The organism is Gemmatimonadales bacterium (assembly GCA_035502185.1).
Taxonomy (GTDB): domain Bacteria; phylum Gemmatimonadota; class Gemmatimonadetes; order Gemmatimonadales; family JACORV01; genus Fen-1245.
In genome coordinates this window covers 1-41,204 of record DATJUT010000004.1, presented here as the reverse complement: position 1 = coordinate 41,204, position 41,204 = coordinate 1, and the positions used below count along the sequence as shown (strand labels likewise).

At 72.4% G+C, this 41,204-nt stretch carries 38 protein-coding genes and 1 tRNA gene; 17 read left to right on the top strand and 22 right to left on the bottom strand.

All coding sequences use genetic code 11. From position 1 onward, the window contains the following. From VMF70_00375 to VMF70_00365, 3 genes are all read left to right on the top strand, one after another. Window positions 1-400: UbiA family prenyltransferase (locus VMF70_00375; GenBank protein HTT66458.1), on the top strand; the 400-nt coding region annotated here is incomplete at its 5' end. A 136-nt stretch (window positions 401-536) separates the two neighbouring features. Beyond that, a complete protein-coding gene (locus VMF70_00370) occupies window positions 537-1,139 on the top strand; it encodes a flavin prenyltransferase UbiX (protein ID HTT66457.1) in 603 nt (200 codons plus the stop codon). After that, window positions 1,139-1,612: a metallophosphoesterase family protein gene (locus VMF70_00365; GenBank protein ID HTT66456.1), complete on the top strand. Its 474-nt coding sequence runs from the start codon at window positions 1,139-1,141 to the stop codon at window positions 1,610-1,612. Before VMF70_00370 ends, VMF70_00365 begins: the two co-directional genes overlap by 1 nt. On the opposite strand, the gene VMF70_00360 is transcribed toward VMF70_00365, so the two are convergent. From VMF70_00360 to VMF70_00340, 5 genes are read right to left on the bottom strand one after another with little or no spacing between them, the layout of a single operon-like run. Then, window positions 1,605-2,750 (bottom strand): UvrB/UvrC motif-containing protein, encoded by a 1,146-nt coding sequence (locus VMF70_00360; GenBank protein ID HTT66455.1) that lies wholly within the window; start codon window positions 2,748-2,750, stop codon window positions 1,605-1,607. The two genes, VMF70_00365 and VMF70_00360, sit on opposite strands and share 8 nt — an antisense overlap. Beyond that, entirely contained in the window at window positions 2,738-3,559 is an 822-nt protein-coding gene (mutM, locus tag VMF70_00355; protein ID HTT66454.1) for a bifunctional DNA-formamidopyrimidine glycosylase/DNA-(apurinic or apyrimidinic site) lyase, read from the bottom strand. Before mutM ends, VMF70_00360 begins: the two co-directional genes overlap by 13 nt. A 4-nt stretch (window positions 3,560-3,563) precedes the next feature. Continuing rightward, window positions 3,564-4,853, bottom strand: a complete 1,290-nt coding sequence (purD, locus tag VMF70_00350; GenBank protein ID HTT66453.1) for a phosphoribosylamine--glycine ligase — start codon at window positions 4,851-4,853, stop codon at window positions 3,564-3,566. After that, complete coding sequence (locus tag VMF70_00345; GenBank protein HTT66452.1) at window positions 4,850-5,860, bottom strand: M48 family metallopeptidase; 1,011 nt, start codon at window positions 5,858-5,860, stop codon at window positions 4,850-4,852. The genes purD and VMF70_00345 overlap by 4 nt, the downstream gene beginning before the upstream one ends. 58 nt (window positions 5,861-5,918) lie before the next feature. Further along, the gene (locus tag VMF70_00340; GenBank protein HTT66451.1) at window positions 5,919-7,085 is read right to left on the bottom strand and encodes a PLP-dependent aspartate aminotransferase family protein; all 1,167 of its coding nucleotides are present in this window, start codon (window positions 7,083-7,085) and stop codon (window positions 5,919-5,921) included. A 282-nt stretch (window positions 7,086-7,367) separates the two neighbouring features. On the opposite strand from VMF70_00340, the gene VMF70_00335 reads away from it, so the two are divergent. From VMF70_00335 to VMF70_00315, 5 genes are all read left to right on the top strand, one after another. Continuing rightward, complete coding sequence (locus tag VMF70_00335; GenBank protein HTT66450.1) at window positions 7,368-8,450, top strand: HD domain-containing phosphohydrolase; 1,083 nt, start codon at window positions 7,368-7,370, stop codon at window positions 8,448-8,450. Window positions 8,451-8,470: 20 nt separating this feature from the next. Further along, window positions 8,471-9,814 carry a phosphoglucosamine mutase gene (gene glmM / locus VMF70_00330; GenBank protein ID HTT66449.1) on the top strand — a complete coding sequence of 448 codons (1,344 nt, stop codon included), beginning with the start codon at window positions 8,471-8,473 and terminating at the stop codon, window positions 9,812-9,814. A gap of 4 nt (window positions 9,815-9,818) precedes the next feature. Next, a complete protein-coding gene (gene glmS, locus VMF70_00325; GenBank protein ID HTT66448.1) occupies window positions 9,819-11,645 on the top strand; it encodes a glutamine--fructose-6-phosphate transaminase (isomerizing) in 1,827 nt (608 codons plus the stop codon). Window positions 11,646-11,648: 3 nt separating this feature from the next. Further along, window positions 11,649-12,089 carry a D-aminoacyl-tRNA deacylase gene (gene dtd / locus VMF70_00320; protein ID HTT66447.1) on the top strand — a complete coding sequence of 147 codons (441 nt, stop codon included), beginning with the start codon at window positions 11,649-11,651 and terminating at the stop codon, window positions 12,087-12,089. Between the two features lie 71 nt (window positions 12,090-12,160). Next, on the top strand, window positions 12,161-12,763 hold the full coding sequence (locus tag VMF70_00315) for a Maf family protein (GenBank protein ID HTT66446.1): 603 nt from the start codon (window positions 12,161-12,163) through the stop codon (window positions 12,761-12,763). Here VMF70_00315 and VMF70_00310 read toward each other — a convergent pair. The 4 genes from VMF70_00310 to VMF70_00295 form a co-directional block, all read right to left on the bottom strand. Next, complete coding sequence (locus VMF70_00310; protein HTT66445.1) at window positions 12,747-13,820, bottom strand: glycosyltransferase family 9 protein; 1,074 nt, start codon at window positions 13,818-13,820, stop codon at window positions 12,747-12,749. The genes VMF70_00315 and VMF70_00310 overlap by 17 nt on opposite strands. Continuing rightward, window positions 13,817-14,581: a lipopolysaccharide kinase InaA family protein gene (locus VMF70_00305; protein HTT66444.1), complete on the bottom strand. Its 765-nt coding sequence runs from the start codon at window positions 14,579-14,581 to the stop codon at window positions 13,817-13,819. Before VMF70_00305 ends, VMF70_00310 begins: the two co-directional genes overlap by 4 nt. Then, on the bottom strand, window positions 14,582-16,210 hold the full coding sequence (locus tag VMF70_00300) for an adenylate/guanylate cyclase domain-containing protein (protein HTT66443.1): 1,629 nt from the start codon (window positions 16,208-16,210) through the stop codon (window positions 14,582-14,584). 66 nt (window positions 16,211-16,276) lie between these two features. After that, window positions 16,277-17,803, bottom strand: coding sequence for an anthranilate synthase component I family protein (locus VMF70_00295; GenBank protein HTT66442.1), 1,527 nt, complete (start codon window positions 17,801-17,803; stop codon window positions 16,277-16,279). Window positions 17,804-17,827: 24 nt separating this feature from the next. Here VMF70_00295 and VMF70_00290 point away from each other — a divergent pair, with 24 nt between their 5' ends. From VMF70_00290 to VMF70_00275, 4 genes are all read left to right on the top strand, one after another. Then, complete coding sequence (locus tag VMF70_00290; protein HTT66441.1) at window positions 17,828-19,903, top strand: hypothetical protein; 2,076 nt, start codon at window positions 17,828-17,830, stop codon at window positions 19,901-19,903. A gap of 86 nt (window positions 19,904-19,989) precedes the next feature. After that, window positions 19,990-22,239, top strand: a complete 2,250-nt coding sequence (locus VMF70_00285) for a type II/IV secretion system protein (GenBank protein HTT66440.1) — start codon at window positions 19,990-19,992, stop codon at window positions 22,237-22,239. A gap of 22 nt (window positions 22,240-22,261) precedes the next feature. After that, on the top strand, window positions 22,262-22,858 hold the full coding sequence (locus VMF70_00280; GenBank protein HTT66439.1) for a hypothetical protein: 597 nt from the start codon (window positions 22,262-22,264) through the stop codon (window positions 22,856-22,858). Then, a complete protein-coding gene (locus tag VMF70_00275; protein ID HTT66438.1) occupies window positions 22,855-23,367 on the top strand; it encodes an NUDIX domain-containing protein in 513 nt (170 codons plus the stop codon). The genes VMF70_00280 and VMF70_00275 overlap by 4 nt, the downstream gene beginning before the upstream one ends. A gap of 1 nt (window position 23,368) precedes the next feature. Here the strand turns inward: VMF70_00275 and VMF70_00270 are convergent, their stop codons facing one another. From VMF70_00270 to dnaK, 9 genes are all read right to left on the bottom strand, one after another. Beyond that, window positions 23,369-24,949, bottom strand: a complete 1,581-nt coding sequence (locus tag VMF70_00270; GenBank protein HTT66437.1) for an ATP-binding protein — start codon at window positions 24,947-24,949, stop codon at window positions 23,369-23,371. Window positions 24,950-24,952: 3 nt separating this feature from the next. Then, on the bottom strand, window positions 24,953-25,570 hold the full coding sequence (locus tag VMF70_00265) for a hypothetical protein (protein ID HTT66436.1): 618 nt from the start codon (window positions 25,568-25,570) through the stop codon (window positions 24,953-24,955). Beyond that, the gene (yihA, locus tag VMF70_00260; protein HTT66435.1) at window positions 25,542-26,102 is read right to left on the bottom strand and encodes a ribosome biogenesis GTP-binding protein YihA/YsxC; all 561 of its coding nucleotides are present in this window, start codon (window positions 26,100-26,102) and stop codon (window positions 25,542-25,544) included. The genes VMF70_00265 and yihA overlap by 29 nt, the downstream gene beginning before the upstream one ends. Window positions 26,103-26,154: 52 nt before the next feature. Continuing rightward, window positions 26,155-27,405, bottom strand: coding sequence for an ATP-dependent Clp protease ATP-binding subunit ClpX (gene clpX / locus VMF70_00255; GenBank protein HTT66434.1), 1,251 nt, complete (start codon window positions 27,403-27,405; stop codon window positions 26,155-26,157). Between the two features lie 65 nt (window positions 27,406-27,470). Next, entirely contained in the window at window positions 27,471-28,085 is a 615-nt protein-coding gene (locus tag VMF70_00250) for an ATP-dependent Clp protease proteolytic subunit (GenBank protein ID HTT66433.1), read from the bottom strand. 32 nt (window positions 28,086-28,117) lie between these two features. Next, on the bottom strand, window positions 28,118-29,380 hold the full coding sequence (tig, locus tag VMF70_00245) for a trigger factor (GenBank protein ID HTT66432.1): 1,263 nt from the start codon (window positions 29,378-29,380) through the stop codon (window positions 28,118-28,120). A 2-nt stretch (window positions 29,381-29,382) separates the two neighbouring features. Continuing rightward, window positions 29,383-29,464 (bottom strand) — tRNA-Leu (locus tag VMF70_00240). A gap of 172 nt (window positions 29,465-29,636) precedes the next feature. Then, on the bottom strand, window positions 29,637-31,190 hold the full coding sequence (locus VMF70_00235) for a trypsin-like peptidase domain-containing protein (GenBank protein ID HTT66431.1): 1,554 nt from the start codon (window positions 31,188-31,190) through the stop codon (window positions 29,637-29,639). Between the two features lie 61 nt (window positions 31,191-31,251). Then, entirely contained in the window at window positions 31,252-33,177 is a 1,926-nt protein-coding gene (dnaK, locus tag VMF70_00230; protein HTT66430.1) for a molecular chaperone DnaK, read from the bottom strand. A 161-nt stretch (window positions 33,178-33,338) separates the two neighbouring features. Between dnaK and VMF70_00225 the strand changes: the two genes are divergently transcribed. The 5 genes from VMF70_00225 (at window position 33,339) to VMF70_00205 (ending at window position 37,623) form a co-directional block, all read left to right on the top strand. Further along, a complete protein-coding gene (locus tag VMF70_00225; protein ID HTT66429.1) occupies window positions 33,339-34,103 on the top strand; it encodes a rhomboid family intramembrane serine protease in 765 nt (254 codons plus the stop codon). A gap of 117 nt (window positions 34,104-34,220) precedes the next feature. Continuing rightward, window positions 34,221-34,487 (top strand): EutN/CcmL family microcompartment protein, encoded by a 267-nt coding sequence (locus VMF70_00220; GenBank protein HTT66428.1) that lies wholly within the window; start codon window positions 34,221-34,223, stop codon window positions 34,485-34,487. Window positions 34,488-34,574: 87 nt separating this feature from the next. After that, complete coding sequence (locus VMF70_00215) at window positions 34,575-34,844, top strand: EutN/CcmL family microcompartment protein (GenBank protein HTT66427.1); 270 nt, start codon at window positions 34,575-34,577, stop codon at window positions 34,842-34,844. Further along, window positions 34,841-35,806, top strand: coding sequence for a deoxyribose-phosphate aldolase (gene deoC, locus VMF70_00210; protein HTT66426.1), 966 nt, complete (start codon window positions 34,841-34,843; stop codon window positions 35,804-35,806). The genes VMF70_00215 and deoC overlap by 4 nt, the downstream gene beginning before the upstream one ends. A gap of 11 nt (window positions 35,807-35,817) precedes the next feature. Beyond that, window positions 35,818-37,623 carry a DUF4153 domain-containing protein gene (locus tag VMF70_00205; protein HTT66425.1) on the top strand — a complete coding sequence of 602 codons (1,806 nt, stop codon included), beginning with the start codon at window positions 35,818-35,820 and terminating at the stop codon, window positions 37,621-37,623. 1 nt (window position 37,624) lies between these two features. Here the strand turns inward: VMF70_00205 and VMF70_00200 are convergent, their stop codons facing one another. From VMF70_00200 to phoU, 4 genes are all read right to left on the bottom strand, one after another. Next, entirely contained in the window at window positions 37,625-39,190 is a 1,566-nt protein-coding gene (locus tag VMF70_00200; GenBank protein HTT66424.1) for a Ppx/GppA phosphatase family protein, read from the bottom strand. After that, the gene (locus VMF70_00195) at window positions 39,174-39,902 is read right to left on the bottom strand and encodes a thymidylate kinase (GenBank protein HTT66423.1); all 729 of its coding nucleotides are present in this window, start codon (window positions 39,900-39,902) and stop codon (window positions 39,174-39,176) included. Before VMF70_00195 ends, VMF70_00200 begins: the two co-directional genes overlap by 17 nt. A 10-nt stretch (window positions 39,903-39,912) precedes the next feature. Next, complete coding sequence (locus VMF70_00190; GenBank protein HTT66422.1) at window positions 39,913-40,638, bottom strand: thymidylate kinase; 726 nt, start codon at window positions 40,636-40,638, stop codon at window positions 39,913-39,915. A 7-nt stretch (window positions 40,639-40,645) separates the two neighbouring features. Further along, window positions 40,646-41,204 (bottom strand): phosphate signaling complex protein PhoU (gene phoU / locus VMF70_00185; protein HTT66421.1); only part of this gene is annotated, 559 nt, incomplete at its 5' end.

Here is a 41,204-nt window from a genome sequence, read left to right as displayed (position 1 = left end):
CGCGTGGAGCTCCCCGTGGTGGGTGATCGTGCTCCTGGCCCTGGTCGTCACCTGCTGGGGCGGCGGATTCGACGTGCTGTACTCCCTCCAGGACGAGCAGTTCGACCGGGAGCACGGGCTCCGCTCCATGACGGTGGCCCTGGGGCCCGGGCCAGCCATCGCGGTGGCGCGCGGGCTGCACCTCGGCGCCGCGGTGGCACTGGTGGCATTCGGCGTAGCAGCTGGGTTTGGCGCTTGGTATCTGGCCGGCGTGGTGGTCGCCGTGGTCTTGCTCATATGGGAGCACCGGCTCGTGCATCCGGGAGATTACTCGAAGCTGGATGCCGCCTTCTTCGCCATGAACGGGATCATCTCTGCCGCGGTGATGATGGGTGCGATAGCCGACGTGGTGCTCCGGTGATGATTCCAGGGAGGGGCGGCTCCAAGAGGCGGGGCGGCGGCACGACGCGGCGACCGCCGGGAGCACCGCGCAAGCCGCCGCCGCCGCGGCCGCCGTCGCATGGCGTGCGTCGGCCGGCTCCGAACCGGAGGGGTGGATGACCCGTCTGCCTGTCGTCATGGCGATAACCGGAGCGTCAGGTGCTCCCTACGGCCTCAGGCTGCTCCAGGTCCTGGCGGGTGCCGGCGTTCCGGTGTGGCTCGTCGTGTCGGCGCACGGCTGGAGGCTGCTGCGTGAGGAGTGCGGCATCGGCGACGCGGAGGCACTGGCCGGGAGCATGGGAGTGTCGTGGAAGCACGTGGAGCTGTTCGGGGACGACGACCGGGGCGGACGGCCGGCGTCGGGCTCCGCTCGGACACGGGGGATGGTGATCTGCCCGTGCTCCATGGCGACGCTGGCCGGGATCGCGGCGGGGAACAGCCGGAGCCTGATCGAGCGGGCGGCGGACGTGGTGCTGAAGGAGCGCCGCCGGCTGGTGCTGGTGCCGCGCGAGGCGCCGCTGTCGCTGCTGCACCTCAGGAACATGGTGGCGGTGACGGAGGCGGGGGCGACGGTGATCCCGGCCTCGCCGGGCTTCTACCACCGGCCGAAGTCGATCGGGCAGCTGGTGGACTTCGTGGTCCAGCGGGTGGTGGACCACCTGGGCGTGGAGGCGGATCTCGTACCGAGGTGGGCGGGCGGGGCGCCGCGGCGGCGCTGATGCGGCTGGGTCTGATCGCGGACACGCACGGCCAGGTGCGCTCCGGGGTGCACGACGTGTTCGCGAAGGTGGACCGCATCCTGCACGCGGGCGACGTCGGGGACGGCGCGGTCCTGGACGAGCTGGAGCTGCTGGCGCCGGTGACGGCCGTCTACGGCAACGTGGACATCCGGTTGCGGCGCCGGCTGCCCCGGGTGGCGGAGATCGAGCTCGACGGCTTCAGGTTCGTGGTGACGCACGGTGACCAGTTCGGCTCGCCGGAGCCGGAGGAGCTCAAGTCGGCGTTCCCTGCTGCGGACGTCATCGTGTTCGGGCACACGCACCGGCCGGTGATCCGTGACCTGCCGGACTTCACGGTCGTGGTGAACCCGGGCTCGGCCGGGCCGCGGCGCTTCGACCTGTCGCCCTCGGTGGCGATCATGGAGACGGAGCCCGGGATCCCGCCGCGGGTCCGCATCGTGCCCCTCAGCTAGCGGCGGGCCCCTCGGCGGCGAGCCACGCCGCCAGCGGCGTGGTGGACTCGAACTCCTCCGGGTGCTGGCGGAACCAGCTCATCACCAGCAACAGCTCGTCCATCTCGGGCGCGGTGCGCGCGGCGGGGCCGCCGGCGTCCTGGCCGGCCCAGCGCTCGACCGCCCCGGCGAAGGCGCTGCGCTCGATGGGCGTCCGCGGCCACGGGGCGAGCGCCCGCACCAGCCCGCGATGCACCAGGTACACGCGATCGTCGTGCCCGCCGCCGCGCGCGGCCGGCGTCCGGTCGCGCACGCCGTAGACGAAGGTGAGCGCCTCGGTCGCCGCCCGCAGGCGGGAGACGGCCGCGAACAGCGACTCCAGCGCCTCGAGCTTCTCGCGCCAGCCGGCCGCACGCTCGAAGTCGCGGGCGTCGGAAGCCTCCGCCATCGCGTCCACCACGCGGTCGAGGGGCGCGACGGCCCGGCTCTCGAGAAAGGCGGCGGCGTGCGCGACCGCGCCCCCGTACGCCTCGGCCGTGCACTTGGCCGCACAGGGACCGAGGCAGGTGCCCAGCTCGTGGCGCAGGCAGGCGGCCGGGATCTCGGCCGCGCCGAACAGGTCCTCCTGGCCGGCGTAGCGCAGCGGGCGGTCCTGCGCGCAGTCGCGGAGCCGCAGCAGGTCGGCGAGAACGCGCACGGCGTCGGCGGTGCGCCAGTGACTCTGGAACGGCCCGTAGTAGCGCGCGGCGCGGTCGGTGGTGTGCTCGGTGACCTTGAGCTTGGGCGCGACGCCGCCGGTCAGCTTGACGAAGACCATCCGGCGCCGGGTGCGGTTGCCCCGGACGTTGGAGAAGGGCCTGAGGCGCGCGATCAGGCGCAGCTCCTCGAGCAGCGCCGCGAACTCGCTCGGCTGGTAGCGCCAGGTGATGTCCGCCGCGGCACGCACCAGGTGCGCCGCCTTGCTGTCGGGCCAGGGGGCCGAGAAGTAGCTCAGCAGCCGGGCCCGCAGGTCCTTCGCCTTGCCGACGTAGAACACGCCGCCGTCGGCGTCCAGGAACTGGTACACGCCGGGCCGGCGCCGGGCGGACGCCTTGACGCGCTCGCGCAGCGCGTCGAGGGCGACGGTGGCCGGAGCGGCGAGCAGGGCTAGTGCTGGCATCCGGGACAAAAGTAGGTGGCCCGCGCGTCCACCGCGTGGGTCAGGACGATGCGCCGGCCGCAGCGGCGGCACGGCCGGCCCGCGCGGCCGTACACGGCCAGGCGCGACTGGTAGGCCCCCGCCTCGCCCGTGCCGGTGCGGTAGTCGCGGACCGTGGTGCCGCGGCGCCGGATCGAGCGCCGGAGGATCGTGAGCAGGTGGCCGTGGAGCCGCCGCACCTCCGCGGGGGTGACCGCGTTCGCCGCACGCGACGGGTCGATGCCGGCGCCCCACAGCGCCTCGTTCGCGTAGATGTTGCCGACGCCGGCGAGGCGCCGCTGGTCCATCAGGGCCTTCTTGACCGCGAGCCTGCCGGTGGCGAGCAGCGAGGCGAGCCGCGCGGCGGTGAAGCCGCGCTCCAGGGGCTCGGGGCCGATGCGCGCCGTGTAGCGCGTCCACTCGGCCGGGGTGAGGAGGTGCACGGCCCCGAGCCGCCGCACGTCGCGGTAGGCGAGCACGCGTCCGGTCGAGAGCTGCACCCTGATGACCACGTAGCGGTCCGCCGGAGCGGTGCCCGGCGCGACGACCAGGGAGCCGGTCATGCGCGGCTGGATGACCACGCGGAGGCCGTCGTCGAGCACCAGCACGAGGTGCTTGGCCCGGCGGCCCACCGCGGTGAACCGCCGCCCGGCGAGCGCCTGCGCGAAGACGCGGGGGCCGACGCCGCGCAGGACGTCGGGCCTGGTGACCCGGACGCCGCGGATGGTCGCGCCCACCAGGTGGGGGCGGACGTCTCGTGCGATGGTTTCGACCTCGGGAAGCTCGGGCACCGGCCTACCGCCGTCTGGAGATCTCCCGCCAGCCGATGTCCCGGCGGAACTGCTTCCCCTCGAACCCGATCGCCTCGGCCGCCGCCCGGCTCTTCTCCGCCGCGTCGGCCACGGTCGGGCCGGTGGCGGTCACGGCGAGCACCCGGCCGCCCGCGACCTGGAGCGAGCCGTCACTGCCGGTCGACGTGCCGGCGTGAAACACGTGGACGTCCGGGTCCGCCTCGAGGTGGGCCGGCACGGTGATCGGGGCCCCGCTCTGGGGGCTGTCCGGATACCCGGCGGCGGCGAGGACGGTGGTGACCGCGGCGCACCGGGCGTCCCCGAGCGTATGCCCCGGTGGCATCCACCCGCCCTCGGCGACCAACCGGAGCACGGGGAGCACGCCACCCGGGAGCACGGGGAGGATTGCTTGTGCCTCGGGATCACCAAACCGGCAGTTGAACTCGATCACGCGGATGCTGCCGTCCTTCATGATCATCAATCCAGCGTAAAGCATTCCTCTATAAGGTGCTCCCATATTCCGAAGGGCAGCCAGCGTGGGCTCGAACACCTGGTCGGCGACCTTCGCGAGCAGCGCCTCCGAGGCGATGCTAACTGGGCTGTATGCTCCCATGCCACCGGTGTTGGGGCCCTGATCGCCGTCCTTGAGTCGCTTGTGATCCTGGGCGGGCGGCAGCACTGCGAAATGCTCCCCGTCGGTCAGGGCGAGCACGGACAGCTCCTCCCCGTCGAGGTACTCCTCGACGAGGATCTCGGCGCCGGCCGCCCCGAAGGCGCGGTCCCTGAGCATCGCCCCTGCCGCGGCCTGGGCCTCGCTCCGGGACCGGCAGACGATGGCGCCCTTGCCGGCGGCGAGGCCGGAGGCCTTCACGACGAGAGGCTCGGCGTGCTGGCCGATGTAGCGGGCGGCGGAGTCGTAATCGGTGAAGGTGCGGGCGGTGGCCGTCGGAATGCCGTGTTCGAGCATCAGGCCCTTGGAGAAGGCCTTGGACGACTCGATCCGGGCGGCGGCGGCGGTCGGTCCGAAGGCCGGGATCCCGGCCTTGGCGAGGCGGTCCACCAGGCCGGCCGCGAGCGGTGACTCCGGTCCGACCACGACGAGGTCGACGCGCTGGTCGAGGGCGGCCTGCGCGATCTTCTCGACGTCGCTGGACGTGCCGGGGAGGTTGGTGGCGAGGTGGGCGGTGCCCGCGTTGCCCGGGAGGCAGAACAGGGTCGCCTGCGGGGCGTCACGCCGGATCGCCCAGAGCAGGGCGTGCTCACGGCCTCCGGCGCCGACGACCAGGATTCTCACTGGCTGCCGGGACCGCGGAAGGCGCTCTGGAAGGCGTCGCGCGCCTTCTTGGCGACGCCGGCGACGGCATCGACGGCGCCCTTCGCCTGCTCGGCGTAGTACTTGCCCGCCTCGCCGAGGTCCGCGGTCAGGGGCTGCTTCTCGTCGTCGGACCCTCGGCGCGGGTATTCACCGCGGAGGATGCGGTCGTACTCGCCGCCCGCGACCCAGCGCTGCAGCTCGGCGGCGCGCAGGGTGTGGAACGGGTGCGTGTGCCCGAGGATGTTGAGCACCTTGTAGATCGTATCCATCGCGTCGCCGCCCTCCTCGTATTCCTTCGCCTGGGTGAGGAAGGCGTCGAGGTTCATCTCGGTCATGTTGCCGCCGCCCGCCAGCTTCATGAACATGCGCATCGAGGCGATCGGGTCCTGGCTCGCCAGCAGTCCCGCGCGGTCGCTCGACAGCTCGCTCTTCCGGAACCATTCCAGCAGCGCGATCTGGATCGGCAGGAGCGCGATGCCCGCCAGGAAGGGCAGGTTGCGGAAGCCGAACTCGAGGATGATGACGAGGATGGTGTGATAGAGCGCGTGGCCGCTGATGACGTGGCCCAGCTCGTGGCCGAGGATGGTGCGCAGCTCTTCGTCGTCGAGGAGCGCGAGGGCGCCCGAGTTCAGGACGATGAACGGGTGGTCCATCCCGAACGCGCCCGCGTTGACGAGCGGCGTCTGCGAGACGAACAGGTCCGGGCGCGGCGACCAGTCCATCGTCGTGCAGGCGTCGGTGAAGGCCGCGTGCACCCGGGGGAACTGGTTGGGCCCCACCCGCACGGCGTTGGCCTGGAACAGCAGCCGCACCCCGCGCTCGCCGAAGAAGCCGTACACTTTCCGCACCACCTCGTCGAAGCCGGGAATGGCGCGCAGCGTGCTCAGCGCGGCCCGGTCGGCCGCGTGCTCCCAGGCGCGCGACGAGATCTGGGTCAGCACGGTGCGCGGCCGACGCGCCGGCAGTTCCTGATTGGCGTCCGTCATGGCGTCTCCCAGAGGGTTCCGACAGCCCTACGCGGCACCGGGTGCCTCGTTTCAGGCACTAGGCGGCCAGCGCCCGGTCGAGGTCGGCGAGGAGGTCGTCCGGGTCCTCGATGCCGACCGACAGCCGGACCAGCCCGTCGGTGAGTCCCATCGCTTCGCGCATCGCCTTCGGCACGGCGGCGTGCGTCATCGTCGCCGGGTGGCCGATCAGGCTCTCGACGCCGCCCAGGGACTCGGCCAGGGCGAAGATCCGCGTCCGCTCGACGACGCGACGCGCACGCTCCAGGGACCCCGCCTCGAACGACAGCATGCCGCCGAAGCCCGACATCTGCCGGCAGGCCAGCTCGTGCTGCGGGTGGCTCGGCAGCCCCGGATAGAACACCGCCTTGACCCGTCCGTCGGCCTGGAGCCAGGTCGCGATGCGGCGGCCGTTCGCGTCGTGCTGGCGCATGCGGAGCGCCAGGGTCTTGGTGCCGCGCAGCACCAGCCAGCAGTCGAACGGGCCCGGCACGGCGCCGACCGACTTCTGGAGGAAGGCGAGCTGCTCGGCCAGGTCGTCGCGCCGCGACACCACGATCCCCCCGATCATGTCGGAGTGCCCGTTGAGGTACTTGGTGGTGGAGTGGACCACCAGGTCGGCGCCGTGCTCGAACGGCCGCTGGAAGATCGGGGTCGCGAAGGTGTTGTCCACCACGTACAGCAGCTTCCGCGACGCCGCCAGCGCGCCGAGCGCGCCCAGGTCGGCCAGCCGCATCATCGGGTTGGTCGGGGTCTCGACGAACAGCATCCGCGTCGCCGGCCGGATGGCGCGCTCGACGGCCGCCGGGTCGCGCGTGTCCACGTAGCTGAAACTCAGGCCGAGCCGCGCGCGGACCTGCTCCATCAGCCGGTGGGTGCCGCCGTACACGTTCTCGCCGCAGATCACGTGGTCGCCCGCCGAGAGCAGCGTGAGCACCGAGTCGATGGCGGCCATCCCCGAGGCGAAGGCGTGGCCGTGGGTGCCGCCCTCGAGCGCGGCGACGTTGCGCTCCAGCGCCTCGCGGGTGGGGTTGCTGACCCGGGCGTACTCGTGTCCCTTGTGATGACCGAGCGCGGACTGCACGTAGGTGGAGGTCTGGAAGATCGGCATCGTCACGGCGCCGGCGAGCGGCTCCGGCTCCTGTCCAGCGTGCACGGCCCGGGTAGGCAAGGCGTTGTCGAGGTCGTGGTCCCGGATGCGCGTCATGCACGGCTCGGCGATGAGGAGATTCCGGCGAACCTTACACCGGGGGCCCGTGCGCCAGCAAGCGGCGGCGGCTCGCGCTCCACCGGGCGGAGGCGGCCCGTGGGCCGGCAGGACGCCGCCCGCCTGGGGGCGGCGAGTGTCGGCCGGCCTTCGGCCGGCGGCCGGCGGCGCGAACGGCGGCCCACGAACCGGCTCGCCTACGCCGCGCCCGGCGGGGGGGCGCCGTGCGAAGGTCCCTACACGCTGTTGACACCCGGTCGGGCGCGGTCTTAGGCTAGGCGCGTGAGCGGCGACCGCGCGATGAGCTGCCTGGTGGTGGACGACGAGCCGCACCTGCGGAGCATCCTGGCGCGGCTCCTGACCGGCGAGGGGTTCGCCTGCCGGCAGGCCGGCAACGGCCGCGAGGCCCTGGCCGAGCTGGAGCGGGTGCCGGCGGACCTGGTGGTCAGCGACATCCGGATGCCGGAGATGGACGGCATGCAGCTGCTGCCGGAGGTGCGCCGGCGGTGGCCCGACACTGCCGTGGTGATGGTGACGGCGGTCTCGGACGTGAAGAGCGCGATCTGGTGCCTGACGCAGGGTGCGCTGGACTACGTCGCCAAGCCGTTCCAGGTCGAGGACGTCCAGGCACGGGTGCGCCAGGCGCTGGAGAAGCGCCGCCTCATCCTGGAGAACCGGGACTACCAGCAGAACCTCGAGCGCAAGGTCGACGTGCAGGCCCGGCGCATCGAGGAGCTGTTCGTCGTCGGCGTGCAGTCGCTGGCGCACGCGCTCGAGGCGAAGGACCCCTACACGCGGGGCCACTCCGCGCGCGTGGCCAGCTACGCGACGACGGTCGCGCGGGCGCTGGGGCTGGATGCGGCGGCGCTCGAGGAGCTGCGGATCGGCGCGGAGCTGCACGACGTGGGGAAGATCGGCGTGCGGGAGTCGGTGCTGAACAAGCCCGCGAAGCTGACCGAGGACGAGTACCTGCACATCATGGAGCACACGGTCATCGGCGAGAAGATCCTGACGCCGCTCCTCAAGGACCGGCCGCGCATCCTCCAGGTGGTGCGGTCGCACCACGAGCGGGTCGACGGCGGCGGGTTGCCGGACGGCCTCGCGGGCGAGGCCATCCCGTTCGCGGCCCGCATCGTGACCGTGGTGGACGCGTTCGACGCCATGACCACCGGCCGCGCCTACCGGCCGCCGCTGCCGCCGCCGTCGGTGATGGACGAGCTGCGCAAGGAGGCGGGCCGCCAGTTCGACCCGGCCGTGGTCGCGGCGTTCGAGCGGTCCTTCGCCGACCTCACGGCGCTCCCCATCGCCACCCCCATCCCCGTCGGCGCCCTGCACGACGCCGCGGTGGCCGCGCTCTCCCGCTGACCTCGAACCTGATGCGCTCGGTGTCGGGCCTCCGCGGCATCGTGGGGGAGGACCTGGTGCCGGCCGTGGTGACGCGGTACGCGCAGGCGTTCGGCGCCTGGGTCGCGGGCCGCGGCGGTCGGACGGTGGCGCTGGCGCGGGACTCGCGCCAGTCGGGCCCTGCCTTCGTGGCGGCCGCGGCGGAGGGCCTGGTGGCCGCGGGGGTGGACGTCGTGGACCTGGGGATGGTGCCGACGCCGACCGCCCAGCTGGCGGTGGAGACGCTGGAGGGCGGGCTGGGCGGCGGGATCGTCGTCACCGCGAGCCACAATCCCGTCGAGTGGAACGCCCTCAAGTTCGTGGGCAGCGGCGGCCGCTTTCTCGCCAAGGGGCAGGCGGAGGAGTTCTTCGCGCTGGTGGACGCGGGCGGCGAGCGTCCCGCTGCGCGCCCCGGCACGCGGCGGCGCGACGAGGGCGCCGTGCGGCGGCACCTCGACCGGGTGCTGGGCCTGCCCTGGCTCGACCTGGCCGCGATCCGCCGGCGCCGCTTCCGGGTGGGCCTGGACTGCGTGCGCGGCGCCGGCGCGACGATCATGCCGGCGCTTCTGGAGGAGCTGGGCTGCGCCGTGCAGGCGATCCACCTCGAGCCGGACGGGCGCTTCCCGCGCGAGCCCGAGCCGATCCCCGAGCATCTCGGCGAGCTGGGCGCGCTGGTGCAGCGGACGAAGAGCGACCTCGGGATCGCGGTGGATCCGGACGTGGACCGGCTGGCCCTGGTGGACGAGGCCGGCCGCCCGATCGGCGAGGACTACACGCTCGCATTCGCCGTCCGGGCGGTGCTGGCGCGGCGGCGTGGCCCGGTGGTGACCAACCTCTCGACCAGCCTGGTGGTGGACGACGCGGCGCGCGCGCACGGCGCGGCGGTCGAGCGCGCGCCGGTGGGCGAGGCGAACGTCGTGGAGCGGATGGCCGAGTGCGGCGCGGTGATCGGCGGGGAGGGGAACGGCGGCGTCATCCTGCCGGAGGTGCACCTGGGGCGCGACGCGCCCGTGGCGGCCACGCTGGCGCTGGCGCTCCTCGCGGACCGGGGCGGGAGCGTGGCGGCGCTGGTGAACTCCGCGCCGCGCTACACTATTGTTAAGGCCAAGGTGGCCCGGCCCTCCGGATCGCTGGAGCCGTGCTACGCCGCGCTGAGCGCGGCGGTGACGGGGGCCGCGGCGGACCGGCAGGACGGTTTGCGGCTGGCGCTGGCGGATCGCTGGGTGCACGTGCGGCCCTCGGGCACCGAGCCGGTCGTGAGGATCATCGCGGAGGCGCCGACGCGGCAGGACGCGGAGGCGCTGGTGGAGCGCGGCAGGGCGGCGCTGGCCGAGAGCGGGAGGTAGCGGCATGTGCGGAATCGTCGGGTACGTCGGGCCCCGGAAGGCGCTGCCGGTGCTGCTCGAGGGGCTCAAGCGCCTGGAGTACCGCGGATATGATTCCGCCGGGGTCGCGCTGATCGTCGACGGGCGGCTGGTCGTCCACAAGTCGGCCGGCAAGATCGCGACGCTCGAGGCGCAGCTGGGCCGGGACGCGCAGCCCGGGACGGTCGGGATCGCCCACACGCGCTGGGCCACGCACGGCGCGCCCACGAGCAAGAACGCGCACCCCCACACCGACTGCGCGGGCCAGATCGCGGTGGCCCACAACGGGATCATCGAGAACCACACGTCGCTGCGGCAGATGCTCGTGGCGAAGGGCCACAGGTTCGCCTCGGAGACCGACACCGAGACGCTGGCGCACCTGATCGAGCAGTTCTACCAGGGCTCGCTCGAGCAGGCGGTGGCGGCGGCGCTGCAGGAGGTGGAGGGCACGTACGGGATCGTGGTGATCTCGACCAAGGAGCCGAGCACGATCGTCGCGGCGCGGAGCGGCAGCCCGCTGCTGCTCGGGATCGGCAACGGCGAGAACTTCGTGGCGTCGGATCCCTCGGCGGTGCTGGCCTACACGCGATCCGTGGTGTACCTCGACGAGGGGAATCTCGCGGTCGTGACGCCGGCGGGCTATCAGGTGAAGGATCGGCACGCGGTGCCGCTGAGCAAGGAGGTCAGCCAGATCGAGTGGGATCTCGCGACCATCGAGCGCGGCGGGTTCCCGCACTTCATGCTCAAGGAGATCTGCGAGCAGCCCGAGAGCATCCGCAACGTGCTGCGCGGGCACCTGCTCGAGGAGGAGGGCGGCGCGCGCCTGGGCGGCCTCAACCTCTCGCACGAGGCGCTGGCGGGGATCAACCGCATCGTACTCACCGCCTGCGGCACCTCGTGGCACGCGGCGCTCGTGGGCGAGTACATGCTGGAGGAGCTGGTCCGGCTGCCGGTGGAGGTCGAGTACGCGTCCGAGTTCCGCTACCGCAATCCGCTGGTCGACGAGCACACCCTGGTGATCGTGATCTCGCAGTCCGGCGAGACCGCCGACACGCTCGCCGCGCTGCGCGAGGCGAAGCGGCGGGGCGCCCACACGCTGGGCATCGTGAACGTGGTGGGGAGCACCATCGCGCGCGAGACCGACGGCGGGATCTATCTCCACGCGGGACCCGAGATCGGCGTCGCCTCCACCAAGGCGTTCACCAGCCAGATCGCCGCGCTGGCGCTGTTCACCTTGTACCTGGGCCGGCTGCGCTCGCTGTCGATCCTCCAGGGTCGCGAGATCGTGAAGGCGCTGCGCAAGCTGCCCGAGCAGCTGGAGGCGGTGCTCGCCAAGCGGCGGGCGATCGAGGAGCTGGCGGAGCGCTACACCCGGGCCTCCAACGTCCTCTACCTCGGCCGGGGCTACAACTTCCCGGTGGCGCTCGAGGGCGCGCTCAAGCTCAAGGAGATCTCGTACATCCACGCGGAGGGCTACCCCGCGGCGGAGATGAAGCACGGCCCCATCGCGCTGATCGACGAGCTGATGCCGGTGGTGTTCGTCGCCCCGCGCGACGCGGTGCACGCCAAGATCGTGTCCAACATCGAGGAGGTGCGGGCGCGCGGCGGCCAGGTGATCGCGGTCGTCACCGAAGGCGACAGCGAGATCACGGCGCTGGTGGACCACGCCATCGCCATCCCCGAGACGCTCGACTTCCTGACGCCCATCCTCAGCTCGGTCCCGCTGCAGCTGTTCGCGTACCACATCGCCGTGCGGCGGGGCTGCAACGTGGACCAGCCGCGCAACCTGGCCAAGAGCGTGACGGTCGAGTAGCCCGTGCGGGTGGTGCTGCAGCGCGTGAGCCGCGCCGCGGTCCGCGTCGACGGCCAGACCGTCGGCGGGATCGGGCGCGGCTTCGTCGTGCTGGCGGGCTTCGCACCGGGCGACGCCGAGCCGGCCCTGGCGTGGATGGCGGACAAGATCGCGGGGCTGCGGGTGTTCGGCGACGCGGAAGGCAAGATGAACCTGCCCCTGGCCGAGGTGGGGGGCGGCGTCCTGGTGATCTCGCAGTTCACGCTGTACGGCGACGCGTCGAAGGGCCGGCGGCCCTCGTTCGTCGGCGCGGCGCCGCCCGGGGAGGCGGAGGCGCTGTACGACCGGTTCGTGGCGATGCTGCGGGAGCGCGGGCTGCCGGTCGAGACCGGGCGGTTCGGCGCGATGATGGAGGTGGAGATGGTGAACGAGGGGCCGGTGACGCTGGTACTCGAGAAGGCGTGAGAGGTGCGGGGTGAGAGGTGAGAAGGCGGGGTGAAGAGTGAGAGGGCGAGGTGAGCGGTGAGAAGCGAGTGGTGAGTGCCGGCCACGGGGTGCCGATCGTGCTCGCGTCGTCCTCGCCCCGCCGCCGCGAGCTGCTGACGCTGCTGGGGCTGGACTTCGAAGTGGCCCCCGCCGATCTCGACGAGACGTGGCGCAACGGCGAGCCGCCGGCGGCCCACGCCGAGCGGCTGGCGCGCGAAAAGGCGGCGGCGCGCGTGCGGGCGGGCGCCGTGGCGATCGGGGCCGATACCATCGTGGTCGTGGACGGCGCGATTCTGGGCAAGCCCGCCGACGCCACGGAGGCGGGCGCGATGCTGCGCCGCCTCGCGGGCCGCGAGCACGAGGTGTTCACCGGCGTGGCGGTCGCGTACGACGGGAAGGCCGCCTCGGGCACCTCGCGCACGCGGGTGAGGTTCCGCGCGCTGGACGACGCAACGATCGGCGAGTACCTCGCGACCGGCGAGCCGCTGGACAAGGCCGGCGCCTACGGCGTCCAGGGCTACGGCGCGGTGCTGGTCGAGCGGATCGAGGGCGACTACTTCACGGTGATGGGACTGGCGCTCGGCCTGCTGGTGGACCTGCTCGGCCGGGTCGGTCTGCGCTACCGGTTCGGGAAGGTCACGCCGGCGCTCTAGCCCGCCGCCACGGAGGGCCCTGCGCGTAGCGCGCCAGGGCCAGCCGCACCTTCTCGACCACGTCCTCCGTCCGGATCCGCGCCATCCGCCCCAGGCGGTGCTCCATCGAAACCGGGTAGTCCTCGCCGGGATCGCCGTAGGCGTCTACCAGCAGGTCCGTGAACCGCCGGTACGGCCCCACCCGCTTCGGGTTGTTGTAGCCGTACAGCCCGACCGCCGGCACGTTCATCGCGACCGCCATGTGCAGCGGGCCGGTGTCCGGCGAGATCACGACGTCGCAGGCGTCGATCAGGCCGAGCAGCGTTCTGAGCCCGCTCCCGAGCGCGTCGATGGGCTGCCCGCCGGCGCGCTCCAGAATGCCATCGGCGGCCTCCCGCTCGATGGCCGTGGTGCCGCCCAGCAGCACGCAGCGCGCCCCGGTCTCGCGCACCAGAGCGGTCGCCGTCTGGGCGTAGCGCTCCGGCATCCAGTTCTTTTCCCGCTTGCTGGAGGCGACCACCAGCCCCACCAGGGGCCCGTTCCCGGCGTCGGCCACGAGCGCGTGGGCGGCCGCGCGCTCCTCCCCGTTCGGCCCGAGGTTCCAGCGCGGCTCGCCGTGCGGCACGCCGAGGCATTCGATGAACTCGAAGTACTGGTCCTGGACGTGCTGCGGCGGGTGCGGCGGGATCCGGTGCGTGGTGAACAGCCAGTTGCCGTCGCGCGAGCGCGCGAAGTCGAAGCCGAGCTTGACCGGGGCCCGCGCCAGCCGGGTGACGATGCCCGCCTTGAAGTACACCTGGAGGTTGAGCAGCAGGTCGAACGGCCGCGCCTTGAGCTGGCGCCGCACGTCGGCATAGGCGCCGAGCCCGAGCGCGCGCTGGAAGACGACGACGTCGTCCACCAGCGGGTGGCCCCGGACCATCAGCGCGGGCCCCGGCTGCAGCACCCAGGTGACGTGGGTGGCGGGCGCGTGACGCTTGAGGGCGTCCAGCAGCGGCAGCACGTGCACCGCGTCGCCCAGCGCGCTCATCATCACGATGCCGAGACGGCCGCCCGTCCAGGGAGGCAGCGGCTTCACGGCTCCCCCGTGAGGTAGGCGACGCTGAACAGCGCCCGGTCGGCGCCCGTGAGATGCTCGCCCCGGATCGCGTTCCACTTGTCCCACGAGCGCTGGAAGCGCGCGAGGTTGCGGGCGCGCTCGGCGTCGCCGTCGCCGCGCATCGGGCGGCAGGTGTCCACGTCGATGAGCCAGGCGCGGGGAGCGCCCGCGCCGGGAGCGCTCACCACCAGGTTGCGAAGCTGCAGGTCCGGGTGCACCCAGCCGAGATCGTGGAGCCGGCGCACCAGGCGCCCCAGGACGTCCAGCACGGCCGTGCGCGCCGCGCCGGCCGGCGGCCGAGCGCCGAAGAACAGCTCGACCAGGTCGATGCCGGCCACCTGCTCGGTGGCGACGTCGGCGCGATGCCCGAAGCCGGCGCCGTAGCGCACGCCGGCGAGGACCGCGGGCGTGCTGACCCCGCCCTCGGCGAGCCGGCGCGACAGCTCGGCCTCGCGCTCGAAGCGGGGCCGGCCCCAGAACCGGTCACCCAGCAGCGGCGCGAACAGCCCGCCGTGCCGGGCGTGGCGCACCACGGCGGACGTTCCGCCGAGCGCCACGCCGTACGCCTCGCCGCGCCCGATGTAGGTGGCGCGCCCGGGCCGCGCCGCCGCCCACGCGTACAGCGTGCCGGCCGAGGCCAGCGCCTGCCGCACGGCCGCGGCGACGTCGCGCCGCGCCGCGGCCGCGCCGCCCTCGAAGGTCCAGGTTTCGAAATCCGGGGGGAGCGCCGGTGCGGGCAATCAGTACTTGGCGAGGTAGTTGGCGACGGGCTTCGACTTGCCCTTGAGCGGGATCGGCTCGCGGGCCTCGACCGCGGGCGGCTTCTTCAGCCGCTTGTACAACGGCTCCGAGATCATGATCTCGCCCTTGGCGGCCTTGGAGCACAGCCGGGAGGCCGTGTTGACCGCGTCGCCGAGGACGGTGTACTCCAGCCGCTGCTCGCTGCCGACGTTGCCCGCGAACACCTCGCCGAAGTTGATGCCGATCCCGATGTTCACCGCGGGCTTGCCGCCGGCCTCCCAGTGCTGGTTCAGCTGCACCAGGGCCTGCTGCATCTCGATCGCCGCCGCCATCGCCTTGTCCGCGTCGTCGGCCATCGACAGCGGCGCGCCCCACAGGGCCATGATCGCGTCGCCGATGAACTTGTCCAGCGTGCCGCCGTTGCGGAAGATGATCTCCACCATCTCGGTGAAGTACTCCCGCAGGAGCTGCGCGACGTCGTCGGGCTCCATCTTCTCCGACATCGGCGTGAAGCCGCGGATGTCCGAGAACAGGATCACCACCGGCCGCTTGTCGCCGCCCAGCTTGACCTCCTCCCCGTGCTCCGCGATCTGCTTGGCCAGATCGGGCGAGAAGTAGCGCTGGAAGTTCGACAGGACCAGCGCCTCGCGCCGGATCCGGTCGGACAGCTGGCTGTTCTCCATCGCGACCGACGCGACGCCGGAGAACGCGATGAGGAACTCCAGGTCCTCGTCGGTGAAGGCGTGGGTGGACGTGAGGTTGTCCACGTAGATGAGGCCGAGCACGGCGCCGTCCGAGCCCATCAGCGGCGCGCCCATGGCCGAGCGCACGCTCTGCAGGAGGATGGACTTGCCCTTGAAGCGCTCGTCCTCGGCGGCGTTGTCGGTCAGGATGGCGACGCGCTCGCTCACCGCCTTGCGGGCGATGGACTGCGGGACGTGGCGGGCCGACGCGGAGCCCTCGCCGAGGCGGCTCTTGGAGATGCGCGGCACCAGGTCGCCGGTGGTCTTCTCGCACAGCAGGATCGAGCAGCGGTCCACGTCCATCACCTGGAACGTGAAGTCCACCACCGACTCGAGCAGCTTGTCCACTTCCAGCTGGCGCGAGAGCTGCTTGGAGATCTCGAGCAGCAGCTCGAGCTTCTTGGCGCTGCGCGCGGCGGCCGGCTCGGCCGTCGCCTCCGCCGTCGGCGCGGCCGCCGCCGCGGCCTTGCCGGTCCGCTTGAGCGGGCTCTCGATGACCCCGCTGACCTCGCCGACCGGGAGCTGCCGCACGATGGTGGCGCCGGCCGGCTTGGGCACGGCGAAGCCCGCGTCCTTGGGCTGCGCGGCCGTCTTGGCGTGCTCGCGGACGTAGAAGGCGACCTTGCCGAAGGTCAGCACGTCGTTGGGCACCGCCAGCGTGTCGCTGACCCGGCTGCCATTGAGGAACGTCCCGTTGGCGGAGCCGAGGTCCTTGACCCGGACGCCGCCGTCCTCGGCGCTCAGCTGGGCGTGCTGGCGCGAGATGGTCGGCTCGTAGATGGGGATGTCGCTGTTCACGGCCCGGCCGACGACCAGGGTGACGCCCGGCTTGACGTCGATGGATTGGTCGCCAGCGGTGCTGACCAGCTTGAAGCCGTCGCTCATCTGGGATCGGGCTCCTCGGACCCCCAAAATATGCGGCCGCGCCAGGGGAGGCGCCAGCCGACGAACCTACGTGCCGCGGCGCGCCAGGGCGATGGCCCGCAGTGCCGCCTGCGCCTTCGCCAGGGTCTCCGCGAGCTCGCGCCCGGGGTCGGAATCCGCCACGATGCCGGCCCCCGATTGCACGAGGACGCGGTCGGGGAGGACCACGCAGGTGCGGATCGCGATGGCGGTGTCGAGCGCCCGCGCTCCCCAGCCGACGTAGCCGACCGCACCGGCATACGGCCCCCGGCGCACGGGCTCCAGCGCGTCGATGATCTCCATCGCGCGCACCTTGGGCGCGCCGGACACGGTGCCCGCGGGAAAGCACGCCTTGAGCGCGTCCACCGCGTCCCGCCCCGGCGCGAGGCGGCCGCGGACTTCGGATACGAGGTGCTGGACGTGGGCGTAGCGCTCGAGCGCCAGCAGCTCCCGGACCTCCACCGTGCCGTACGCGGCCACGCGCCCGACGTCGTTGCGCCCCAGGTCCACCAGCATCAGGTGCTCGGCACGCTCCTTGGGGTCCGCCGCCAGCTCCGCGGCGAGCACGGCGTCGCCCGCCGCGTCGGCGCCGCGGGGCCGCGTGCCCGCGATGGGGCGCACCGTCACCACGTCGTCCTCGACCCGCACCAGCACCTCGGGCGAGCTGCCCACCAGGGCGAAGCCGTCGAGCGCGAGGTAGAAGAGGTACGGCGCGGGATTGAGGGCCCGGAGGTAGCGGTACAGCCGCAGCGGATCCACCGCGCCCGCCACCTCGAGGCGGCGGGAGAGCACGGCCTGGAAGACGTCGCCGGCGGCGATGTGTTCCCGGATGCGCTCGACGTCGCGCCGGAACCGGTCGGGCGCATAGCCGCTGGCCGGGTCCCGCGGCGCGAGGCTTTCGTCGAGGCCCAGCGGCCCGAGGTCGCCGGGGCCGCGCAGCCGCGCCTCCAGCTCCTCGATCCGCGCCACCGCGCGGTCGTGCAGCTCGGCGCGGCGCGGCTCCGAGGCGCCGGCGGGCACGTCGGCGCTCACCACGATCCGCGCCCGGTTGTGGAGATTGTCGAGCACGATCACCGCGTCGGCGACCATGAACAGGCCGTCGGGCAGGCCGAGGTCGTCGGGCGGGGAGTCCGGCAGCCGCTCCAGGGCGCGCACCGCGTCGTAGGCGAAGTAGCCGACCGCGCCCCCGAAGAAGCGGGGCAGCTCGGGCCGCGGCGCGCCGCCGAGCGCCCGGAGGCGGGCGCCCAGGTGCTCCATCGGGTCCGCGGCGGCCTGGTCCGGTCCCCAGCCGCTCTCCGGCGTCCACCGGGCGACGCTCCGGCCCCGGTAGCGCCACGCCTCGCGGGGCTCGGTGCCCAGGAAGGTGTACCGCGCCCAGCGCTCGCCGCCGACCGCGGACTCGAGCAGGAAGGCGAACGGCGGCCGGGCGATCTTGCGCAGGACCGCGACCGGCTGGTCCGCGTCGAGCAGGCACTCCCGCACCACGGGCACGATGCCCCCCGCGGCGGCGAGCGCGATCCACGCCGCCCTGCTCGAAGCCGGCCCCGCCGCGCCGGGCGCGCTTGACCGCCCCATCAGCGCCCGCGATACTGCGGCGTCATGCCGCGCCGCACCGCTCCGCCCTTCACCGCCCTGTGCATCGTCGCCTCGATCCTCGGGATCGCCGCCGCGCCCCGGCCGGCGGCGGCGCAGGACTGGGACTCGCCCACGGTGCTCGACCTGGTGGACCACGCCATCGTCCGCCGCAGTGCCGCGTTCGCCGACACGGCGCTCCGGGACTTCAGCGCCCGCGCCCACGGCTTCGTGTTCTTCCTCGGCCAGATCGGAGAGGGGCTCTCGGAACCGCCGCGGCTCGTCAAGGCGGACCAGCTCGAGCTGCAAGTCTACTGGAAGGCGCCGAATCTCAGCAAGCAGATCATCATCGGATGGCGCGACCGGAAGGACCTGCCGACCGACATCCAGTACCACCGCGATCACCTGGGCATCGCCCTCAACAACTTCCCCGATCGCATCCGGCTCGGCGAGGGCGACGAGGTGCGGGACGTCCCGCACCCGCTGGCCCCCAACGGCCCGGACCTCTACCAGTACGCGCTCACCGACTCGCTGAGCATCCAGCTGCCGGACCGCGCCATCCGGGTGTACGAGATCGCCGTGCGCCCGCGCGACTACCAGGCGCCGCGGCTGGTGGGCTCGATCTTCCTCGACGTGGACCAGGGCGAACTGGTGCGGATGGCGTTCGAGTTCACGCGCGCCGCGTACCTCGATCCGCAGCTCGAGGACATCACCGTCGCGATCGAGAACAGCCTCTGGGCGGGACGGTACTGGCTCCCCTACCGGCAGGAGATCGCGATCCGCCGGCGCGGGACGTGGCTCGACTTCCCGGTGCGCGGGATCATCCAGGGCCGGTGGGAGATCGACGGCTACCGGTTCAACCAGGGCGTAGACGCGTACCTGTTCCACATGCCGGGCCCGGAGATCGTCTTCACGGCGCCGGAGGTGCGGGATTCGTTCCCCTGGACGAACTCCCTGGACGTGGCGATCCGCGGCGTGGGGCAGTCGGCCGGGGTCGAGGACTTCGCCGACGTGCGGGCGCAGGTGCGGGCCGTGGCGATGGGCCACGCGATCGACGGCCTGCGGCGCACCCAGCTGGGCGGGACCTCGCTGTCGGACTTCGCGCACTTCAACCGGGTCGAGGGACTGGCCCTGGGCCTGGGCGCGACGCTGCGCGGCGGCAACGACGCCACGTCCCTGCACGTCCGGGCGGGGGCGGCGACGGCGGCGACCCTGTTCACGGGCGCGGCGGAGCTGACGGCACGACACGGCGCGTGGACCTGGCGGGCGGGCGGCGCACGGGAGGTCCGCGACCTGGGCGACGAGCCGGTGATCTCCGGCGTGGTCAACTCGCTGTCGGCGCAGGAGACCGGCGCCGACTATGGCGACTACTTCCTCGCGACGACCGGCGCCGCGAGCGCGGACCTCGCCCTGAGCGGGCGGGCCTCGGTACGGCTCGCGGCCGGCTGGGAGCGGATCGGCTCGCTCGCGACCCACGCGAGCTGGGCGCGCGGAACGTTCGGGCCGAACCCGTCGGTCGGCGCCGGCGACTGGACGCGCGTGCAGCTCTCGCTGCGGCAGGCGGCGCCGTCGTTCTCGATGGAGCGGAACCTGTCGGGCCGCCTCGAGGTCGAGGGGGGCGCGGGCCCGGGCCGCTATCTGCGCGCGTACGGGCAGGTGCGCTGGCAGTTGCCGGCGGGGAGCGGCTGGCTGGTGGCGCGCGCGAGCGCGGGCGGGGCCACGGCCGACCTGCCGGCCTACCGGGCGTTCGTGCTCGGAGGCCGCGGCACGCTGCTCGGCGAGCCGTTCCGCGCCTACGCCGGCCGGGAGTCGGCCTGGGGCTCGCTGGAGCTGCGGCTCCCGGTCGGCGTGCCCGAGATACCGCTCGGCTCCTTCGCCGGGACGGGCCGGAGCGCGACGCTGATCCCGTTCGTGGCGGCCGGCTGGGTGGGCGAGCCGGTGCTGCCGGCCGTCGGCGTGCCGTCGCGCGGCGTCCGGCCGGTGCTCGGTCTCGGGCTCGGGTGGTTCCACGACATGATCCGCCTCGATGCCGGCTACGGGCTCCGGACGGGCAGGCTGGGGATGGCCGTCGACGTCAGCCGCGACTTCTGGGACATCCTGTAAGTCCGCGTTCCGCGCCGCGTTGCCGCCCCGCCGGGCGCGGAGGCATATTTCCATCGCCTTGAGGCTCCACGGGGGAAGGCGGCAGCGTGGCTGAACGGGTATTCCCCGACGAGTGGCTCGTCACGACGATCTCGGCGATGATCACGCCCGAGGCGGTCGCGGCGTTGCGGGCCGTGGCGGAGCCCACCTCCACGCTGTGGGAGCTCACCACGGCGAAGGGCTACGCCTCCGACGACCAGATTCTGGCCGCGATGTCCAAGCGGTTCCGGGTGCCGGTCGCGGAGGACGCCAAGCCCGAGCCCAAGATGAAGGAGATCATCCCCGAGGCCGTCGCGCGGCGCTACCACATCGTGCCGCTCCGGGCGACGGATTCGGTCCTCGAGGTCGCGACGGCCAACCCGTTCGACCTCGACGCCGAGAAGGGGCTCGCCTTCGCGTCCGGTCGCGAGGTGCGGATGCAGCTGCTCTCGCCCGGCAAGATCGCGTCCATCACCGACGAGATGTACCGGCCCGACAGCGTCATCGACAAGCTGCTCGAAGGCATGGAAGGCTCGGGCGAGATCGAGCAGCTCGAGCAGGAATCGCCCGAGGACGAGTTCCTGGTCAGCGCCGAGGAGGCGTCGCAGCGGCCGGTCGTCCGGCTGGTGGACCTGATCCTCTCCGAGGGCATCCTCTCGCGGGCGAGCGACATCCACATCGAGCCCGAGGAGGGCGGGTTCGCCGTCCGCTACCGCATCGACGGCGTGCTGCGGCAGGTGATGAAGGTCCCGCGGGCGGCGGGATTTCCGCTGGTCTCCCGCATCAAGATCATCTCGAGCCTGGACATCGCGGACCGGCTGCGCCCGCAGGACGGCCGGGCGCGCGTCGCCGTGAACGGCGTGCCCGTGGACCTGCGCGTGTCCACGCTGCCGGCGTCCATGGGCGAGAAGGTCGTCATCCGGATCCTGGACTCGCGGGCGACGGTGCTGTCGCTCGACGCGCTGGGGCTCAACCCGGAGGAGTTCGCGGCCTTCAAGGGGCTGCTGGACCATCACGAGGGCATCATCCTCGTCACCGGGCCCACCGGCTCGGGCAAGACCACGACGCTGTACTCGGCCATCCGGAGCATCCAGAGCGGCAAGACCAACATCGTGACCGTGGAGGACCCGGTCGAGTACCGGTTGCAGGGGATCGTGCAGGTCCAGGTGCACGAGAAGGCCGGCCTCACCTTCGCCAACGCCCTGCGGTCGATCCTGCGCCAGGACCCGGACGTCGTGCTGGTGGGCGAGATCCGGGACCGCGACACGGCGCAGATCGCGGTGCAGGCGTCGCTCACCGGCCACCTGGTGCTCTCGACGCTGCACACCAACGACGCGGCGAACGCGGTGACCCGCCTGGTGGACATCGGCATCGAGGCCTACAAGATCGCGGCGTCGCTGCGCGGCGTCGTGGCGCAGCGGCTGATGCGGAAGCTCTGCCCCGCCTGCAAGGAGGTGTGGGTCGAGTCGGTGCCGGAGAAGCTGGAGAAGTGGGTGCCCAAGGGCACGCCCCTCTACCGGGCGGTGGGCTGCTCGGAGTGCGCGATGACCGGGTACCGGGGGCGCTTCTCCATCGTCGAGGTGCTCACGGTGACGCCGGAGGTGGAGCGGCTCATCGGAGCCGGCGCGACCGCGGACAAGCTCGCCGAGGTGGCGCGGGCCGGCGGGATGCAGGGGCTGTGGGAGAGCGGCCTCGGGCACATCCTGCGCGGGGAGTCCAGCCTCGACGAGCTGATGCGGGTGGTGGACGTGCCGTTCGAGGGCGAGGACGGCACGGAGCCGGAGCTCGGCGCCGGGCAGGCCACCGCCACCGAGCCCGCGGCACCTCCCGCGGGCGCGGCGGTCGCGGCGCGCGAGGGGCGCTCGGGCGGCGCGGCGTCCGGGACGTTCGAGCTGCTCGACAACCTCGACCTGCCCGGCTCCAAGGTCACGAGGCTCAAGCGCAAGGTGCTGTTGGTGGACGACGAGGACTCGTTGCGGCGGGTGATGAAGGACCTGCTCGAGCGGGAGGGCTACGTCGTCTCCGAGGCGCGCGACGGGGTCCAGGCCCTGGACCAGGTGGACCGCACCGGCCCGGACGTCATCGTGCTGGACCTCAACCTTCCGGGCCTCGACGGCTACGGGGTGCTGTCGCACCTGCGCTCGCGCCCCGCCACGGCCGAGATCCCGGTGGTCGTGCTCACGGCCAAGGGCGACGAGGACAACGAGGTGCGCGTCTTCGAGCTCGGCGCCGACGACTTCCTCACCAAGCCGTTCCGCGCCCGCGCGCTCTCGGCCCGGCTCGACGCCGTGCTCGGCCGGCGCCGCCCCAGCCCCTAGCCTTCGTCCCCGTGCCAACGCCGTGAGCCGCACCGCCGAGGTCCGCCGCGGCGCCCTCACGACCGCCATCGTCGTGCGCCTCGCCGTCGACGGCCGCGGACGCGCCAGCGTCAGGACCGGCGTCTCCGCGTTCGATCAGCTGCTCGAGGCCATCGCCCTGCAGGGGCGCTTCGATCTGGACGTCGAGGCCGCCGACGCGTCGCCGCCGGACGCGCACGGCGTCGTGGTCGCGACCGGCGCGGCGCTCGGCGAGGCGTTCGCCCGGGCCGTGGGGCCGCGCGAGGTGACGCGCGGCATCGGGGACGCCACCGTGCCGGTCGCGGGCGCCCTGGTGCGCGCGGTGTGCGACCTCCGGGGCCCGGGTCTGCTGGCCTATCACGCGGCGCCGCCGGCGTGGCAGCTCGTGGGCGACTACGACGTCGCCCTGACGCCGGAGTTCTGGCAGGCGTTCGCGGGCGAGGCGCGGGTCACCCTGCATCTCGACCTGCTGCGCGGCGAGCACGGCCGCCCCATCACGGAGGCGGCCTACTCGGCGGTGGCGCGGGCGCTGGCCGCCGCCGCCGAGCGCGACCCGCGGGTCGCGGGGACGCCCGGCCCGGCGGGTGAGGGTCGGCCGTGACCGACGTCCGGGTGGCGATCGTGGACGTCTACGTGCTGCGGTTCCGTCCCGACGCGGACCGCGGGATGGCCGGGCCGGCCCGGCCGCGGTCGGGCGGCGGGCCGGACGTGCTGGTGCTGCGGCGGGCGGAGGGCCTGCGCAGTCCCGGCACCTGGGAGACCGTGCACGGACACATCGCCGAGGGCGAGACGCCGGTGGCCGCCGCGCTGCGGGAGCTGAAGGAGGAGACGGGTCTCGCGCCGTCGCGGCTCTACAACCTCAGTCGCGTCGAGAGTTTCTACCTGCACCGCCGCGACGTCGTCGCCCTGATTCCGGCGTTCTGCGCGGTGGTCCCCGCCGCTGCGACCGCCGTCACCTCCGAGGAGCACGACCGCGCGGAGTGGCTCACCCCCGACGAGGCGGCGCGGCGCTTCTACTGGCCGAGGGAACGGCGCGCGCTGGCGGACGCGCTGCAGCTCTTCGAGAGTGGCGATGCGGGCGGGGCGGAGGACGTGCTGCGCATCGTGTGATTCAGCCGGCGGTCGCCCGGCTGTCCTCTGCCGACCGAAACACTTCCTCCGCCGTCCGCTTGAGCTCCCGCAGGTCGAACGGCTTCGGCAACAGCCTGGTCCCGATGGCGAGCCGGTCGTCGCCGTCCAGGCGCGCGCTGGTGGACAGCACCAGGCGCGTATGCACCTCGAACGGCAGCCGCCGCAGGGCCGACGCGAAGGGCTCGTCGCCGGCCGAGGCGAGCCGGTCGGCGATCACCAGATCGTAGCGCTCCGTCCGGGCCAGCCGCAGGGCATCGGTGCCGCTGACGGCCGCGTCCACCCGGTGCCCGTCGCGGGCGAACAGGGCGCTCACGACCTGGCGGACCACGGGATCGTCGTCCACGACGAGAATGCGGCGGGGCCCCGCCGGAGCCGCGTCGGCGGCGGTCGGCCCGCCGCTCCCGCCGCCGGCCGGCGGCAGCGACAGCACGAAGGTGGCGCCCTGTCCGAGCCGCGAGTCGGCGGTCAGGGTGCCGCCGTGGGCCTCGGCGATGCCGTAGGACACGAACAGTCCCAGGCCGGTGCCCTCGCCCGGGGCCTTGGTGGTGAAGAAGGGACTGAACATCTGGGCGCGCACTTCCTCGGTGAGCCCGGGTCCCGTGTCGGCCACGCGCAGCACGACGCGCCCGTCCTCGACCTTGAGGCGGATGGCCACGCGCCGCGGCCTGCCGCGCGGCAGGTCGGTCACCGCCTGGACCGCGTTGGTGACCAGGTTCAGCGCCACCTGCTGCAGCTGGTGGCGATCGCCGAGGACCGCGGGGAGTCCCGGCGCCACGACGATCTCCGCGGTGACGCTGCGCCGCCTGAGCTCGTAGCCGAGCAGGGCGAGAGTGCGCTGCACCACCTCGCCCAGGTCCACCGGCTCCCGCTCCGCCGGACCCTTGCGGGCGAACGTCAGGAGGTCGTGGACGATGTGGCCCGCGCGCTCCGCCTGCTCGTTGATGATGCGCAGGTGCTCGCGCCCGGGCGCGCCCGCCGGCGACTGCTCCAGCAGGAACTCGGACAGTCCGGCGATCGAGGTGAGGGGGTTGTTCAGCTCGTGCGCGACGCCCGACACGAGGGTGCCCACCGCGGCCATCTTCTCGCTCTGGATGAGCTGCGCCTCGAGCGCCTGCTGCTCCGTGATGTCCTCCACGACCACCACCGCCGAGGCGTCGCTCACGGCGCGCGCGACGGGCGTCACGGCGATCCGGAGCACCCGGTTCAGCTTCTCCGACCGCTGGACGATCGGCGCGGGGCGGCCGCCGGCGACGGCGGTCTCGAGCAGTCGGGCCAGCGCGCCGGGCTCGCCGAACAGCGTCTCGCCGAGGCGCGCGCCGCCGATGGTGGTGACTCGCCGGCCGGCCAGCTCCGCGAACGCCGTGTTGGAGCGCTGGATCACGCCGTCCGCGCTCACCAGCGCGATGCCCTCGGAGATGGCGTCGAAGGTCGCCTCCCACTGCTCCTTGCCGCGGCGCAACAGGTCGAACAACCCGCGGCGCCGGCCGCGCTCGAGCAGCACCAGGGCGACCGCCAGCGCCGCGGCCACGCCGCCGAGCACCAACGACAGGGCGAGCGGCATCGCCTACGGCTGTCGCTGTTGTGCGGCGCGCGCCAGGACGCGGGCGCGCTCACTCTGGAGCAGGGTGAGGGAGTTGTCGAAGGTCGCCGAGTTCTGGTCGCCGTAGAAGACGGTGAACGTCTGCGAGATGGGGATGGCCGGGTCGAAGATGTAGACGGCCGAGGCCTGCTGGCGCTGGTCGAGCCGCGCGTCGGTCCACTGGGGCGAGAGCGGGAGGATGTCCAGCGGGCGGTAGAAGATGCCCTGGCTCTGGATGGACACCTGGTCCGGGACGAACGTCACCATCGGCTGCAGCCCGAAGAAGGTGACGAAGAAGACCGTGGCGCTGTCCCGTCCCACGGCGCGCGCGGCGGCCGCGATGGCCCCCGCCTTGCTCTGGACCAGCGCGTGCAGCGAGCCGTAGGTGTCGGGCGCCAGCAGGCGGATGACGTGCTCGTCGAGCGGCAGCACCCGCACCGCGAGGTTGACCGTGGTGATGGTGACGGCGACCTGGTCCTGGCGGAGCGAGCCGAAGCCCGCGGGAGGCAGGTCGCTGTCCTGCGCGGCGAGAACGGCCGGGGCCGCCAGGACGGCCGCGGCGAGCGCCGCCGCCTCAGCCCACGTGCGCCAGTACGCTGTCACGGAGATCCTCCGCGCCTTCGCGTGTCTTGGAGCTCGTCAGCACGAACTCGGCCGCGTCGAGGTGCAGCCGCAGGGCGATGGCCGCGGCGCGCGCCGCCCGCTTGCCCCGGGTGACCTGGTCGGCCTTGGTGAGCGCGACCAGCACGGGCACCCCCCGCGCGTTGAGCAGCGCGCCGATCGCCAGGTCGTCGGGGGAGGGCTCGCGCCGGATGTCCAGCAGCCACACCACGCCGGCGAGCGTGGCGCGGCGGGCGACGTACTCGTCGGCCAGCCGCTGCCACACCGCGCGCTCGGCGGCGGCGGCGCGCGCCCATCCGTACCCCGGGAGGTCCACCAGGTAGCAGCCGGTGCCCCAGCGGTACACGTTGAGGAACCGGGTCTTGCCGGGGATCCGGCTGGCGTGGGCGAGGGCCCGCCGGCCCAGCAGCAGGTTGACCAGGCTCGACTTGCCGACGTTGCTGCGGCCGGTGAACGCGATCTCGGGCAGCGCGGGACCGGGAATCGGCGCGTCCCACTGGGCCAGCGACGTCACGAACTCGCTTACCAAAAGCCCCCTCGGGGAGGGGGCCTCTGTCCGCGGCACGTCAGGCCTCTTTCTTGGCGCGTGGTCGCTCGGTCACCAGCAGCGGCTGGCGGCCCTCGAGGATGCACTCCCGGGTGATGGCCACCTCGGTGACGTCGTCCCGCGCCGGAAGGTCGAACATGATCTCCGTCATCACCTTCTCGAGGATGGCGCGCAGCCCGCGCGCGCCGGCCCCGCGCTTGATCGCCAGCTGGGCGGCCGCGCGCAGCGCCTCCGGCTCGAAGCTCAGCCGCACGTCCTCGAGCTCGAACAGCTTCTTGTACTGCTTGGTGAGCGCGTTCTTGGGCTCGACCAGGATCCTGACCAGCGCGTCCTCGTCGAGCGTCTCGAGCGGCACGGTGACCGGCAGCCGGCCGATCAGCTCCGGGATGAGGCCGTAGCGCAGCAGGTCGTCGGGCTCCACCTCGCCGTAGGGGTTCCGCCGCTGCAGCGCCGGCACGCCCCGGTCGACCTCGTCCTTGGTGAACCCGATCCGGCGCCGCCCGGTGCGCGACTCGATGATCTTCTCCAGCCCGTCGAAGGCGCCGCCGCAGATGAACAGGATGTCCTTGGTGTTGATCTGGATGTATTCCTGCTGCGGGTGCTTGCGCCCGCCCTGCGGCGGAACCGACGCGATGGTCCCCTCGAGAATCTTGAGCAGTGCCTGCTGCACGCCCTCGCCCGACACGTCGCGCGTGATGCTCGGGTTCTCGCTCTTGCGGGCGATCTTGTCGATCTCGTCGATGTAGACGATCCCGCGCTCGCACTCGGCGACGTTGAAGTCGCCGGCCTGGAGCAGCCGCACCAGGATGTTCTCCACGTCCTCGCCGACGTAGCCGGCTTCGGTGAGGGTGGTCGCATCGGCGATGGTGAAGGGGACGTCGAGCATCCGCGCCAGCGTCTGGGCCAGCAGCGTCTTGCCGACGCCGGTGGGCCCGATCAGCAGGATGTTCGACTTCTCGAGCTCGACCTCGTTGTCCTTGATGGACTGGGAGTTGATGCGCTTGTAGTGGTTGTAGACGGCGACCGCCAGGGCCTTCTTGGCCCGCTCCTGCCCGATCACGTACTGGTCCAGCACCTCCTTGATCTCCACGGGGGTGGGGACCTGGGTGATCGCGTCGGCGACCTCGCGTTCCTCGTCCTCCGCCAGGATCTCGTTGCACAGCGCGATGCACTCGTTGCAGATGTAGACCGACGGTCCGGAGATGAACTTCCGGACCGAGTCCTTGGACTTTCCGCAGAACGAGCAGCGCAGGTGGCGGTCGTTGGACATGGGCGCCTGGTTACGGGACCTTGAGGCGAATATGCCGAGCCGCCGCGCCTAAAGTCAAGCGACGCCTAGCTTTTCGTGCCCACCTCGAGCACCGAGCCGGGGGCCAGGACCTGGTCGATGATGCCGTACTGCTTCGCCTCCTCGGCCGACATGAAGCGGTCTCGGTCCATGTCCTTCTCGATCTGCTCCACCGTCTGGCCGGTGTGCTTGGCGTACAGCTCGTTGAGCTTGCCCCGGAGGTAGAGGATCTCCCGGGCCTGGATCTCGATGTCGGCGGCGGTGCCCTGCGTCCCGCCCGAGGGCTGGTGCATCATGATCCGCGAGTGCGGCAGGGCGCTGCGCTTGCCCTTCCGGCCGGCCGCCAGGAGGAACGACCCCATCGAGGCCGCCATCCCCATGCAGATGGTGTTCACCGGCGCGCTGATGTGCTGGATCGTGTCGTAGATCGCCATCCCGCTCGACACCAGGCCGCCGGGCGAGTTGATGTACACGTAGATGTCCTTCTCCGGGCTGTCGGCCTGGAGGAAGAGCAGCTGCGCGATGACGATGTTCGACACGTCGTCGTTGATCGGCACGCCGAGGAAGATGATCCGGTCCATCAGCAACCGGGAGAAGATGTCGTAGGTGCGCTCGCCACGGCTGGAGCGCTCGATGATGTACGGCGGATACAGCGTGGACACGTCGTCTCGGTCTCCCACGGATGCGCCCTGTGTCAACGGGTGGGCGGTGCGTCCTCCACGGTGCTCTGACCGAGGAGGAAGGTGAACACGTTCTCTTCGGTGATGGACCGCTCCAGCTCGCGGAGGCGGCCCGCCTTGTCGAGCGCGGCCCGCACGGCCGCGGGCGTCTCGCCGCGGCGGCGGGCGACCTCGGCGACGCGGGACGCGACCGCGTCGCCGCTCGCCGCGAGCCCCTTCTGCTCGGCGACCGTCTCGATGATCAGGTCGCGCCGCACGCCCGCCTCCGCCACCGGCCGGAACTCCCCGGCGAACCGTCCGCGCTGCTCCTCGGGGACGCCGTACGCCGCGACGTAGGCCGCGAGTGCGCGGTCCAGGAGCGACGGGGGCACGGCGACGTTGTTGGCGGCGGCGATCTGGTCGATCAGCTCGCCCCGCACCCGCGCGTCGGCCTCGCGCTTGGCTTCGGCCTCGAGGTCGGTGCGCACCGCGGCCCGGAGCGCCGCCACCGAGTCGAACTCGCCGACCTCCCGGGCGAACTCGTCGGTCAGGTCGGGCAGCGTCTGCCGCTTGACCTCGCCCAGGGTCGCGCGGACGCGGCGGCTCTGGCCGCGCTTGGCCGCGTCCGGGTGGTCGTCCGGGAACCGCAGGGTGCCTTCCCAGGCGGCGCCGGGGTCGAGCTCCATGAGCCGCGCCTCCAGTTCCGGCAGCGCGCGACCCTGTCCCAGGACGAACCGCACCGGCTCGGGCTCGCCCGCGGCCGGCTCGTCGAGGTTCGCGATGGTCGCCTCCACCAGGTCGCCGGGCTTGGCCCGCTCCGTGACCGGCGCCCACGGGGCCCGCTGCTCGCGCAAGCTCGTGATCTGGGCGTCCACCATCTCGTCGGTGACGGCGGCCGACCGCCGCGTCAGGCGGAATCCGCCCAGCCGCTCGAGGGCGATCTCCGGCTTCACGTCCACCAGCAGCTCGAAGGTGAGCGGGGAGCCGTCCTCGAACTTCACGTTGCGCACCTGCGGGTCCGAGATCGGCTTGAGGCCGTCCTGGTCGCGCGCGGCTTCCCAGGACGCGCGCAGCAGCTCCTCGATCACGCTCTGGCGGATCGCGTCGCCGAAGCGGCGGCGCACCACGGCCGCCGGCGCCTTGCCCTTGCGGAAGCCCTGCACCTTGAGCTGCCGGGCGTAGCGCTCGGTGGTCGCCGCCTCGGCGGCACGCACCCGCTCGGGCGTCACCGTCACGGCGTAGGTGCGGCGCGCCGCATCCTGCGCGGCCGCGGTGATGGCGATGCCGGTATCGGTCATAGTGCGAAAGGGGGGACTCGAACCCCCACGGGTTGCCCCACGGGCTCCTAAGGCCCGCGCGTCTGCCAGTTCCGCCACTTTCGCGCGCTGCGCGCCCGCGCCGCACGCGCGCCGACCCGGCGACGCCGCGGTCGTCGCGCCGCCCGCTCGATACGGCCGTGACGCGAGTGCCACCCCAAGATAACCGCGGCCGGCCGAGACGACGAGCGCCCGCGGGTGCGGGCGCTCGCCTGGTGACGGTCTTTCCGGGGCGCGGCTACCGCACGCGCAGGCGCACGACCCGCCGGGTGGCGCTGCCGCCACCCACGTTGGCGACCCGGAGCGTCACGATGTCGCCGGCATGCAGCCCGTGGGCGGCGCGCTGCAGCTCCTCGGGCGTCCGGGTCCGCACGCCGTTCACCTCCAGGATCACGTCCGCGCCGGCGCCCGCGCCGGGGGGGAACAGCTTCTGGAAGGCGGGCCCGTCGGCGTCCACCTCGGTCACCAGGGGGCCGCGCAAGTCGGTGTCGACCTGCCGCGCGTCCTCCGCGCTCAGGCTCTCCACCGTGACCCCCAGCTTGCGCGACGCCTCGTCGCCCGGGGCCACCCCCTTGTCGCCGCCCCTGGTCGCGCTCGCCACCTGGGCCGTGTCGGCGCCGGCGGAGGCGAGCCGCACGTCGTAGGTCCGCACCTGGCCGCCGGCGTGCACCGCCTGCACGTGCACCACTTCGCCCGGATGCCGGAAGCCCACCATGGACTGGAGCTGCGCCACGTGGTCGATCGCCGTGTCGTTGAGGGCGACGATGACGTCACCGGGCACGAGCCCGGCCGCCTTCGCCGGCGAGTTCTGGCAGCTGAAATCCTGGATCACGACGCCGCGCACGTCCTTGAGGCCCACGGCCTCGGCGTCCTCGGGCGTGATCTGGTTGATCGCGATGCACAGGACGGCGCGCTCCACGCGGCCGGTGGCGATGAGGTCGTCCATCACCTTGCGCGCCAGGTTGATCGGGACCGCGAATCCGTAGCCCTCGTAGTAGCCCGTCTGGGAGGCGATGGCGGCGTTGATGCCGATCACCTCGCCGTTGAGGTTCACCAGCGGCCCGCCCGAGTTGCCGGGGTTGATCGCGGCGTCGGTCTGGATGAAGTCCTGGATCTGGTAGCGGTCGTTCGGGTCCTGCAGCCCGTACAGCGGCCGGCCCTTGGCGCTGACGATGCCCGCCGTCACCGTGAAGGTGAAGTTGAGCGGGTTGCCGATCGCGAGCACCCAGTCGCCGATGCGCGCGCCGTCGGAGTTGCCGAGCGGCAGCGGCGTGAGGTGACCGGCGTCGATCTTGATCACGGCGACGTCGGTCGCCGGGTCGCGTCCCACCACCCGCGCGTCGAACTCGCGGTTGTCGAGCAGCGTGACCCGCACGTGCTCGGCGTCCGCGACCACGTGATTGTTGGTGAGGATGTAGCCGTCCTGCGACACGACGAACCCGGAGCCGGAGCCCTGGCGGACCTGCGGCCGTCGCGGGTTGACGTCCGGCCCGAAGAAGTACTGGAAGCCCGGCGGGATGTCGGGGTGCGGCGACGACTGCACCGTGCTCTGCGTCCGGATGTAGACCACCGACGGCCGCACCCGCTCGGCGATGTCGGCGAAGCTCGGGAGCACGCCGTCCACCGTGCGGGCGCCGCCGCCGCTCGCGGCGGTGAGGTAATGCAGGCCGCGCGCCGACTCCGCCCGGCCCGGCCGCGGGAGGTTCAGCCCGGACGCGAACGCCAGCCCGAGGACGAACGCCACGGCCACGATCCCGCCCAGCTTCAGCAAATCACGGCTCTTCGACGACATGCGCCTACCTCCACGTTGGCCCGGGAATGCCCGGTACTACACCCCGGGCTGCGTTCGGGTTCTACTTCGACTGCTTCCCCTCGTCCACGATCTCGTAGTCCGCCTCCACCGCCTCGTCCTTCTTCGGCTCGGCCCCCCCGCCGGCCCCGGCGGCGGGCTCCTCGGGGCTCGCGCCCGAGCTGGCGGTCTGGCTCTGGTAGAGCGAGCGCCCCGCCTCGCTGTAGGCGCCCTGCAGCGCCTCGGCCGCCTTCTTGATCCCGTCGGCGTCGCCGGCGCGCAACGCCTTCTTCGCGCCCTCGACCGCCTCCTCGAGCCGCTTCTTCACCGCGGGCTCGAGCTTGTCCGACCACTCCTTGGAGTTCTTCTCGACGTCGTACACCAACGCGTCCAGGCGGTTACGGGTTTCGATCTCGTCGCGGCGCCGCTTGTCGTCGGCCGCGTGCTCCTCCGCGGCGTGGACCATCTTGTCGATTTCCTTGTCCGACAGCCCGGAGGACGCCTCGATCCGGATCTTCTGCTCCTTGCTGGTCGCCTTGTCCTTGGCCGTGACGTGCAGGATGCCGTTTGCGTCGATGTCGAACGTGACCTCGATCTGCGGCATCCCGCGCGGGGCCGGCGGAATCCCGGTGAGCTGGAACTTGCCGATCGTCCGGTTGTCGAGCGCCATCTCGCGCTCGCCCTGCAGCACGTGGATCTCGACCGTGGTCTGGTTGTCGTCGGCGGTCGAGAACACCTCCGAGCGCTTAGTGGGGATCGTGGTGTTGCGCGGGATCAGGACCGTGGTCACGCCGCCCAGCGTCTCGATCCCGAGCGACAGCGGCGTCACGTCGAGCAGCAGGATGTCCTTCACCTCGCCCGCCAGCACGCCGCCCTGGATCGCCGCGCCGATCGCGACCACCTCGTCCGGGTTGACGCCCTTGTGCGGCTCCTTGCCGAAGAACTCCTTCACGATCTCCTGGACCTTCGGCATCCGCGTCTGGCCGCCGACCAGGATCACCTCGTCCACTTCGTTCGGCTTCAGGTTCGCGTCGGCCAGCGCCTTCTTCATCGGCTCCAGCGTGCGCTGCACCAGGTCGCCCACCAGCTGCTCGAGCTTGGCCCGCGACAGCGTGATGTTCAGGTGCTTCGGTCCCGCCTGGTCCGCCGTGATGAACGGCAGGTTGATCTCCGTCTGCATCACCGTCGACAGCTCGCACTTGGCCTTCTCCGCCGCCTCCTTGAGGCGCTGGAGCGCCATCGGGTCCTTCGACAGGTCGATGCCCTGGTCGCGCTTGAACTCGTCCACCAGCCACTGGATGACGCGCTGGTCGAAGTCGTCGCCCCCCAGGTGGGTGTCGCCGTTGGTGCTCTTCACCTCGAACACACCCTCGGCCAGCTCGAGGATCGAGATGTCGTAGGTGCCGCCGCCGAGGTCGTAGACGGCGACCTTCTCCTCCTTCTTCTTGTCGAGACCGTAGGCCAGAGCCGATGCCGTCGGCTCGTTGATGATCCGGACCACGTCCAGGCCGGCGATCTTGCCGGCGTCCTTGGTCGCCTGGCGCTGCGAGTCGTTGAAATACGCCGGAACGGTGATCACCGCCTTCTCGACCTTGTGGCCGAGATAGTCCTCCGCGGTCTGGCGCATCTTCTGCAGGATCATCGCCGAGATCTCGGGCGGCGTGTACCGCTTGCCGCTGATCTCGACCGACGCCAGGTCGTTCTGGCCCGCGGCCACCTTGTACGGCACCCGCTTCGACTCCTCGACCACCTCGCCGATGCGTCGGCCCATGAAGCGCTTGATCGAGAAGACCGTGTTGAGGGGATTGGTGACGGCCTGGCGCTTGGCCACCTGGCCGACGAGCCGCTCGCCGTCCTTCGTGAACGCGACGACCGAAGGCGTCGTGCGGCCGCCCTCGGCGTTCGGAATCACGACCGGATCCCCGCCCTCCATGACGGCGACGACGGAGTTCGTGGTCCCCAAGTCGATTCCAATGATCTTCTCAGCCATGGTCCGATCTCCGAACGCATCAGAGGTAGATGTGCGACGGTAGCGCATGGTCGCAGGAGCAAGGGACGTGCCCCTGTTTTCTGCCAATTCGGCAGCGGGCTAAGGCTATGCCCCGCTTCGCGGTACGTTGACACGCCCCCCGGACAGGTTAGGTTGAGCCCGTGATCCCCTATCGCGACGAGAATCCCACGCTGAAGGCCCCGGTCGTCACCATCGGGATCGTGGTGGTGAACGTGCTCGTGTGGCTGGTGGTGCAGGGTGCGGGGACGACGGTGCCGCTCGCGCGGTCGGTGTGCGAGCTCGGCCTCATCCCGGGCGAGCTGACGGGGCGCGTGGCGGCCGGGACGGCCTTCGCGATGGGGCCGGACCTGGTGTGCCGGGTGGAAGGGGCGCGCCACGTCGGCCACGTGCTGACCTCGATGTTCCTGCACGGCTCGTGGATGCACATCATCATGAACATGTGGTTCTTCTGGATCTTCGGGAACAACATCGAAGACTCGATGGGGCGCTGGCGGTTCGTCGTGTTCTACCTGATGTGCGGCACGGCGGCGGCGCTCGCGCAGGTGGCCATGGACCCGGCCTCGCCGGTGCCCGTGGTCGGGGCGTCGGGTGCGATCAGCGGGGTGATGGGCGCGTACCTGGTGCTGTACCCGCGGGTCCGCGTCTACACGCTCGTGCCGCTGGGGTTCTTCCTGACGACCATCGCGCTCCCGGCGTGGGCGATGCTGGGCTACTGGATCGTGCTGCAGTTCATGGGCGGGCTGCCCCAGCTGGCCGGCCTCGGGGACAATGGCGGGGTGGCGTTCTGGGCGCATATTGGAGGCTTCGGGGTGGGCGCGGCGGCGATCAAGCTGTTCGCGAACCGGGCGTACCTGGAGTCGCGCAGGCAGAATCCGTGGGCGCCGCAGCGAGTGCGCTGGGGCTGACCTCTTCGCAGTAGACAGCGGGGAGCGGTCGGAGTGCGGATCAGTTGCGAAACGGCAAGTTGCGAGTGGTTGCGAGACTCGAGTACTGAGAACTCAGGACAGACGAGGCCCGAACTCTTGTATCTGGCGCGCATCGTGGGGCGGGTCGTTTCCACCGTGAAGCAGGATACGCTCGCGGCCATACCGCTGCAGTGGCTCCAGCCGGTGGACGCGTCGGGGAAGGACCGCGGCGCGCCGGTGGTGGCGGCCGACACGTTCGGCCTCGGTCCGGGCGAGCTGTGCTACTACATCACGGCGCGGGAAGCGTCGATCGCGCTGTGGAAGCTGGATGTTGCGGTGGATGCGGCGGTGGTGGGGAAAGTGGAGAGAGTCGACCTGAAGTGAGACGTGAGGGGTGAGAAGTGAGAGGTTCAACTCTCACCCCTCTTCTCTCACGCCGGCGTCGGGGGTGGAACCCTGTTTCTCGCGACCGTGGTCGGCGACGTGGTCAGCACCCACAAGAACGAGCGCCTGGAGGGCAAGAAGCTCCTCCTGGTGCGGCGGCTCGCGCTCGACCTCGAGCCGGAGGGCGCGGAGGTGATCGCGCTCGACGTGGTGGATGCCGGCGTCGGCGACCGGGTGCTGGTGGTGCAGGAGGGGTCCTCGGCGCGGAAGATCTTCGACGATCCCTGGATCCCCGTGCAGGCCGTGATCGTGGGCGTGCTGGATCGCGTGGACATCGGCGGAAAGCGGGTGCTATGAACGACACCGAGCTTGACCAGCTGGCGGCGGACGTGGTGCGCCGCGTGCTGCGCAGCGCGCACGGTGCGGCCGGGCCGCGGGGTCCCGCCGTGGCCGCGGCTCCCGGGGCGCCGGCGGGAACGGGGAGGCCGCTGGAGGACATCGCGTGGCGCGGGCCGCAGGTGCAGCTGGCGGCGTGGACGCCCGCGGCGGGTCCGCGGCGGGTCGCCGACTTCGTGGACCACACGCTGCTCAAGGCCGAGGCGACGCGCGCCGACATCCTGAAGCTCTGCGCGGAGGCGCGCGAGCACCGCTTCGCCGCGGTGTGCATCAATCCGGCGTGGGTGGACCTGTGCGCGCGCGAGTTGGCGGGCACGAGCGTGGCGGTGGCGAGCGTGTGCGGCTTCCCGCTGGGCGCCACCACCCCGGAGACGAAGGCGGCGGAGGCCGCGGAAGCCGTGTCCCGGGGCGCGGCCGAGGTGGACATGGTGGCCGCGATCGGGCACATCAAGGGCGGCGAGTGGGGGTACGTCGAGGACGACATCCGCGCGGTGGTGGAGGCCTGCGGCCGCCGGGGCGGTGGCGCGCTGGTGAAGGTCATCATCGAGAGCGCCGTGCTGGCGCCCGAGGACATCGTGAAGGCGTCCGCGGTCGCGAGGCTCGCGGGCGCGCACTTCGTGAAGACGTCCACGGGCTTCCACCCGGCGGGAGGGGCCACGGCGGACGCCGTGCGGCTGATGCGGCTCACCGTCGGCGACGACCTCGGCGTCAAGGCGGCCGGCGGCGTGCGGGACTGCGCGTCGGCGTTCGCGATGATCGCCGCGGGCGCGAGCCGGATCGGCACGTCGAGCGGCGTCAGCTTCGTCGGGTGCCTGGGACCCGCGCCGCTCTCGCTGGCCGAGCTGCTGAAGCAGCCGCAGGCGCACGCGGCGTCGTGCCGGAGCGGCAGCTGCGCGGCGCCGGCCGGAGGCCAGCCCTACTGACCGCCGGGGCGGTGCCCGGCGCCCGCCTGCGGCTGCCGTCCCTCGGGACGGTGCTCGCCCAGGCGCAGGCGACGCTCCGCCGCTTCCCGCTCGTGGTCGCGTGCGGGGTCGCGGCCGCGGCGGCCGCCATCCTCGTCAGCGAGGACGTGGGGCCCGGCTGGCTGCGCGACCGGCTGCTGGCCGCGGCGACGCTCGGGCTTCCACTGTGCACCGCCACGGCCCTGCTCGCCGAGCGGGCCCGGTCGCGGGCGACGCGGGTGGCGCTCGCCCTCGCCGGCCTGGCGGCGCTGGCGGCCGTGCACGCCTCCTGGGACGGCTGGTCGAAGCCGGTCCAGTTCGCACGCTACGCCGAGCTGAGCGTGGCGTTCCACCTGCTGGTCGCGGTCGCGCCGTTCGTCGGTCGCGGCCTCCCGAACGCCTTCTGGCAGTACAACCGGATCCTGTTCACGCGATTCCTGGCGGCGGTCGTCTCCTCGGCCACGCTGTTCCTGGGACTGGCGCTCGCGCTGGCGGCGCTCGACAAGCTGTTCGGCGTGGAGCTGCCGCGCACGGCGTACTTCCGCGTCTGGGTCCTGTGCGCGTTCGTGTTCAACACCTGGTTCTTCCTGGGCGGCGTCCCCGGCGATCTCGACGCGCTGGAGGAGTCGCCCGAGTATCCGGCGATCCTCCGGGTGTTCGCGCAGTACACGCTGGTGCCCCTGGTGACCGTGTACCTGGTGATCCTGACGCTGTACTTCGCCAGGGTCGTGGTCTCGTGGGACTGGCCCAGCGGCTGGATCGGCTACCTGGTGTCGGGGGTGGCGGGCGCGGGCATCCTCGCGCTGCTGCTCGTGCATCCCCTGGCCGTGCGGGAGGAGCAGGGGTGGATCGCGGGGTTCGCCCGCGCCTTCTGGCTCGGGATGCTGCCCGCGGTCGCGATGCTGTGGCTGGCGGTCTACCAGCGCGTCCACCAGTACGGCTTCACCGAGCCGCGCTATTTCCTCCTCGTGCTCTCGGTGTGGCTGGGCGCGATCGCGTTGTACTATGGCGTCACGCGCGCGCAGCGGATCCGGATCATCCCGGCGTCGCTTTGCGCGGTCGCGCTGCTGGCCTTCGCGGGTCCCTGGGGCGCGTACTCGGTGTCGCGGCGGAGCCAGGCCGGCCGGGTCCGGGACCTGCTCGCGGCCCGCGGGGTCCTGGTGGAGGGGCACCTCCGGCGCGCCGCCGCCGACTTCTCCGTGGACGACCGGAAGGCGCTGTCGGGGGGCGTCCGCTACCTGGTCGCGACGCACGGGAGCCGGGCGCTGGTGCCGGTGCTCGGCGATTCGTTCGCGACCCGGGTCATCGGGCCGGCCGAGCGGAGCGACGCCGACCCCGAGGGCCGGGCCCGCTCGATCGTCGAGGCGCTGGGCGTCACCTACGCGTCCCGCGGGGGCGAGACAGGGAGCGCCGGGCGGTATTTCGCCTTCACCAGCGACGACGGCGAGCCGACGTCGCTCGCCGGCTACGACCTGCTCCTCGTGATCCGCACCTCGCCGCCGCCGGCGCCGGACGGCGCCCCGGTGGCGTTGCTGCTGCGCCGCGCGCCGAGCGTGCGCATCGTGCGGGCCGGGCAGGTGCTGCTGGACGTGCCGCTCGACTCGGTGCTGAGCCGCGGCCGCACGGCCGGCGCGCGGGGGAGCGTGCTGCCCGCGACGGCGCTGCGATTCGGGGCCGAGAACGCGCGGGCAAGGGCCGTGGCGGTGCTGCGCAGCGTGAACGGGTACGCCGGCCCGGCCGGGCCGGTCGTGAGGGACGTCCAGGGCGTCGTGCTGCTGAAGCTGAAGCCGGGCCGCTAGGCTAGGACGCCGCCTTCGACTCCGCCAGCGGCGCGGCGCGCACCACCACCTCGCGCCCGAGCAGCTTCGCGAGCAGGTCGGCTTTCCGCTGCGCGCCCCACAGCTCCAGCTTCAGGTCGGTCGTCACCAGCCGCGGCACCACGTCCACGAGCAGCCGGTCCGGCATCATCCGCAGCCGCATCGCCTCGACCGCCGAGACGTGGCCGCGGTCCAGACCGCAGGCCATCCGCAGCAGCGCGGCCAGCCGGCGCACCAGCGCGCGGTCCTCGGGCTCCAGCGCGGCGAACTCCAGGTGCTGCTTGCTGGGGCGCCGCTTGCGGTGGTAGCGGCTCACCAGCGCGATCAGCACCCGCTCGCGCGGGGTGAACGGCAGGGACTCCGCGTGGGCGATCAGGTGGTAGCTGTGCTTGTGGTGGCTGCGGTACGAGACCAGCTGCCCCACGTCGTGCAGCAGCGCCGCGGCCTCGAGCAGGTCCCACTCGCCGGGGGCGCACCCCAGGCGCTTGCCCAGGCCGTCGAACAGCCGGCGCGCCAGCCGTGCCGTCTGCTCCCCGTGGCGGCGGTCCGTGTGGCAGCGCTCCGCGAACCGTCGCAGCGCCCGGGCGCGGGTGGGGGCCTGGCCCTCGGGGGCCGGCCGCGACAGGTGGATCAGCAGGCCCTCGCGGAGGCCGAACGCCGACACGGCGACCTTCGGAGCGTCGAACAGCTCGAGGACCTCCGCCGCGACCGCGAGGCCGGCGACGATGATGTCGGCGCGCTCGGGGTTGAGGCCCGGGACCTTCCGCCGTTCCTCCACGCTCATCGCGGCGAGCCACTCGAGGATCCGCTGCAGCTCCGGGAGCCGGACCGACGACCCGTGGATGCCGCCGGTCGGCACGGCGCCGCGGTGCCGGGCGGCGGCGACGCGGGCCAGGTTGGTGAACGTGCCGCCCGAGCCGAACAGCTTGGCGGCTTCCCACTCGCGGCCCGGCACGGCGCGGCGGAGCTTCTGCCGCACCGCGCCCCGCAGCCGCCGCACCCCGTCGCCGGCATCGGCGGTGCCGGCCAGGAACTGCTCGGTCAAGCGCACGGCGCCGAAGGGGAGCGAGACGACGCGATCCACCAGCCCGCCCACGGCGAGGACCAGCTCGAGGCTGCCGCCGCCGATGTCCGCGACCACCGCGCGCCCCCGGCCGATCGGGAAGTGCTCGCTCACCGACAGGAACGCGAGCCGCGCCTCGGTCTCGCCGTCGATCACCTCGAGGGGGATGCCCAGCTCCCGCTTCACGCGCTCGGCGAACTCCGCGCCGTTGGCCGCGTCGCGCACCGCCGCCGTCGCCACCAGCGCCAGGCGCGCGGCTCCGCGCCGCTCGGCCGCCTGGATCATCCGGCCGAGCGACTCGAGCGCCCGCTCCATCGACTCCGGCGCCAGCACGCCGGTGGACGACAGCCCGCGCGCGAGCCGCGGCTGGTCCTTGAGGTCGTCGATGATCTGGAGGTGGCCGTCCTCGCCGCGCTCGGCGATCAGGCAACGAATCGAGTTGGAGCCGACGTCGATGGCGGCGAAGCGCTCAGTCGTCGGAGACATCGACCGTGGGGGTGAGCAGCGAGGGATCGAGCAGATTGGCGACTTCGCGGCGCAGCTCGGCCTGGACGTCCTCCACCGACCGGGAGGCGTCGATGGTCGTGAAGTCGTACTGGACCGCCATCCGGTCGAATTCCTCGAGCATCAGGCGCTGGTACTTCCGGAACGAGCTGTACAGGTCGGGCGCCAGCCCGATGTCGCGGCCGGCCTCCCAGTAGTCCAGCTCCCCGCCGCGCCGCAGGGTGCGGCGGATCAGCTCGTCCGGATCGAGGCGCAGGAAGAACACGCGCCGCGGGATCAGGGCGAAGCCGTACATCCGCGCCAGCCACTCGCGGTCGAGGCCGCGGGTCGCGCCGCGCGCGATGGTGGTGTACACGTAGCGGTCGGCCAGCACCACGAATCCGCTCCGGAGCGCCGGCACGATCTCGTGCTCGATCCGGTCGGCGAGGTCCGTGGCGTAGAACAGCGCCATCGTCGTGCGGTCGAAGGAGTGCCCCTCCTTCGCCGACTCGATGCCCCGCCGGGTCAGCGCCGAGCGCACCAGGCCGGTGGAGGAGACCGCGAAGCCCTGGCCCTCGAGCCAGCCCTGCAGCAGCTCGATGTGGGTCGAGCGCCCGACCCCGTCGGCGCCCTCGACCACGATGAGGTTGCCCGGCAGATCGGGGGGAATCTCGAGCTTGGCGAGCCCGGAGCCGTAGAAGCGGGCGTCCATCATCACGGCCGGGTCACCGGACTGCGGGGGCGGCCGGCGCGACCGCGGCCGGGGCCGAGCGCGGCGCGTGCGCGCGGCGCAGGCCCTTCAGGATCGGCTTCACGAGGCGGCGCATCTCGCGCTGCTGCTCGACCACCGATCGGCTCCCGTCGAGGACGGTGAGATCGAACTCCTCCGCGACACGGTCGTACTGCTCGATCACCCGGGTCTGGAAGACGCGGAACGAGGTGATCGGGTCGGGCGAGAGCCCCAGGTCCATCCCCGCCTCGTGGAACTTGAGCTGGATGCGGCCGCCGGTGATCCGCGCCACCGCGGTGTCGATGTCCACCCTGAAGTACAGCGCCAGGTCGGGCCGCGTGGCGAACTGGTACAGGCCGCGGACCCACGCCGGGTCGCAGCCGCGGGCCACGTCGCGCGCGAACGCCGTGTAGGCGTAGCGGTCGGCCAACACGATCAGCCCCGCCTGGAGCGGCGGCAGGATCGAGCGCTCGTGCCGGTCCGCGAAGTCGGTGGCGTGGATGAGCGAGAACGTGGTCGGAGAGAACAGGTTCTTCTTCTTGCCGCGCCTGGTGGTGTCCTTCACGATCGGGCTGGAGTTCCATTCCGTGAACGACACGTCGTAGCCTTCCGACACCAGGAAAGTCTGGAGCAGGGACAGCTGGGTGGACTTGCCCGACCCGTCGATGCCCTCGACGACGATCAGCCGCCCCGGATAGTCGTGCGAATCGTGAATGCCCATGCACCCTTCATGAAGCGGCGTCCGGCGCTGGCCGCTCGTCCTCCGCGTGGTGCTTGATGGTCTTGCCTTCCTCCAGGAATACTACGTCCTCGGCGACGTTCGTCGCGAGGTCCGCCACCCGCTCGAGATTCCGGCTCACCAGGATCAGCTCCATCCCGGGCTTGATAACCCGTTGATCCTCCATCATATGCGTGAGCAGGATCCGGAACACGGAATCGTTCAGCGCGTCCACCGCGTCGTCGCGGCGGCACACCTCGCGCGCCAGCGGCGCGTCGCCCCGGACGAACGCCGAGAGCGCGTCCGCGAGCATCTGCCGCGAGAGCCGCGCCATCTCCACGATCTCGGGTTGCGGCACGATGTGCGGGTAGGCCGCGAGCCGCTCGGCGCACTGCGCGATGTTGCCCGCGTGGTCGCCCACCCGCTCGAGGTCGCCCACGATGCGGATCGCGGCGAAGATCAGCCGCAGGTCCTTGGCCATGGGCTGGTGCAGCGCGATGAGCTGGAACGCCTGCTCCTCGATGCTGCTCTCCAGCGTGTTGATCGTGCGGTCGCCGCGGATCACCTCC

Coding starts and splice junctions, on each gene's coding strand:
- VMF70_00370 (HTT66457.1), top strand. CDS start 537: ATGACCCGTCTGCCTGTCGTCATGGCGATAACCGGAGCGTCAGGTGCT.
- VMF70_00365 (HTT66456.1), top strand. CDS start 1,139: ATGCGGCTGGGTCTGATCGCGGACACGCACGGCCAGGTGCGCTCCGGG.
- VMF70_00360 (HTT66455.1), bottom strand. CDS start 2,750: ATGCCAGCACTAGCCCTGCTCGCCGCTCCGGCCACCGTCGCCCTCGAC.
- VMF70_00345 (HTT66452.1), bottom strand. CDS start 5,860: ATGACGGACGCCAATCAGGAACTGCCGGCGCGTCGGCCGCGCACCGTG.
- VMF70_00340 (HTT66451.1), bottom strand. CDS start 7,085: ATGACGCGCATCCGGGACCACGACCTCGACAACGCCTTGCCTACCCGG.
- glmS (HTT66448.1), top strand. CDS start 9,819: ATGTGCGGAATCGTCGGGTACGTCGGGCCCCGGAAGGCGCTGCCGGTG.
- VMF70_00300 (HTT66443.1), bottom strand. CDS start 16,210: ATGAGCGACGGCTTCAAGCTGGTCAGCACCGCTGGCGACCAATCCATC.
- VMF70_00295 (HTT66442.1), bottom strand. CDS start 17,803: ATGGGGCGGTCAAGCGCGCCCGGCGCGGCGGGGCCGGCTTCGAGCAGG.
- VMF70_00290 (HTT66441.1), top strand. CDS start 17,828: ATGCCGCGCCGCACCGCTCCGCCCTTCACCGCCCTGTGCATCGTCGCC.
- VMF70_00270 (HTT66437.1), bottom strand. CDS start 24,949: ATGCCGCTCGCCCTGTCGTTGGTGCTCGGCGGCGTGGCCGCGGCGCTG.
- clpX (HTT66434.1), bottom strand. CDS start 27,405: ATGTCCAACGACCGCCACCTGCGCTGCTCGTTCTGCGGAAAGTCCAAG.
- tig (HTT66432.1), bottom strand. CDS start 29,380: ATGACCGATACCGGCATCGCCATCACCGCGGCCGCGCAGGATGCGGCG.
- VMF70_00235 (HTT66431.1), bottom strand. CDS start 31,190: ATGTCGTCGAAGAGCCGTGATTTGCTGAAGCTGGGCGGGATCGTGGCC.
- dnaK (HTT66430.1), bottom strand. CDS start 33,177: ATGGCTGAGAAGATCATTGGAATCGACTTGGGGACCACGAACTCCGTC.
- deoC (HTT66426.1), top strand. CDS start 34,841: ATGAACGACACCGAGCTTGACCAGCTGGCGGCGGACGTGGTGCGCCGC.
- VMF70_00200 (HTT66424.1), bottom strand. CDS start 39,190: ATGTCTCCGACGACTGAGCGCTTCGCCGCCATCGACGTCGGCTCCAAC.
- VMF70_00195 (HTT66423.1), bottom strand. CDS start 39,902: ATGATGGACGCCCGCTTCTACGGCTCCGGGCTCGCCAAGCTCGAGATT.
- VMF70_00190 (HTT66422.1), bottom strand. CDS start 40,638: ATGGGCATTCACGATTCGCACGACTATCCGGGGCGGCTGATCGTCGTC.